At 58.7% G+C, this 57,671-nt stretch carries 45 protein-coding genes and 2 pseudogenes; 21 read left to right on the top strand and 26 right to left on the bottom strand.

Annotated features, from left to right (window positions below):
• Positions 1–424: 424 nt before the first annotated feature.
• Together QRN54_RS30400 and cobF are read right to left on the bottom strand one after the other, a co-directional pair.
• Positions 425–580 (bottom strand): hypothetical protein, encoded by a 156-nt coding sequence (locus QRN54_RS30400; RefSeq protein ID WP_157092601.1) that lies wholly within the window; start codon positions 578–580, stop codon positions 425–427.
• Positions 570–1,349, bottom strand: coding sequence for a precorrin-6A synthase (deacetylating) (gene cobF, locus QRN54_RS30395; protein WP_032399716.1), 780 nt, complete (start codon positions 1,347–1,349; stop codon positions 570–572). Before cobF ends, QRN54_RS30400 begins: the two co-directional genes overlap by 11 nt.
• A 180-nt stretch (positions 1,350–1,529) precedes the next feature.
• Between cobF and QRN54_RS30390 the strand changes: the two genes are divergently transcribed.
• The gene (locus QRN54_RS30390) at positions 1,530–2,168 is read left to right on the top strand and encodes a precorrin-8X methylmutase (protein ID WP_371828100.1); all 639 of its coding nucleotides are present in this window, start codon (positions 1,530–1,532) and stop codon (positions 2,166–2,168) included.
• A 583-nt stretch (positions 2,169–2,751) separates the two neighbouring features.
• Here QRN54_RS30390 and QRN54_RS33690 read toward each other — a convergent pair.
• Positions 2,752–3,249 (bottom strand): cadmium resistance transporter, encoded by a 498-nt coding sequence (locus QRN54_RS33690; RefSeq protein WP_350318893.1) that lies wholly within the window; start codon positions 3,247–3,249, stop codon positions 2,752–2,754.
• A 232-nt stretch (positions 3,250–3,481) separates the two neighbouring features.
• Between QRN54_RS33690 and QRN54_RS30385 the strand changes: the two genes are divergently transcribed.
• Positions 3,482–5,002, top strand: a complete 1,521-nt coding sequence (locus tag QRN54_RS30385; protein ID WP_032399714.1) for a precorrin-2 C(20)-methyltransferase — start codon at positions 3,482–3,484, stop codon at positions 5,000–5,002.
• Between the two features lie 3 nt (positions 5,003–5,005).
• Here the strand turns inward: QRN54_RS30385 and QRN54_RS30380 are convergent, their stop codons facing one another.
• From QRN54_RS30380 to QRN54_RS30345, 8 genes are all read right to left on the bottom strand, one after another.
• Entirely contained in the window at positions 5,006–5,158 is a 153-nt protein-coding gene (locus QRN54_RS30380) for a hypothetical protein (RefSeq protein WP_157092602.1), read from the bottom strand.
• Positions 5,159–5,614: 456 nt separating this feature from the next.
• Positions 5,615–6,397 carry a precorrin-4 C(11)-methyltransferase gene (cobM, locus tag QRN54_RS30375; protein ID WP_032399801.1) on the bottom strand — a complete coding sequence of 261 codons (783 nt, stop codon included), beginning with the start codon at positions 6,395–6,397 and terminating at the stop codon, positions 5,615–5,617.
• A gap of 268 nt (positions 6,398–6,665) precedes the next feature.
• A complete protein-coding gene (locus QRN54_RS30370) occupies positions 6,666–7,103 on the bottom strand; it encodes a hypothetical protein (protein WP_054186928.1) in 438 nt (145 codons plus the stop codon).
• Between the two features lie 16 nt (positions 7,104–7,119).
• A complete protein-coding gene (locus QRN54_RS30365; protein ID WP_032399800.1) occupies positions 7,120–7,488 on the bottom strand; it encodes a glycerol dehydratase reactivase beta/small subunit family protein in 369 nt (122 codons plus the stop codon).
• Positions 7,481–9,394: a diol dehydratase reactivase subunit alpha gene (locus QRN54_RS30360; protein ID WP_052061363.1), complete on the bottom strand. Its 1,914-nt coding sequence runs from the start codon at positions 9,392–9,394 to the stop codon at positions 7,481–7,483. The genes QRN54_RS30365 and QRN54_RS30360 overlap by 8 nt, the downstream gene beginning before the upstream one ends.
• Before the next feature lie 13 nt (positions 9,395–9,407).
• The gene (locus QRN54_RS30355; RefSeq protein ID WP_032399712.1) at positions 9,408–9,989 is read right to left on the bottom strand and encodes a propanediol/glycerol family dehydratase medium subunit; all 582 of its coding nucleotides are present in this window, start codon (positions 9,987–9,989) and stop codon (positions 9,408–9,410) included.
• Positions 9,990–9,991: 2 nt separating this feature from the next.
• Positions 9,992–11,710, bottom strand: coding sequence for a propanediol/glycerol family dehydratase large subunit (locus QRN54_RS30350; protein WP_052061362.1), 1,719 nt, complete (start codon positions 11,708–11,710; stop codon positions 9,992–9,994).
• Positions 11,711–11,720: 10 nt separating this feature from the next.
• Positions 11,721–12,149, bottom strand: a complete 429-nt coding sequence (locus tag QRN54_RS30345) for a diol dehydratase small subunit (protein ID WP_032399710.1) — start codon at positions 12,147–12,149, stop codon at positions 11,721–11,723.
• 303 nt (positions 12,150–12,452) lie between these two features.
• On the opposite strand from QRN54_RS30345, the gene QRN54_RS30340 reads away from it, so the two are divergent.
• From QRN54_RS30340 to QRN54_RS30325, 4 genes are all read left to right on the top strand, one after another.
• The gene (locus QRN54_RS30340; protein ID WP_032399709.1) at positions 12,453–13,160 is read left to right on the top strand and encodes a (2Fe-2S)-binding protein; all 708 of its coding nucleotides are present in this window, start codon (positions 12,453–12,455) and stop codon (positions 13,158–13,160) included.
• 338 nt (positions 13,161–13,498) lie between these two features.
• The gene (locus QRN54_RS30335; RefSeq protein ID WP_181991973.1) at positions 13,499–14,083 is read left to right on the top strand and encodes a response regulator transcription factor; all 585 of its coding nucleotides are present in this window, start codon (positions 13,499–13,501) and stop codon (positions 14,081–14,083) included.
• 15 nt (positions 14,084–14,098) lie between these two features.
• The gene (gene cobA / locus QRN54_RS30330) at positions 14,099–15,253 is read left to right on the top strand and encodes a uroporphyrinogen-III C-methyltransferase (protein ID WP_080736405.1); all 1,155 of its coding nucleotides are present in this window, start codon (positions 14,099–14,101) and stop codon (positions 15,251–15,253) included.
• 62 nt (positions 15,254–15,315) lie between these two features.
• A complete protein-coding gene (locus tag QRN54_RS30325) occupies positions 15,316–15,891 on the top strand; it encodes a histidine phosphatase family protein (protein ID WP_083471127.1) in 576 nt (191 codons plus the stop codon).
• A gap of 455 nt (positions 15,892–16,346) precedes the next feature.
• On the opposite strand, the gene QRN54_RS30320 is transcribed toward QRN54_RS30325, so the two are convergent.
• The 3 genes from QRN54_RS30320 to QRN54_RS30310 form a co-directional block, all read right to left on the bottom strand.
• Positions 16,347–16,781, bottom strand: coding sequence for an OsmC family peroxiredoxin (locus tag QRN54_RS30320; RefSeq protein ID WP_032399708.1), 435 nt, complete (start codon positions 16,779–16,781; stop codon positions 16,347–16,349).
• Between the two features lie 7 nt (positions 16,782–16,788).
• A complete protein-coding gene (locus QRN54_RS30315; RefSeq protein WP_054186930.1) occupies positions 16,789–17,403 on the bottom strand; it encodes a cob(I)yrinic acid a,c-diamide adenosyltransferase in 615 nt (204 codons plus the stop codon).
• A 79-nt stretch (positions 17,404–17,482) separates the two neighbouring features.
• The gene (locus QRN54_RS30310) at positions 17,483–18,193 is read right to left on the bottom strand and encodes an MIP/aquaporin family protein (protein ID WP_032399706.1); all 711 of its coding nucleotides are present in this window, start codon (positions 18,191–18,193) and stop codon (positions 17,483–17,485) included.
• A 307-nt stretch (positions 18,194–18,500) separates the two neighbouring features.
• Here QRN54_RS30310 and QRN54_RS30305 point away from each other — a divergent pair, with 307 nt between their 5' ends.
• Both QRN54_RS30305 and cobT read left to right on the top strand, forming a co-directional pair.
• Positions 18,501–18,899 (top strand): GlcG/HbpS family heme-binding protein, encoded by a 399-nt coding sequence (locus QRN54_RS30305; protein WP_032399705.1) that lies wholly within the window; start codon positions 18,501–18,503, stop codon positions 18,897–18,899.
• A gap of 801 nt (positions 18,900–19,700) precedes the next feature.
• Positions 19,701–20,774 (top strand): nicotinate-nucleotide--dimethylbenzimidazole phosphoribosyltransferase, encoded by a 1,074-nt coding sequence (cobT, locus tag QRN54_RS30300; protein WP_080736403.1) that lies wholly within the window; start codon positions 19,701–19,703, stop codon positions 20,772–20,774.
• A 635-nt stretch (positions 20,775–21,409) separates the two neighbouring features.
• Here cobT and QRN54_RS30295 read toward each other — a convergent pair.
• Genes QRN54_RS30295 through QRN54_RS30285 form a run of 3 tightly spaced genes read right to left on the bottom strand, consistent with a single transcriptional unit; the run spans position 21,410 to position 24,221 of the window.
• Entirely contained in the window at positions 21,410–22,414 is a 1,005-nt protein-coding gene (locus QRN54_RS30295) for an ABC transporter substrate-binding protein (RefSeq protein ID WP_054186932.1), read from the bottom strand.
• The gene (locus QRN54_RS30290) at positions 22,414–23,184 is read right to left on the bottom strand and encodes an ABC transporter ATP-binding protein (protein ID WP_032399702.1); all 771 of its coding nucleotides are present in this window, start codon (positions 23,182–23,184) and stop codon (positions 22,414–22,416) included. The genes QRN54_RS30295 and QRN54_RS30290 overlap by 1 nt, the downstream gene beginning before the upstream one ends.
• Complete coding sequence (locus QRN54_RS30285) at positions 23,184–24,221, bottom strand: FecCD family ABC transporter permease (protein ID WP_054186933.1); 1,038 nt, start codon at positions 24,219–24,221, stop codon at positions 23,184–23,186. The genes QRN54_RS30290 and QRN54_RS30285 overlap by 1 nt, the downstream gene beginning before the upstream one ends.
• Positions 24,222–24,996: 775 nt before the next feature.
• Here QRN54_RS30285 and QRN54_RS30280 point away from each other — a divergent pair.
• Positions 24,997–26,050: pseudogene (locus QRN54_RS30280) on the top strand (alkane 1-monooxygenase).
• A gap of 1,324 nt (positions 26,051–27,374) precedes the next feature.
• Here QRN54_RS30280 and QRN54_RS30275 read toward each other — a convergent pair.
• The 7 genes from QRN54_RS30275 to QRN54_RS30245 form a co-directional block, all read right to left on the bottom strand.
• Positions 27,375–28,400 carry a 6-phosphofructokinase gene (locus QRN54_RS30275; RefSeq protein ID WP_032399700.1) on the bottom strand — a complete coding sequence of 342 codons (1,026 nt, stop codon included), beginning with the start codon at positions 28,398–28,400 and terminating at the stop codon, positions 27,375–27,377.
• Between the two features lie 13 nt (positions 28,401–28,413).
• Complete coding sequence (gene dhaK / locus QRN54_RS30270) at positions 28,414–29,409, bottom strand: dihydroxyacetone kinase subunit DhaK (protein ID WP_032399699.1); 996 nt, start codon at positions 29,407–29,409, stop codon at positions 28,414–28,416.
• 23 nt (positions 29,410–29,432) lie between these two features.
• Positions 29,433–30,083, bottom strand: a complete 651-nt coding sequence (gene dhaL, locus QRN54_RS30265; RefSeq protein WP_032399698.1) for a dihydroxyacetone kinase subunit DhaL — start codon at positions 30,081–30,083, stop codon at positions 29,433–29,435.
• Positions 30,080–30,889: an HAD-IA family hydrolase gene (locus QRN54_RS30260; RefSeq protein WP_032399697.1), complete on the bottom strand. Its 810-nt coding sequence runs from the start codon at positions 30,887–30,889 to the stop codon at positions 30,080–30,082. The genes dhaL and QRN54_RS30260 overlap by 4 nt, the downstream gene beginning before the upstream one ends.
• Positions 30,886–31,743, bottom strand: a complete 858-nt coding sequence (locus QRN54_RS30255) for a class II fructose-bisphosphate aldolase (RefSeq protein WP_032399794.1) — start codon at positions 31,741–31,743, stop codon at positions 30,886–30,888. Before QRN54_RS30255 ends, QRN54_RS30260 begins: the two co-directional genes overlap by 4 nt.
• A gap of 405 nt (positions 31,744–32,148) precedes the next feature.
• Positions 32,149–33,486 (bottom strand): aminotransferase-like domain-containing protein, encoded by a 1,338-nt coding sequence (locus QRN54_RS30250; protein WP_032399696.1) that lies wholly within the window; start codon positions 33,484–33,486, stop codon positions 32,149–32,151.
• Positions 33,487–34,347: 861 nt separating this feature from the next.
• Complete coding sequence (locus QRN54_RS30245) at positions 34,348–35,130, bottom strand: FadR/GntR family transcriptional regulator (RefSeq protein ID WP_080736400.1); 783 nt, start codon at positions 35,128–35,130, stop codon at positions 34,348–34,350.
• A gap of 106 nt (positions 35,131–35,236) precedes the next feature.
• Here QRN54_RS30245 and QRN54_RS30240 point away from each other — a divergent pair, with 106 nt between their 5' ends.
• The 11 genes from QRN54_RS30240 (at position 35,237) to QRN54_RS30190 (ending at position 50,641) form a co-directional block, all read left to right on the top strand.
• Positions 35,237–36,157 (top strand): proline iminopeptidase-family hydrolase, encoded by a 921-nt coding sequence (locus tag QRN54_RS30240; RefSeq protein WP_032399695.1) that lies wholly within the window; start codon positions 35,237–35,239, stop codon positions 36,155–36,157.
• Complete coding sequence (locus tag QRN54_RS30235) at positions 36,154–37,554, top strand: APC family permease (RefSeq protein WP_052061359.1); 1,401 nt, start codon at positions 36,154–36,156, stop codon at positions 37,552–37,554. Before QRN54_RS30240 ends, QRN54_RS30235 begins: the two co-directional genes overlap by 4 nt.
• A 1,999-nt stretch (positions 37,555–39,553) precedes the next feature.
• The gene (locus QRN54_RS30230; protein ID WP_032399694.1) at positions 39,554–39,811 is read left to right on the top strand and encodes a hypothetical protein; all 258 of its coding nucleotides are present in this window, start codon (positions 39,554–39,556) and stop codon (positions 39,809–39,811) included.
• Positions 39,812–40,538: 727 nt separating this feature from the next.
• Positions 40,539–41,804 carry a Rep protein gene (locus QRN54_RS30225; RefSeq protein ID WP_147343782.1) on the top strand — a complete coding sequence of 422 codons (1,266 nt, stop codon included), beginning with the start codon at positions 40,539–40,541 and terminating at the stop codon, positions 41,802–41,804.
• Positions 41,805–44,043: 2,239 nt separating this feature from the next.
• Positions 44,044–44,826, top strand: a complete 783-nt coding sequence (locus tag QRN54_RS30220; protein WP_054186935.1) for a ParA family protein — start codon at positions 44,044–44,046, stop codon at positions 44,824–44,826.
• Between the two features lie 143 nt (positions 44,827–44,969).
• On the top strand, positions 44,970–45,122 hold the full coding sequence (locus QRN54_RS30215) for a hypothetical protein (RefSeq protein ID WP_232318976.1): 153 nt from the start codon (positions 44,970–44,972) through the stop codon (positions 45,120–45,122).
• A 492-nt stretch (positions 45,123–45,614) separates the two neighbouring features.
• A complete protein-coding gene (locus tag QRN54_RS30210) occupies positions 45,615–46,721 on the top strand; it encodes a DUF2637 domain-containing protein (RefSeq protein WP_232318977.1) in 1,107 nt (368 codons plus the stop codon).
• 726 nt (positions 46,722–47,447) lie between these two features.
• On the top strand, positions 47,448–47,684 hold the full coding sequence (locus QRN54_RS30205; RefSeq protein WP_054186938.1) for a YlcI/YnfO family protein: 237 nt from the start codon (positions 47,448–47,450) through the stop codon (positions 47,682–47,684).
• A complete protein-coding gene (locus QRN54_RS30200) occupies positions 47,684–47,986 on the top strand; it encodes a type II toxin-antitoxin system PemK/MazF family toxin (protein WP_054186939.1) in 303 nt (100 codons plus the stop codon). The genes QRN54_RS30205 and QRN54_RS30200 overlap by 1 nt, the downstream gene beginning before the upstream one ends.
• A 25-nt stretch (positions 47,987–48,011) precedes the next feature.
• A complete protein-coding gene (locus QRN54_RS30195; protein WP_054186942.1) occupies positions 48,012–49,844 on the top strand; it encodes a hypothetical protein in 1,833 nt (610 codons plus the stop codon).
• Complete coding sequence (locus QRN54_RS30190) at positions 49,844–50,641, top strand: hypothetical protein (protein ID WP_054186940.1); 798 nt, start codon at positions 49,844–49,846, stop codon at positions 50,639–50,641. Before QRN54_RS30195 ends, QRN54_RS30190 begins: the two co-directional genes overlap by 1 nt.
• Positions 50,642–50,659: 18 nt before the next feature.
• Here the strand turns inward: QRN54_RS30190 and QRN54_RS30185 are convergent, their stop codons facing one another.
• Entirely contained in the window at positions 50,660–51,730 is a 1,071-nt protein-coding gene (locus tag QRN54_RS30185; RefSeq protein WP_054186943.1) for a PDDEXK nuclease domain-containing protein, read from the bottom strand.
• Positions 51,731–51,998: 268 nt separating this feature from the next.
• Between QRN54_RS30185 and QRN54_RS30180 the strand changes: the two genes are divergently transcribed.
• Positions 51,999–53,990, top strand: a complete 1,992-nt coding sequence (locus tag QRN54_RS30180; RefSeq protein WP_054186941.1) for a cutinase family protein — start codon at positions 51,999–52,001, stop codon at positions 53,988–53,990.
• A 3,304-nt stretch (positions 53,991–57,294) separates the two neighbouring features.
• Here QRN54_RS30180 and QRN54_RS30175 read toward each other — a convergent pair.
• Positions 57,295–57,671 (bottom strand): annotated as a pseudogene (locus QRN54_RS30175) (cobyric acid synthase); the annotation flags it as partial.

The following is a 57,671-nucleotide window of genomic DNA, read 5'->3' as shown; positions in this document are numbered from 1 at the left end:
TATAGTCCGGGTTCGACGCAGCAGATCGCTGGCATCTAGCTCACCTTATCCGACTGGAAGGCCGGAACGCGACGAAGCCGACTCCTGAACAGAAGACGCGCCTGACCAAGCCAAGCTAACGCTCAACGGACACCCGGTCCGGCTAGCAGATATGAGGCCGCCGTTCCGTAAGACCCTGTAAATCGGTTCGGTCGCAACCAGTTCACGCACATCGGGCGTCTATCGACGTCACAAGCCACGCAGAACTCCGAGGCGGAAACGGTGACGCCGCGTCGATTGCAAGGCCTTGCGCCGCCGGCACGGACCACGTCGCACCTGAACATCATGGTGGATCATGCGCACCATTTGGAGGCACGAAACACGCTCTGCACGTTCGGATCGGTTTGTTCCCGCCGGCCCGATGCTGCCGTTCGTCTGGCTACCTTCAGTCTCCACTTCGCACCCACCTCCAGTCGAGACTGCGCTCGACGGCTCGAACCCACTCTGCATGCACCTTGGCAAGCCAGTCTTCGGTCATGCCCTCAGCCGCATCACAACCCTCGGCGCCAGCGAGCACGGCATCATCCGGCTCAATCGTCATTGCTGCGCACCAGATAGATGTCCATGATCCAACCCATTTGTTCCCTCGCTCGTGCGCGGGTAGCTACGATCTCGGCACCGACTTCTTCTATAGTTCCCGAGATCAGAATCTGGTCGCGAGTCCCCAGATAGGCACCCCACCAGATACGGTCACCCGGATTTGCGCTGTGCTGGAAACTGCAGTTTGCATCAAGCATGACCACCTGATTGCCGCACTGCCCCGAACCGCCCTCCGCCAGCCGGCGCCCGGTGGTGATGTGAATGGGCTTTCCGATCCGGTTGGCCGGAATCTGGTGCGCTGCAGTCAGAGCCGCGACACTACTGATGCCCGCTACCACCTCAACCTGCAACTTGAGCTGGCCAAGTTCACGAACCTGTTCGGCAATCCGCAATGTGCTGTCATAAAGAGATGGATCTCCCCACACCAGAAATGCCGCAATCCCGTCCTCGGCGGTGTGCTCGGCCAGAGCAGTGGCGACTCGGACTGCGCGCTCCGTGTGCCACCGGCGAACTTCGGCGTCGTAGTCTTCGGGATTGGGCGCACGGGGCGGATCGTCGATCTCGACAAAGCGTGGCTCACGCCCCTGCAGATATCGCGCGCAGATCTCCCGTCTGGCATCGCTAAGCGACTTGTTTGCCGCACCGCAGTTCCTGGTACGTTCCTTGTCCATCGACAGAAACACATCGACATCTTGTAACGCCTCTATGGCTTCGATGGTGATCTGACGGGGATCACCAGGCCCGATACCGATCAGGCGTAGCGTGCGCATCGCAGCGACCTCAGGTTCGCTGCGGAAGAAAGAACGACATCGTCAAAATCTAGCCGCCACGTCACGAGCCGGAAGTATTCGCCGCCAAAACCTGGCCGAAGGTTGAGTTTCTGGCGCTGACCCGACGTTTGATTCCCTTCGCAGTCGCTCGCCGACAGCATGAGGCTCTAACCTACGTTGGTGCCTGTGACCACCACCTACGACTACATCACCGACGGCGCCGAGATCTACCGGCGCTCCTTTGCGATGATTCGCGCCGAGTCCGATCTGAGCGGATTCACCGCCGACGCCGAATCTGTCGTCGTTCGCATGATCCACGCTGCAGGACAAACCGACCTCACTCGCGATGTCCGCATCAGCGGGGGCGCGGTCAGCGCCGCGCGTACCGCACTCGCTGGCGGCGCACCTATTCTTTGTGACGTCGCGATGGTCGCGTCGGGCATCACGAGGACCCGACTCCCTGCCGACAACGATGTGCTCTGTCTACTGAGCGACCCACGTACTCCGAAGTTGGCCCAGCAGATGGCGACGACTCGGACAGCTGCCGCGGTCGAACTGTGGACCCCGAAGCTTGAAGGGGCCGTGGTCGTCATCGGCAACGCACCCACGGCTCTTTACGCGCTACTCGAACTCATCGATGCGGGAGGTCCGATGCCGGCCGCGATCGTCGGTGCACCTGTCGGATTCATCGGCGCCGCAGAATCGAGCGCCGCACTCGCCGCGCGCACCGATCTCGAGTACATCACCGTGCTCGGCCGACGCGGCGGCTCCGCGATAACAGCAGCCGCTGTCAACGCGCTGGCATCTACCGCAGAATGACAAACGCGGCGAGGATATAGCCGAGCAGCATCTTGCGATCCCCCTTTAAGACCCCTGTAGCTATGTGGCAATCGAGATACCGCTGCCTTCCTCACGTGCGCCACCGGGGCCGCTTCCTACCTTCGCCGACCACGAACGAATCAGCCCTATCAGCCTCTCCGAAGCGCCGCATGTCTTCAATGTCCGTCCGTGGTTTGCCTCGCTCGACGATCATGGTTTGCGAGACAATCCACTCTCCGATAACTGTCCAGCCACCTGATGGCGACCAACAACGACGGCATCGGCGTTGTCTTCGCGCTAGGTACGACATAGGAGTAAAAGGTTTCGACCCCTCCAGCGCCGCAATGGCGCACAGCTCAGGTCGCCGGCGGTCACGCGTCGACTCGAAGTGAGCAATTGCCGACCTCGGTAGACGCAACTGTACGTTTCGAACATTAACGTCGAGTGCAGTTTCGTCTCTAAAAGCGCACCCATCTAACAGGTTTCCGAACGAATCGATCGGGCGCGTGCCTATTGGAACAGCAGCCGACATCACACAGTCATCGTCCAGGACGAATCTTTCACCGCCGCTGCTGCGGGTTACCTACCTGGTAACGATCGTCAAGGCCCGAGTGATCGCAAGTATCCCGACGACCATGAAGAGTATTGGAACCAACCATCGTTCGACCCTGGACAGTGTTTGCAACACGACCGGTCTTGATGCCGCAATAGTTCCGACTACCGACCACAGCAATGCCCCGGCTACGAAAACACAAAGTGTAACTACTATTCGTGATGTCGAAAAGCCTTGGAAAGAAACAGAATAAGCCGCCAAGTTGTCTCCCCCGGAGACCAACGCCAGGACGACGCACCCACCAAACCCGACTGGTTCACGTGCCTGGAAACTTCCGTCAGGAGCCGACCAGATCGCCGAGACCATCCTCTTGATACCCAACCCCAAGGGAACGAGGCCGATGATCGCGAATACGACGGGCGGCAGCACACGCAATCCTGTCGCCATGAACATCGATACGCCGGTCAGTATCACAAGCCCGATGAGCTGCCCGCCCCAGATGCGGGCGATATCGGCCGACCTGCCCATGCAGGCGGCAGCGGTCAGCATGGTGCCGGTGACAAGTGCGTCGATGTTCGTGCCGACGAACAACACAGCGGCAGCAACAACGGCATCTAGCACCAAATTATCCTACGGACAATCGCTGCTGTCAGTGCCGTATAGCCGCATGACCTCAACCAGCGGTGAGGTTTTCGCTGAACTTCGCGCCTGGCGGGCGCTGCGGTTCCATCACCCAACGCACACGCCTTACCATGGCCTGATGATGAATCCCCCGCGCAGTCCCGGCACGCTCTGTGGCGTGGGGCTCGGCCCCGGCGACAGCGATTTGGTGACAGTACGTGCCGCAACGGCAATCCGAGATGCGGACGTGATCGCGTTTCACTGTGCCCGGCACGGGCGCAGTGTCGCTCTGTCAATCGCTCAGCCTTATCTGCGGGAAGGACAGATACACGAGCAATTAATGTATCCGGTGACCGTAGAGGCGACCGATCATCCTGGCGGCTACCGCGGGGCGCTCAACGATTTCTACACCGATGCGGCCGCCACCCTGGCACAGCACCTCGAGGCCGGGCGTCACGTTGCTCTACTCGCCGAAGGGGATCCACTTTTCTACAGCTCCTACATGCACATTCACAAACGGCTGTGCACTCGCTTCCCCGTCGAAATCATCCCTGGCGTAACTTCTCTCAGCGCTTCGGCCGCAGCTGTCGGACTCCCCTTGGTAGAAGCCGAAGAGACAGTGACGGTACTTCCCGGCACCCTCCCCCTCGAGGAACTAGTGCGCAGGTTACGCGACTGCCAAGCTGCTGCGATCATGAAACTCGGAAGCAACTTCGAAAAGGCTCGAGAGGCCCTCACTCGGGCAGGTTTACTCGACCGAGCGTGGTATGTGGAGAGGGCATCTACCGACGGGCAGCGAGTAATGCCGGTCGAGCAAGTCGACGCGACCGAGGTGCCTTACTTCTCTATGATCGTGATTCCGGGCCTGCTCAACAACCCGACATCTTCGGGATCGGCAACGGCGAGAGGTGAAGTGGTCGTCGTCGGCTTGGGTCCCGGAGCCGATGCCTGGACTACCCCTGAGGTTGCGACCGAACTTGCGTTGGCTACCGATCTGGTCGGCTACAAAACCTATCTACAACGTGTCACACCCCGCTCTGGACAACGAATCCATTCCAGCGACAACCGCGTGGAGTCCGAACGGGCATGCATGGCTTTAGATCTCGCAAAGAATGGGGCGCGCGTCGTGGTTGTCTCCTCCGGCGATCCTGGTGTGTTCGCGATGGCCTCCGCGGTTCTCGAAGTCGCTTCCGAGGAAGCCTGGAACAACGTCCCGGTGCGGGTCGTCCCAGGTATGACGGCAGCGAACGCGGTAGCCGCCGCGGTTGGCGCACCCCTCGGTCACGATTTCGCAGTGATCTCGCTGTCCGACCGACTGAAACCATGGGAGGTGATCGCCGAGCGAATCCGGTACGCGGTCGCCGCCGACCTCGTTATTGCCATCTACAATCCTGGTTCACAGAGCCGGACATGGCAGGTCATCGCGTTGAAAGAACTTCTCGTTGAAGCAGGAACTGGGAATAGAGTAATGATCCTTGGACGCGACGTCGGCGGTCCAGAACAATCGCTGACCGTGACCACTGTGGCCGAATTCGATCCCTCCGTTGTCGACATGCGCACGATGCTGATCGTCGGGTCGTCGTCCACTACACATGTCCGCCGTCCGGCCGGGGACTTCGTCTACACTTCGCGACGTCATGAAGGGCCGACAACTGACTGAGACTCACTGACTGCGGTCGCCTTTGACTGTCGGAGTGTAATTAGCGCAACCACGGCTTACCAGGTCGTCGTCGACGTTGCGATTCGACGACGACCTGGCCAACAAGATGGACGGGCGCTCGACCATGACGAGACCCAACGCACAGTTCGCAGTCATGTGGATTCGGCAACCCAAGTCCGCCAGCCTCGGTAACGTGCAACTTCCAACTCGCGGGTCGACCCCTGGTCCTGAACCAGGGTGTCAGTGTTTGTAGACGTGAGGCCGCGCAGGGCTACCTGCGTGTGTGGGCCATAGGGTGCCCCAAGCAAAGTCGGATTGGGTCCCACAGTGAGGCATTTCTCAAAGCTGCCGGCCACGCAGGCACTTGCATAGACGCTATCGACGTCACGATCGCATCAACGAGTTAGGTTGCCATCTACCATGACATTGGTTGGTGGTTTGTCATGCACCTAACTCAAGATTCCGGTGATCCCACCGCTATTCTTGATACCAGGTGTCTTGAGCAAGCGGACTTCCGGTCGATGCGGCCCTCCAGTCAGCTGACCACTGGAAAATCTCGCCACGCGGGTCGAGACCATGAATGCGCATCTAAGTACTGAGAAGCCAGACACATCAACCGATCTCGGGAACCCGGTTGCGGTTACGTAACTTGGCCATACGCGCCATCGAGTACAGGTAGCTGTCGACCCGATCGGGCTGTTCAGCAGCGAGTGCAGTACCGACAAAGATTACCGCGGTGCGTCGAATATCGGAATCGGCAAGTGAGGCAGGCAGATTTGCAAGCTGACACCGAACAATCTTCTGTTGCGGCTGAGTCGCGAAAGCCACAGTCGCTGTTGGACATTCAGCACCATAATGTGGAATGAGCGTGTTGGCGATGCTTTCGGCCTGATGCGCCGCCAAAAGCAGTGCAAGGGTGACACCGGAAGCCGCGAGCGAATCGAGATCCTCGCCAACAGGCATATCTGTCGACAAGGTGGACACCCGGGTGATGAGCAAACTCTGACCGACTCCCGGAACCGTCAACTCGTTCTCCAGCACAGCCGCTGCCGCTGCGAACGCCGGCACCCCTGGAATCCACTCGACGGGGACATCAGCCGCGCGGACGGCGGCCACTTGCTCGGTGATCGCCGAATATAATGAGAGATCACCCGAATGCAGCCGAGCAACGTCGACACCGGCGTGATGAGCGTTGACCATACTCGCGACGATCTGCTCCAACGGCATATGCGCTGTGTCGATGATGGTCGCGTGGGGCGGACACATCTCTAGCATCTCCTCTGGTACCAAAGAGCCGGCTACCAGACATACGGAGCACGACGCAAGTGCTCGCGCACCGCGCAGAGTAATCAGATCGGGCGCCCCCGGACCGGCACCGATGAAGTACACCGTCATGACAACGTATCCGCCTTCGCCACAGAGCTTTGCATGACCGGCCACTGCGGCCGAGCATCGAGATAATAACCAAGATGCGGCCCGATCGATGGCCACGGAGCGATCACCTCTGACCTCTCAAAACACCGCCTCGCGCGGAAGTCTGGAGAGACCGGACAACAAGCTGGACTCACACAGTTCTGCGCTTGCCGCCATTGAGGAGCCCACCACCCGCCTGCGCTGGTACCAACGACAACCACCGCGTGTGCTACCCGAACAGGAGCCGAGGTCACTGCACACATTGCTCGCCGAGTACAACGGACTCCCCGAGGTTCGCCTGTGCGAGATCAATCATGCCGCGCCAGAACAGTTCGCGCTCTAGACCTTCTCGTTTAATCACGGCATTTCGCCACTTGTCAACGTGCGGAACGAAATAGCGGTTTTCGTCGATGATCTGAGAGGTCTCGCGAACCAGCCCCTCCTCGAGCACATCATCAAGGCAGAGACTGCGCCATAGCCGAATCATCACCCTCACACGTCGCCGGTGCTCGATCAATGCATCAAGTAGACTGCGCACCGCGCGTCGCTCATCTTCGCCGAGCCATTCGGCATCCGAACAGCTATTGAGCAGAGACTGCTGCCTTTTGGTCGTGTCATTAAGTGCGCACAGTGCCTTCACCACACCATCACGAGTGGCCGAGATATCATTATTTCCGGGCCCTTTCATGATCGGGCCTTCTGTTTCATGACCGGACCTTCCGCAACGGAATACCAATGACCAGTCGCGCTGCGTTGTGTCCAGCAATCCGAGCGATTACCCGGTTGCCGTCACCGGCAGCATACGACAGGCCATCTATCGCTGTGGTGAACTTCTCGTAGTGAACGCAGATCTCGCCGCTGCGGCCGATACCGATCCCGACGTCCAGTGGAGAAAAGCGAGAAGCCTCCACAGCCAGGCTGTACGCATCACTGTGCGTCTCACCGCCGCGCCGATCGATAGACGAAGGAACCCCCTCTTCCTCGATACCAGCGAGCACCTCACGCTCCAGAGCGGTGTCACCACAACTGAAGATCGAGATGACCGGCTTCTGCGGTTGTCCACCTTCAAGCACCGGCGGCAACTCCTTCATTCATGATGCGTACCGCCGCGGATTCGTTTGGCTTGTGATCAGCGGCGACTCGTGCCGCGTAGGAGGCCACCAAGCCTGAGGCAACCGCATTCCGCGGTCCTTCCGTACCGCGGACATTTCCGGTGCCGGCCACGATTCCGTATGGAGCCAAGGCATCAGCGATCATTTCGGGGATCTCGAAGTCCAGAGCACACCCACCCAGAAGGACAACGAATCCGATACGGCGGAGATCTCCGGCAGGGGCAACCGCGCGGAGCGCGCGCAACGCGTTTACTACGAAAACCCTTTCCTTAGCGGTGCGGCGCACATTTCGTATTCGCTCCAGCGAATGGCGGGTCGGGATCGGATTCATCGAGTCCTCACCGAGCGCAACGACGCGGGCGTAGGTCGTCGATGGAAGCGGTTTGTCGAAGAATTTGACTGCCCCGTTTTCAAGCCTGACGTGAAAGAAGCTCTCAGCTTTTCCCAGTGGGCATCGCTTGACCTCTTCAGCTAGCTCCAGGTTGTCCAGACCGAGTTCGGCGTCGATCAGTTTGTTGACCAAGTCGCCAGCACCCGCAAGGTGCGTGGCATCGGTCTTGTCGTCGATTCCGCGCACCGCTGCATCCGTCGAGCCGCCACCGAGATCGAGAACCACCAACGGCTTGTCAGTGCCGGGCGTGGTCAGCGCACCCAGCACCGCCATTTCCGCTTCGACGCCTCCAACAATCGCAGTGACCTTGGTAGCGCCCTGCGCGCGGAGAGCCGACTCAACGGCTTCCGCGACCGCCTTCATGCCACTTTCCTTTGTTCGCACCATTGCCGCCAGTGCGACAGCGTTCTCTTGGGTGACTTCGCCAGCCACGCCACCTCGAACCTCTTGCGGCACATGGGTGTCGATTGCCAAGAGATCCTGGATGCGAACATCGTCGAGGTCATGACCTGACAACTCGGCCATGCCTTGGCGAACCCCGGAAATCATCCCCCCAGTGTTCGTGCCAGCCTCGCCGTGCACGTCGACAAGCGGGCTGACACGCTCCACCTCGGCCATGATCTCCACAGCTCCTCGTGACACATCTACGACTGCCGACCGCTTCGCTCCGACAAGGTCCAACGAGCCCGCGGGAATCGTTCGGTCCTCGACATCGCCCGACGGCGTCCGCACCACGACAGCTGAGCGGTTACCTGTGAGTGCGCGGGCAACAGGCGAGACGACTCGGGTTTGCTCGGGATCGAGCCCGAAGATAGTGGCCAATCCGTACGCGTTGGAGAGAGTACGTATTGATTGCCCCGGGGCAGCTACCTCGACTGCGGCCAGCATGCCGACCGGGACCGCGTCGACCCGCCCGACCTCGTCGATGATTGGGATTGGTACCGAAAGCCGGTTGGCCACAAGGACGGCATCGTCGTTGCCGAGAATCGCCCCGGTGACGTTTACGCCACGAAGCACGGCCGTATTGATCTGTTGCGCAACATGATCGAAATCGAAGATATGCGGCACCAGAACTAGTACGGGCTCGCCGGGCCCTACCTCCGGTAGGGACTCGAAATCGGTGATAGTTCCGACTCCGAGTCCCTTACCACCAGGCGTTCGTGGGTTGTGCCCGATCATCGTCGATTCGGTGACGATCGTCTCGGTGATGGTCTCCATCGCCAACCCACTGATCACTGGTGTGGCTTCGTTGAGGAGGATCACGTCGAGGTCGGCGGGGCTGATACCGGCATCATCGAGGGCCCACATCACCGATTTGACGACGCCCTCCACATTCTTCACCGTGCCCTTGATGCCAGTCGTCCTCGTCAGGGCTACGCCTCGGTACGAGACCGTCCCCGCCGAATCGATGCTGGCCACGCTGGCTTCGGTGGTCGAGTTGCCGATGTCGACGCCCACCACGGATACGTTCGTCACTTCTGGACTCTTTCTATCCCGTTGCCGAAGCAGAGAAATCCGGCGTCACTTCGGTGGGTTTGCACCGCTTGTCGACACGCTCAGTTTCTTTCAGGTGCAACAGTGCCGCCTTGGCTTGCCAGCGTGGCCGCGCCATCTGGTCGTTGAGCGTCGGAACTGGTTCCGGAGACTCACCTTTGGCGTACTGAGCAGCGTTGGAGCCGATGTTTCGGAATGTCTCCAGAGTCAGCAGCGGACTCTGGGGGAACAACTCGAGACTCGACAACCGAGGAAGGTCACGCTGATGGATCATCGTGGTTCCGCGAGAGAGGATGCCGATGCCGATGCCTGAGCCCGACAGCTTCGCCGCCGTGTGAGCTAGTACCGCAAGGTCGGCGCTGTGCTTTACCCTGACACACCGGGCATGCACTTCTTGCTCCTCGATACCGGCCAGCATCTGGCGCACCACTTCAGCGTGCGGCAACCCGACGATTGTCTGGCTGAAGAAGTCTGCGAAGGCCGGGGAGATTGCCAGCACGACCTCGTCACTGCGCATACCTTTCACCGCTTCGCCAACCTCGACGAAAGACAGCGAGCGTCGCTCAGTTGCAGTCATGATCACTCGACCTCCTGTTCCGGATTGGCCGCGCTGGTCACGTGGCGCAGACGTTTCATCTCTTCCCAGCGAGCGCCGCTGGGGCGATATCCGGTAGCCGGCCCGCTGTAGTCGTTGGCGTCATTGACCGCGGAAAGGGGGTTCAGTTCACGGGTCAGAATTGCCGATGTCTGCAGTAGATCACCTGATACACGCTGCCTCAGTACCGCAAGGAGATTCTCGGCGACATCGGAGAACCCGGTTGCCTCTAGAGCCTTGACGAAGTCGAGACCGGTGACGTTACGATCCATGATCTGTTGCGCGCCTTTGAGATCCTCGAGCACGTCGCGAGGCAGTAGTTCCTTGCTGCCGTTAGCGTATACGGCAGCTTCCAACTCGGCGTCGGTGATTCGCGGGAGATCGAAGTAGGTGAACACCGCCTGCAGTGCTTCGCCCGCGCGGCGACGCACCGCGAGGATGTCTGCCTCGCGTACGTGCCGCAATCCACCGTCGATCTGGAGGTCACGCTGGATGGTGTTGAAGTCGTCGTAGTCGTCGCTGTCGAGATTCGAACCGGCGAACATGTCGTCGTAGTTGGGGTGCGTGGAGTAGCCCGAACACACGAAGTCGGTGCCCGGCATCATCTGCGGCATCAAGCGTGCCGTGCGGCGCATCGGCGAGTGCGAGAAGGATTGATCGTTGCCCGAAGCACATTCGAGGTCGACTGCGGAGGCGATGAGATTTTCGGCGGCCACCGCGCGGATGCCCGCGGGAACAGCACCCGGAACACCGATGCACGAGATCGAGCCATTCTGCAACCCCTGAACACCGGCTCCCTTGGCGATCAAGATGCATCGAATTTCGAGGTACAGCATGGACTTTCCTTGGGCGTTGCCCATCTGAACCTCCGATCCGGTGCCGGAGGTGAAGCGCATCTTGATTCCGCGGGAGGCGTAGGCAGCAGCAAGGAAGGCCTTTGACCACGGGGTGTCGTCTCCGTCGACGAACACCGGTTCGGTGCCGTACACCGAGATGGTCTCGGCATACCCGGTGATTCCTCGCATGCCCAGGTCAAGTTCGGTAGCCTCTTCCAGCGCACACTGGGTCAACGGGCCGCCGGTGCCCACCTGGCTGCCGATCTGCTGCGCCATTGCCACCAGCGGCGCGTAGCGAACCACGCCCAGGGTCGTCTCGACCTCGGAGAAGCCGCGAATCGACGCCTCCGCCGCGTCGCAGACGACCTGCAGCGGGTTGTCCCGCGCGCTGGTGCAGTGCCCCTGGTTGGCGGGGGTGCGACGGGCGCGCATCTTCTGCATGCCCATCATGATTTCGACGATGTTCATAGCCTTGGCTACCGCGAGCAATTTGGCCGGTGTAAGGCCGCTCGTGACCGCGATGACTTCACTGCGAGAAACATTGGGATCGACGAGCATCTGCGCGATCGCGGCAGCATCGATGGCCATCGACGCCTCTGTCGTCTCGACGTCGATGGCCTTGTCGGCGATGAACTGGTCGATGAAGTCGAAGTCCGCTCGGGCGACCCCGTCCATTTCGACGACGACCCCGTTCTCGACCTTGATACTGGGCTGGGGATCGAAGGGACTGTCCATGGCGACCAGGCCGACCTCGGGCCACTCTTCGACGAATCCGTCGAGGTTGACTGGGCGGTCCTCAAGGACGATGGTGCGAGCGGACCGACGTGGTCCTTCGCCGGCTACTTCGGACACGGGTGATGCGGTCATTCGTTCTCTCCTATTCGCTCGTCGCCAGAATGTCGCGACGTTCGTAGACATCTGCCGCCTCGAGCACCAGGGCCGCGAGGTGCTCTGCTCCGTACTGCGACGTCAACTCCTCGGCGATCTCTTCGAGCTCGGCCTTGGTCGATGCGTTCGGTCGCAGGGCGTTGTAGATCTCAAGCACCCGGGCGTCGGAGATCTGGGTCATCTCCGCCGCCCGCCTCAGGTTGGCGCCCAACTGCTTTCGGCCGACCTTCTCCGAGATCTGCGCCTGAAGGCGCAGCGTGGCGGGAGTGATTCGCAAGTCTTCAGGTGATACCTCTCCGGCCACGACAGCGTCGAGCGTAATCGCACTGATCGACTTGCCTGTGGGGGTGGAAAGAAGATCTTGTCGATTGATGCTCAGCGGGTAGTCAACCGTTGGGTCAAGGACTGGTTCCGTCATCCACTGCTCCGTATGTGGGGGGTGGCAGTTCACCCGAGCCGAAAAAGCGAATGACCTGCACGCCAGACGCATCGATATAGTTATCTGCGTCACGTTGCAACACCGTTGCAACCTCTTTTTCGTGCGAAAACTCTCTATTATGGCCACATTGGTCAGAGAACTCGGCTTGTTTCAAGAAAATACTGACCTGTTGGTCAGGTTGTCTACCGCCTGTTCGGCAGAATCGTCTACCAGATCGGGTTGAAAAATTGTCTACACGCACTACCCGATACGTACTAGCCTCTGCACACTATGAATACAAGCATGCCGAAACCGGATTCCAGGCTGGGAGACATGTCGGAGTTCGGCGAGTATTTCGTCCTGAAGATCGATGACGGACCGGTGTGGCGACCTTTGCCGGAACTCCTCGAATCCGCAACTCTCCGAAAGCTCATCGCGCAAACCCGGTTGACGATGGCGCAAATGTCGAAGTGCGATCCCACATGTGTCCCTGCTGCCGCAGCAGCATCATCGCTGCAGATCAGCATGGTCGCGAGACTTCTCTCGCCGGCTATAGGCGCAACACTCGCGTTCGGTTCGACGCCATCCCCCTCCGGTACCGATTTGCCGCGCTGGCAATTAAAGGGGCATTCGGTCGAATTCTCTTACCAGGTAATAGATTGGCATTCGGGAACCAGTGCACACGAGTCTGCAATACGAATCTCCGACAGCATTCTCAACGGAGTCATCACACCGATCAATACCGGCTTCTTGGCGTCATCATCGATGTCGCACAAAGTGTTACGAGGCAACGTCGCCTCCGCAGCCAACGGTGCTGTCACAGTTCTCGCGATGACACGTCCGGATCTCGAACCCGCTGGGCGAGAACTTGTCCGCGAACTTCTGAATACACCCATGCTGAAAGAGGCCGGCGCGTTCACCGATAGCGGATTTCGGCGCCACAACTGCTGTCTGTTTTACCGGGTCCCTGGCGGTGGACTCTGCGGGGACTGCATTTTGTCACCCAGGTAGCGATAGCAGTGCAACAGTCCGTTGCGCACCATGCAACGTTAATGCAACCATCGCAGGGTTAGTTTTCCCGCCAGACAAGTGGTGTCCCATCCCACACTCGCTTATGAGTCACCCCTACCGCGCCATCGGCCGAACGGAGTCCCGACGTGTGCTCGCCAAGAGCCTGGACGACACCCGATCCCTCGCACCATCAGCCAGTCCATCACGGCCAAGGCGGCACGATCACGCGCGCCGCGCCTGCTGTTCCCAAACTAAGGATACGTGTAGCACTCGTCATGAACGACGAGCTTGTCCGACACGGACTCCTCCACGTCCTCGCGCGTGTCTCCGAGCATCGAATGATCACCGAACTTCCCTACGACAGAACAACAGTCAGCCGCCTGAAAGCCCTCAAGGCAGACCTGATTATCATCGGCGCTGAGGCTGGAGCATCCCTGACGGATTTGGCTCGTTTGTCCCCCACGGCCCGCATCGTCGCGATCACCGACGGCGAGGATCGAACCGTGAGCCCTCTACAGCTCATCCGCGACGGCGCCCACGCGCTCATCGATCGTCGCACTTCTTCTTCGGAACTAGTTGCTACGATTCTCCGGGTCACCTCCGGCCAACACGGCCTGGACGTGTCGAACCTCGATGCCATCTTCGCCGAGATCAGGGCAACGAAAAGTGATGCAGACGCTGCAACATATTCTTGCCTTACCAGGCGCGAGCGCGAAGTACTCAAGCTTGTGACGGACGGACTAGACAACAGGGCAATCGCCGCCAACCTGTTCGTGTCCGAGGCGACGGTGAAGTTTCACGTGCACAACATCATGTCCAAATTGGGTATTCACAAACGCTCAGCGCTTGTCGCGGACGCCCTACGTAGATCCGAACCTCATCGCACTTTCTCTGTACCTCGGTCATCGACGGTCCACGAGTAGACGAAGGCAATCACTATGAGCAACATACACGTCACGGGAACGAATTCTTTCGGACGAGATCCTCTGCAGGCCAAAGCTTCACCTGACCTGACAATCACCGTCGATCTTCCAGTGAACGGAAGGCGCGTTCTAGTCGTCGGTTCGTCATCTGCAGCGATTTCCAAAGCGACTGCGCTGGTTCGAGCCGAGGCGAAGGTCATGATCGTGACCACCACGCCCACCCCAATACTGTCCGAATTGTCAGTGCGGGGCGCAGTCGATCTCCGTCACCGCGAATTCCAAAACGACGACCTGGCTCTGGTGGACCTCGTATTCGCCTGTTCAGGCGATCCTGCCCTCGACACCGTCGTCGCAATCGCTGCACGCAATGCAGGAGTATTCTGTGTCAGCGCCCTCGAGCGCACTGGCGACACCCATCCATCCGCACGAGCAATCGGATCTGTGACCCTGGTCGGCGGCGGACCCGGTGATCCTGGCCTACTCACACTTGCTGGGCGACAAGCGCTATCAGATGCCGACGTCATCATCACTGATCGTTTGGCACCGGTGTCGATCCTCGCAGATATCGCACCGCGCGCCGAGATCATCGATGTGTCAAAGATTCCAGGTGGCCGGCAAACTGAACAGAGTCGGATCAACGAACTGCTAGTGGGCAAGGCACGCGCCAATCTGAACGTCGTGCGACTGAAGGGCGGCGATGGGTTCGTCTTCGGCCGAGGTGGCGAGGAGGTTGAGCACTGTGCACTTCACGGCTTGCAGGTCCGAGTGATTCCTGGCGTCAGCTCGTCCATCGCCGCCCCAGCTAGTGCCATGATCCCAGTGACCCACCGAGGACTCACCCAGGGATTCACCGTTGTGTCCGGGCACGTCCCTCCGCGTCACCCTGATTGCACCGTCGACTATCGAGCACTCGCGCGGACGAATACGACGATCGTACTCATGATGGCTGTCGGGCATCTGCAAGCTATCACCGACGAACTTCTACTCGCGGGCATGTCACCGCAAACCCCCGCAGCAATTATCGCCGACGGCAGCCTTAACACCCAGGCCGAATTGCGAGGCTCTCTGGACTCGATCGCATCCCTCGCCACCGTCGCTCGGGTCAAGCCACCCGCGACCACCGTCATCGGAGCCGTTGCCGGTTTCGTGCCCGTACTTACCCAAACGTGAACGGCGCTAGATCCGATCGAGTCCGAGAACCACGTGAGCGCTTGACAGAAACGGCATACCCGATGACGGTGATCAGCCTCGCCAGCAAAATCTCGCCACCGCGAATATGGCTGGTTCGACATGGAGAATCGACGTGGAATGCACTTGGGTGGATGCAACGCGAAGTCGCACATCCGCCACTGACCCCACGTGGTGTAATTCAAGCGCATTCTGCGGGATATCAGTTGCGCGACAAAGAAATACGTTTGGTAGTCTCCTCGAATGCAGTGCGGGCACTGCAGACAGCCCGCGCCATCTCTGCCATTGTGGGAGCACCAGTTCACGTCGACGCTAGGCTACGTGAGCGAGGATGGGCACGCCGGGCCGCCGACACTCCGCCCACTGCCGTAGACGGAATCACTCCATCCCACGGACCCACGGCTACTCTCGAGGATCCCAGCGGTCGTGTTCGCTGCGTGCTATCGGACCTCGTACACCATCCTGGGCCTATTGTCGTCGTGACTCACGGCGACATCGTCTGCAGCATTCTTGATCTGCTGTCAGCAAGAGATGCGACCACGGTTTTATGGAACAGCGGCACCAAAGTACCGAACGGTGTCGTGCTGCCGCTGGCTGTCGACGTTAATCGGCTCGTCTGACGCCGACGCGGCAGCGTAGACCCACCATAGGTCTAGCCGATTCCCAGTCGCCCTCGAGATAGAAGTGCAGAATCCTGTCGAACTCTACCGACGTAACGTCAAAACCTGGTGTTCCCTTCGGGCAATGACGCATCACTATCGAAGAGTCCGACGCTCTGAAAGCACTGGTTGAATTCGACTTGCCGGCACCGGATCCGAGTCCCAGAGTCGAGTGCCAGTGCGTGCACCAGAGAATCGCTGGAACCGGTCGATATCGAGCGGACCAACCACGGCTGCGATATCTCGATAGCCGATACTCAAACCGACGGTGGCGAGGTCTGTTTACCGCGCGACTCCGATGGTCGCGGAGCGCACCATCGGGCGTTGCCGACGATGGCCGGCGCTATGGACAGCAGCCATCGTCACCTGTGGGTTAATCTCTACGTTCGCAGACACCTATCAGCGCACTCGATCATTCAGGCGACCCGTGCGTGGACGGTCACTTCCACCCTTCCGAGCGCTCTGCCGATCGGACAGACCGATGACGCTGTCTCTGCAACCTCGACAAACCGCTCGTCGGAGATCGTCAGACCGCGGCCCGTCACCGATAGTGTGATACCGGTGATCCCGAAGTCGACCTCGGGTCCACCCTGGAATACTTCTGCCTCCACCAGCAAAATCGGGTTGCTCTCTGACGACTCCGTTGTCAGCAAGGCAGACAACTGCATGCCGTAGCACGACGCATAAGCGGCTGCCAGCAGCTCCTCGGGCGATGTCGCCGTGGCCTTGACTGCAGCGCGAGACTCGAGAGCGTAGTTGAAATGTCCTTGCTGGGATGACGACAATTCGATTGTGCCCGAGCCTTCGGTCAGCGAGCCGTTCCAGCGGACGGTAGATACTCGTGAACTCATCGCCTTCTCACTTCCGTTCGGGGGCTTCGGTCTGCCCTGTTGTTGGATCGTCGCGGTGCGTCTGCCCGCCTGGTCGCCACAGCACGTCACCGTCCGGATTCTCTACTCGGGCAAGGATAAACAGGAGATCGGAAAGCCGGTTGAGGTACCGCAACGCGGCATCGTTGATTTCAGCTTCCCCGGCAAGACACCATGCGCTGCGCTCGGCACGCCGGGCGACAGTGCGCGCATGGTGCAGATACGCCGCAGCTCTCGTACCACCAGGAAGGATGAAGCTGCTCAGCTTCCGCAAATCCGCATTGAACTCATCGCACCAAGCTTCGAGTTGATCGACCTGCGCATCGGTGACCCGCAGCGGCGGATACTCGGGATTGTCCGCTACAGGTGTGCACAGATCGGCGCCGACATCGAAGAGGTCGTTTTGCACTGTGCGAAGGGCATTCGCAGCTCGCGCTGACAGACCGCCGCATGCGATAGCTACTCCGATGACTGCGTTTGTTTCGTCACAGTCCGCGTAGGCGCCGACTCGCACGTCGGACTTGGCTACCCGTGACATGTCGCCCAGCGCGGTAGTCCCCGCATCACCGGTACGCGTGTAGATCCGCGTCAAATGCACTGCCATGGTCGTCCTCACTTTTGTCTGAATCGACTATCTGGCTCGGAAGAACTAAAACCGGACCGCGGTATCGGCGCCCGCACTCTCAGATGAGAGCCATAGCGAGCCATGCCGCGAGCGCCGCGCCGATCAGTGGTCCCACAATCGGCACCCACGAGTATCCCCAACCCGCGTCGGATTTTCCTCGAATCGGCAGAAGTGCGTAGGCGATACGTGGCCCGAGATCGCGGGCAGGGTTGATCGCGAAGCCGGTAGGACCGCCGAGTCCGAATCCAACAGCCATGACAACGAAGGCGACTGCCGCATATCCCAGAGCCGAGTTCGCCTGGGGGTTAGCCAAGATCCATAGGATGAATACGAACGTCGCTACGACCTCCGTTGCCAGGTTCCATGGAGTTTTCTTGATCGCTGGTGCGGTACAAAAGATCCCTCGTGTTCCGCTGTTGTCGTCGTTGTTGTCGAATTGAAGCTTGAATACGACCCAACAGAACGTCGCTCCGACGAGTCCGCCGAGAACCTGAGCGACAATGTAGATCGGTACCGACGACCAGGGAATGCCACCACTGATCGCGACGGCGAGCGTTACTGCAGGATTGAGATGGGCCCCCGATGGTTGGGCGATACTTGCCGCGGTGAAAACACCGAAACCCCAACCGAGCACGATAATCAACCAGTCGCCGCCTCCTCCTTGCGAATACGAGTTCTTGAGCACGACGGCTGCCACCGAACCGTTGCCGATGAGGCAAAGCACGGCAGTTCCGAGGAACTCCCAAGTGAAGATTTGAGCATTGGACATCGCGTTAAGCACCTTCCTGGACATGTGTGGACCCAGTCCCAGCGACACATGCTGTGTGATGGCCCACAGGAATTGTGGGTGGTTGCGCCCTCCTCATGGCCGCCTCACAGATTCTCTAGCCACTTCCTGACCCTCGGCACATACTTTCGATTAGGGTTGCCGCTTCTCGTGCCGAATCCGACGAGTTGTCCGTGACCGGGCGACCTCTGGCACTATGCTCGCCTCGCAGTCACACCCGTCGTCCGTACTACTCATCAGTCGGCCGTCGATTGAAATCGTCAGTCGGCCGTCAATCGGAAGGTTAGTCATGACCTCAATCCCCCTGTCCCGAGCCAAAATCATCGTCGATGCGGCAATCGCCAAAGCCGATGAAATCGGCCAACCGATGAATGTCGCCGTTGTCGATGGTGGCGGCCACCTCGTTGCGTTCGTACGCATGGATGGCGCCATCAAAGCCAGCATCGATATCTCGATCCGCAAGGCCCGCACCTCCATACTGATGAATGCCCCCACCAGCGCACTCATGCCTTTGGTGCAACCAGGCGCTGAGTTGTACGGCCTGGAGCAGACTGCCGGCGGTATGGTTACATTCGGTGGCGGCCTCTTGCTTACTGATGGCGACACCGTTATCGGCGCGATCGGTGTCAGCGCCGGAACGGTCGAAGAGGACATCACCGTGGCGACGGCAGGCGCCGACGCTTGCTGAGAACAATTCGCTGATCTCCGCCCCTGCAACCAGTGGGCCTGCGGGTGGTGCACCTGGCACGTCGGAGCGCCACCCGCCTGCACTGTTGACTTATCAGAGAAAGAACGGATTCTCTTCAGGTCCAACGCGACTCAGTGCACCTTAGGGTCCTTTAGATCGGCGTTCTGGCACATCATATTTCACAGACGCGACCCGACCTTCGTTAGCGCCTGCACCAAATCGGAAACACCGAGCATGCGTGCAATCTCGCCAGTCGCGCAATCTCGCCAGTATTGACACCACTGCCCCGTCGATCGCATGTGCCCATCAAGTCGAACACTGCGCAATCCGTGTCACCATGGAATTCGCGAACGTCGAATTCTCTTTCAAAGATACCGGCATGGTCTGCGCTGGTGCATCTTCCGATGGACCAGTGAAGCAATCGGTTTGGACGGTTCGGAAAATCAACTGGTTTCGCAAGGTCCACTCTGTCGCGGCGCCGTTGCCGCTCATTCACCAGTTATCCAACACCGAATGCGATGCGGCACTGTCTACTCTGCTCCAGTGCATGCCCTGAGTTCGCGAAAGTCGACAATGCGATGTGCGGCGTAAGTGGTACCGTCTTGGCACGTCCGACTGCTGTCGACGGTGATACGCCCGTTGAACGAAGAGCGAAGTCCGATGCAGATCGGGCACATATCACTACGGTATCGCCGGTCATCAGATCAAAGTGTCTGAGCGCTGGCACGTTCCGGTCGCGCATGGAAATACTGCGTCACTGCCCTCACCAGTCACCTGATTTTCTGCCAAGGAGCCGTCTCGATGACTATCTCAGCATCAACCCGACACGATGACGTGACGGTGCCGGAGCCCTCACGACATTTCCGGCAACTGGCCACCCGTCGTCTAGCCCAGCTCGCCGTTCCACCTGGATCGCTCGGCAAGCTGGGTGAGGTTGGCGTATGGATCGCGGCGGCACAAGGTTGCGTCCCTCCTCGCGCCCTGGACGCGGTCCGGCTGGTTATTTTTGCCGGCGACCACGGGGTCGCTGACCACGGCGTATCGGCCTTCCCTTCTGCACTCACCGGCGCCATCACCCGAGCTGCCGTGTGTGGACAACTTGCCACCAACGCCTTGGCTGCCGCCAACAACGTATCTGTTCGAGTGCTAGATATCGCCGTAGACGACGACTTTGATGACATTCCTGATGACCTCCGCACCGCGCTTCAGTTGCATAAGATCCGCAAATCTTGCAGTCCGATACATCAGCAGGACGCGCTTACCGCCGACGAAGTCTCCGAGGCATTGAAGGTTGGTGCCGAAGTAGCAAGAGAAGAGGTAGCGGCGGGCGCGCAGCTTCTCCTCAGCGGCGACCTTGGTATCGGAAACACGACGCCGGCAGCCGCATTGATAGCGGCTCATCTCAGGCTCACAGCTCACTCAACCGTAGGCCGAGGCACAGGTATCGACGATGTCATGCTCGAACACAAAGTCGGCGTTGTGCAACAAGCACTCGACCGAGTAGGTGAGCGCATCAGTGACCCTGTCGACACGTTGGCCGCGCTGGGCAGCGCGGACCTCGCGGCAACAACCGGCTATCTGATCACTGCGGCTCAGCTCAGAGTTCCAGTTCTCCTCGACGGACTCATGGCGGTCGCGTGTGCCCTCACCGCCGACCGAATCGCACCTGGAGCCGCGGCATGGTTCGCCGCCGGCCACCGATCCACCGAACCCGCGCAATCTCTGGCGTTGGACGAGATGGGCCTACAGCCACTAATAGACCTGGGCCTACGAGTCGGTGAGGGTTCTGGTGCCGTCACCGCCGTGCCTTTGGTTCGAAGTGCGATCACACTGCTGCGCGACGTCGCCCTCCTAGACGATCTGTCGGTGCAGTGAACCTATAGGAACGGTCGCCGATGAGGGGTGATCGCTCCATGTCGTGAGGCGACATCTGGTGCCGACAGGTGCCCCCCAAATCGTTATCACACCTCTGGTATCCGGTGATGATCACGCTAACGGGATGATCCAATGATGCCTGTCATCTTCCGATCATCCTAGTACCCCCGCACCAGCGCACCCGCCAAAAGAACCGGAGGAGTGCATTGTTCGCATCTCCCCGCCAAACATCAACCGTCCCGGCGAGGCCCCATCGTTCGCACGGCCTCGTGATCCGGATTGACCTGGCAGCCCCCTGGACAACAACGCGCCCACGATCGTCGAAACGTTGATCCCCGAACCGTTGTCAATACTCACAAAGCTCGAGGTCCACCGCCAGTATTGCCCGTGAGACTCACCCCGATCGACAGTATCGGCTTATGTGTCCATAGCCAAAGGCAGGCCGGCATGGCCACGAACCGGTCAGGATGCAGCATCTCTCTCGCAACGCAGAAGTCACCTAGTGCGATAGGACTATTCACCGTCCGAGAACGAATGAATCCCAGCCACCTAAGACCTGCTGTAGTTGCTGCCCTCTTACCTGGTCTTGCAGGAGGGCAGCAACTACCTGTACCACCGCAAAGAGTTGTGGCAGTTCACAATCCCTTCGAACGCAGGAATTCGGCAATGGCACCAACGGCCTGGGGATTTCGTGGGCCTTCGACCAGCGCGGCGTAGGGCAACGCCATGATGTTGTTCTCTCGGACCGCGATTGTTCCCGACATCAGCGGATTCTGGCGCAGCTGTTCGGTTTTCACCTCGACAGTCTCCCCTACACCCGAATTGTAGTCGACGATGACGATCACTTGAGGGTCACGCTGCGCTGCGGCCTCCCACGATGCCGTAGTCCACGAATTGTCGATATCGTCGAAAATGTTGACTCCACCGGCTTCTCGAAAGATCTGCGATGGTGCGGCGTTACGGCCGGAAGTGAACGGCGCCGGGTCGGCACTGTCGTAGAGGAACACCCGTGCGGGTTCCTGTCCGGTCGGCACCGTCGCGTTCGCGACCGCAATCTGCGATTGGTACTCGGCGACGAGAGAGTCGGCACGGTCGCGGACATCGAATATATCGCCGAGGTTTTCTATGTCTGCGTACAACGCATCGAGAGGATCCATGATGCCTCGCTGTGTTGTGCCGGGCTGGCGGCAAGCCTCGGTAAGCTGGTACGGCGTGGCACCGATACTGCGCACCCAGTCCGGCGTCAGTCCAGTCGACTCCTTGTATCCGTAATTCCAGCCAGCGAAAACGAAATCAGGATTCACCGCCTGAACGGCTTCGCGAGTGAAAGCGTCGCCGATGTCGTGGGTGGACTGAAAGTCTGCTTTCCACGGCGAGGATTCGATGTCCCCTGCCTTGGAGGCCTGCGCTGAATAGCCCACGATGTGATCGGCGAGACCGAGTGCGAACATCATTTCGGTGATGCCGGTGTCGTTGGTCACGACGCGCGCGGGTACACCAGTTACTGTCAGCGGTTCTCCGCAATTGGCGACAGTGACTGCAGGACCCTCGGGTCCTGCAGCGGACTCGACTTCAGCGCCGCAGCCACTGAGGACCAACGTGGCGACTGCCAGTGTCAAAGCCCATTTCGGATGTGTCATCAGTTCTCTTTCTCGTCGAAGATGATCTGGGGGACGCCAAGTCGGGGGTGGGTGATGATATGACCGCCGATGTCGAACCAGCGCCGTAGGGTTTCGGGGGTTATCACCTCGGCTGGGGTACCTGAGCAAACCATTCGCCCGTCGCCGAGGACGAACAATTGGTCGCAGTATTGCGCGGCAAGATTGAGATCGTGCAGAGCGGCGACAATGGTGACACCGAGTGTCTTGGCAGCGGACAGCGCTGCGTATTGATGGTGGACATCGAGGTGATTGGTCGGCTCGTCCAGCACGAGGACACTCGGTTGTTGTGCGAACGCGCGGGCGATGAGGACTCGTTGACGTTCCCCTCCGGACAAAGACAGAAAACTTCGCTCCGCCAGATGGTGTGCGTCGGCGCGGATCATCGCGTCCTCGCAGACCAGATCATCGTTCGCCCGTCCTTTCGAGAAAAGTCCCCCGTGCGGAAGCCTGCCAGTAGCAACCACTTCCGCCGATGTGAAATCAAACTGCAGCGGAGAATCCTGGGTCAATGCGGCCACTTGTAATGCGTTGGTGCGCATGCTGACAACCTGATTGTCGATACCACCCACCCGCACGACTCCTCCCGTCGGGGATAGTGCTCGATACAGGCAGCGCAGCAACGTCGACTTACCGCTTCCGTTCGGTCCCACTACGCCGACGAACCGCCCCGACTCGATCGACATAGTAATCTCGCGCACGATCACGGTCCCACCGATGGCGACCTCTACGTCGTCGTATTCCACGCGCATCAACCGGCCCCCATGAGCGCACCGCGTCGTCGCATCAAGAGCACGAACACCGGCACGCCGACTGCTGCCGTGATAGCACCGAGAGGAAGCTCCTGCGGGGGTACCACTGTCCGGGCCAGAAGGTCAGCGCTGACCAGGAACACCGCACCCAGGACAGGGGTCACCACGATCAACCGTGTGTGGTCGGCGCCGACCATCATTCGGGCGACATGAGGTACCACCAGACCGACGAAGCCGACCGCGCCGCAGATTGAGACGAAACAACCCGTCATCGCTGCCGCAACGACGAAGAGCAGCAAGCGAAACTTGGAGGCATCCAGACCAAGCGCAGCACTGACTTCATCCCCCATCGCCAGTGCGTTCAGCCGTCGCGCGCAGACTGCGATAATTCCCAAGCCTGTCGCGGCGACCGTCACTGCCAGTGGCACCATCTGCCACGTCGCGGCCGAGAGGCTACCGAGTAGCCAGAACATGACACTGCGTGCACTGTCCCCGTGGGGGGCGAGAAAAACCAGAACCGTAGTGATCGCGGAAAAGCCATAACCCAGAGCAGTTCCGGTGAGAACTAGCCGCAGTGGAATCAAACCGACCGACGACCTCGCCATTAGGTATACCAAGAACGTTGCAGCTAGAGCACCCGCGAATGCAGCAGTGGACAGAGCGTAGATCCCTAGGGCGCCAAACGCCCCGAACAAGACCACCAAAGTGGCACCGACCGAGGCGCCGGAGGAGATTCCGAGGACATAAGGGTCAGCAAGTGCATTGCGAACCATCGCCTGAACCACAAGTCCGACAGCACTGAGACCGGCGCCGATAACGATTGCCAGCAGAACCCGAGGTAGACGTGAATCAATGATGATGCGGTAGTTAGGCAATTCGACCGCAGTGACGGTTCCGCCACTGAGTTCGGCCCAGATTATGGAGCAAACTTCGCGCCACGGAATGTGGGCGGTGCCCAGCATCAGCGCGATCACCGACACCACCAACAGCGCGACAGCGCATGTAACGGTCAATGCAGTCACCGATGTCCGACGCATCCGCTGGCCTGTCCTCGCTAATCGTCAACAGAGACCTGTCGACTCGTTCGGGTGTTCGCAAACGACGAGGACAGATCGTGAGGATGATCTGCATCCCGTCGATGTTGCCCCTGCTGAGTCGACAAGCGACCGCGCAGGCAGCGCGGCCACGTCGGTAGGCCTTCGAAGTCCTCTGGAAGCCCGATGGCACTTTCGTTTCGTTCGCTTCCCCGAACCTGATCGGACTCAGTGCCGGTGACCGCGGTCGTTCCCGCGTACCGCTGCGGGACAATTTCGATCAGTACTGTGCTTCCCGCCTACTATCCGGTGATCTGGGACCACCGGAATCAACGCATCGCGACTCTAACACCACCCCGATCGTCGACTGCACCTCCGACAACTTGGAGACCGCGAAATCTGTCAAACTCTGAACGGAGGAACGTGGGGGTTCGAGAGGGTTTGACCACCCATCATATGTCGATCATGGCGGCGTTCGAACCGGTCGTCGATCAGCCGAACCGGTTCCTCGCGAGACGTTCGGGGCTCGTTCCTTTCCACACCTGCGGGAACTGCACGTCATCGTCGTCGTCACCATGGGCACACTTGCTCACGTCGATATCGCTCCAGTACCAACTGGAATCCGATCGGCGACAATAATCGAGGCCTCCGGGGAAGTGAGCAGACTATGTGTACCTATTTATCTGTAGCTTTCTACAGCAAAATGAGATACACATCTCGTACGCTCGACTAAAAATCAATAGTATGACGCCCCCGATTTTGGGACCGCAAACGCTGTTTGTGGCCACTGGGGCTGGTGCTTCCAACGAGTCCATTCCTGTCGTGGATTCTCGTCGAGCACGTGCGCCTGGGACTGTTCTGGGCCACCCGCGCATGGGTCCTGGTTCTTGTCGTCCCGCTCATCGTTGTCGCAGTCGGCGAAGACGGAGAATCCCCGCCCGGCACCATGATCACCACTCTGCGGAAGGACCCTACTACCGGTGGTGCACCTATCTTTTCTTGCCCTTACGCCGGGCTCATCTTCTCGTGTTGGTGTTGGGTTCATGCTCCCATGGCAACAGGTGAGCGAATCGCACTCGCCATGACAGTCGGCGTGGTCGCCGACGTTAGCATCAACGCAACCATGAACTCGGCCATAAGAGCGACTTTCTCGAACGGTGGCTAGCGAAAACCTTTCTTGCTCAATCGCTCTACGGACACTTCTACATCGAAAACAACCACGGAAATCACGTGAACGTCGCCACCCCGCGTGACCCGGCGAGTGCCCGGTTCGGAGAAGGTTTCTGGGCCCTTCTCCCGCGCAGCATCATCGGAGGGCTGCGATCTAGCTGGGTGATTGAGGCGGCTCGACTGCGCCAACAAGGAAAAGTCATTTTCTGTCACCGACAAACAACATCATTCAGGCTTGGACGCTGAGCTCCGCCCTCTACACAGTTTTGATAGCCGCGTTCGGGTGGGAAGTCCTACCCTGGTTGCTGCTTCAAGCTGCCACGGGAATTACGTTCCTCGAAGCGGCCAACTACCGCGAACACTACGGACTGCTGCGCGCCCGCCGCACAGACGGCGGCTTCGTCAAAGCCTGTCCCGAAGACCATCTCGTCTCGAACCTGTTCCTCTGCCAACTTCTACGTCACAGCGACCACCACGCCAATCCGCGGCTGCGCTACCAGTCACTACGCACTGCCCCCACCGCACCGCAACTTCCCGCCGGGTATGCGGTAATGATCGTCTGCGCCGCGATACCCCCACTCTGGCCAGAGTGGGGGTATCGCGTACTCGACTGCTATGAAAACAATTTCGACCTCGTCCACAACAAAGCCAGACCGTTATGACCCGCAACCGGCCTTCGAACAATCCCGATTGCACATGCAATACCGGCGCCGACCCATATACAGCGACCAACGCGGTCCGGCACTAGCATTCTCATGCCAGGCAAACGCGGGCGGCACCGAGTCCAGAAATCATCGGCGCGCCATCGAGTTTCTTCTGAAACAACCCGACGCGCACATACACCGACGCCGATGCCTCGATCTGATCACCCACACTGCACACGCCGACGGCACCGCTACCCGCGACTGCCGTGCCGCCGAGATATTCCTACTTTCCACCGCTGATAGGCTCCGTCCCCGAAAGGGCATGCTCGCCCAAGGATTCGAAATGAAATAACGGGCCTGGCTGTCCAACCCCGACATGATCGCGAAACGCCCGACGAACTACTGCGGTAAACAATGAAACTACGAATCACGGTTTTCTCAAATCAGGACGTCCACAGGATCTTTGATGTGGTTCCTTGTCCTTGCCGGCATTTCACTGAGGGAAAACCGAATTAACCAACGGCCGCCCCAGCGCGGGTATATCTGTTCGGAGCGGCGCCGCCATCAACGACGACGATCCAGCGGCCATACCGGACAGAAACCAAAGGTCTAAGCGATGCCGGCATGTTGACACTTCAGATTCCGTACCTTCATCAAATGCTGGTTACCGTCTCGCAGCGCCATCCGATGAATGAAGAATCGACAAACTCGGAGAGACAAGCCTCATCGAGCCTCGACCGACATGGTCGATATTGCACCAATTCAGTTACACAGCAATGGATCCGGCGGTTTCGTCGCACCTCTAGATGCTCCACGAAGGGTATGACATCCGAAGTGTCGCAGCGGCTCGAGCATCAGGTCAGCGCACCACCAAAGTGCCGATTCGAACTGACTTCGCCCCCATGCCGCGCTGAGTGACACAACGATATCCGCCACCGTGTTGATTCACTCAGATCGACCATCCGGGCTATACACGAGCAACCCTGCACCCTGCGATTGGCGGCTCATTCGATTTCAGGCCAGGAGCCGGTCCAGCTCGTGCGTTCTGTTCAACCACCGCCTGTGTGCCGACCCCGAATTCGTGATCAGGATCGAGTCAAGCAATCACGCTGGGCCTTGACCGGGTCCTCGTGATCTGGTCGGCACTGCTGGTCAATAACACGCAACTGCTCCGCCATTTGGTCGTTTCATAGAGTTCCGGAATGCACTGCAAGATAACGAAATAACCCGAAGAAAACCTTCGAAATCAAGTTGAAGGTGCCGTCGAGATTCAACGGTTGGATAGGGCTACGTAGCTCCGGATAGCCCCAGCGCGATGTTCCTGTCGTCCTCTAGACTGCCGTCATCCGAACAAAGTTGCGGCCTCGAACCAGCGGTTCACCGGAACCGTCTTGAGTTCCGAGACTGCATCTTTGAGAGGCACGCTCACGAGTTCAGTTCCACGTGCAGCAACCATGGTTCCACATCGACTCTCGTGAACCGCACGCACCGCAGCCATTCCCATCCGAGTTGCGAGCACCCGATCGAACGCAGTCGGAACAGCGCCGCGTTGGATGTATCCTAGAGTGGTGCAACGTGATTCGATGCCTGTTTCGGATTCGATCAACGGTGCGAGGATGTCACCTATGCCGCCCAGACGTGGACGACCGAATGTGTCTAGTCCGTGCCGATGGTGCGGTGCGTCCATGACATCCAATGCGAATCCTTCAGCAACAACGATCAGCGGTGTACGACCACGCTCGCGAGTACTCTCCACCCAGTGACAGATCTGGCTTATCGAGGATTTCACTTCCGGAATCAGGATCGCGTGCGCACTGGATGCGATACCAGCGTGCAACGCGATCCATCCGGCGTTTCGGCCCATAACCTCGACGACCATGCACCTGCGATGAGCTTCTCCTGAAGTCTGAATACGATCGATTGCCTCAGTTGCTACTTCTACTGCCGTGTCGAAACCGAAGCTGTAGTCGGTTGCGGAGAGATCGTTGTCGATCGTCTTCGGGACACCGATGACATCAACCCCTCCACTTTGCAGCTTTGCAGCAACCGACAGCGTACCTTCTCCACCAATAGCGATGAGAGCGTCGATGCCTGATTCTTTTAGTGCGGTGTAGACGGTGCGGTCGTCGAGGCCAGACACGAAGGGGTTGGTTCGAGAAGTCCCCAAAACTGTTCCACCCAAACGGTTAAGGCCTCGTACCGCGCGCCAATCCAATTCAACGTAGTCTCGTTCTATCACACCACGCCAACCATCCTTGAAACCTACGAACTCATCAGAATGTTCGCGCGTGCCCTGCAACACCGCTCCTCGTATGACCGCATTCAAGCCAGGACAGTCTCCACCGCTTGTCAGGATGCCTAATCGCATGACGTCGCTACGTTCAGAAAATCCGCAATGCGGTGCTCGCCGGCGCATCCAAGAACGATGAAATCTCGTCGTCGAGTTCCAACATCGTGACCGAGGCACCTGCCATGTCAAGAGCGGTGCAATAGTTGCCGACATATGACCGCGCGACGTCGATGCCCTTGCTCGCCAATCGTTGGTGCGCGTGACCGTAGAGCAGATAGAGCTCACTGATCGGTGTGGATCCGAGTCCGTTAATCATCAGCGCCACTTGCGATCCCGGCTTGAACGGCTTGTCGGAGACCACCATATCCACCATGTCGTCGGCGATTTCGTTGGCAGTTCTCAATTTTTCGCGTCGGCGACCCGGCTCGCCATGAATTCCGACTCCGAATTCGATTTCGTCAGCTGCCAGGTCGAACAACGGGGCCGACTTTGCCGGGGGCGAGCATGCCGTCAACGCGACACCGATCGATCGCATGTTTGCATTTACGCGCTCACCGATGGCGCGCACCTCGTCGAGTGTGTGCCCCTTCTCTGCAGCTGCCCCGACCGCCTTGATCACGAAGAAGTTACCTGCGACGCCTCGTCGACCAATCGTGTACGTGGAATCCTGCACTGCCACATCGTCATCGACGAAAAGGAGCTGAGCTTGAATTCCCTCCGCTTCGACCATTTCCTGGGCCATTTCGAAGACCATACGGTCACCGGTGTAATTGTTGACCAGAAGTAGCACTCCTGCGTCTGTTGCTACTTGGCGTATCGCCGCGAGTACGTAGTCCAGTGGCGGAGCGGCGAACACATCTCCTGGGCATGCTACATCGAGCATGCCGGGGCCGACGTTCATGACGTGGGCGGGTTCGTGACCGGAACCGGAGCCTTGCACAATGCCCACTTTGTTGTCGACGGGCGCATCGGCACGGACGATCAGGTTGTACTTCGGTTCGTAGCGGAGTGTGTCCGGGTTAGCCCGGGCGATACCAGTGAGAATCTCTGCTACGAAGTCCTTCGGATCGTTGACGAACCGCTTCATTTTGATGTCTCCTAAATTCAGTGTCAGATGTTGGATTCGTTGACAGTCGTTTGCCAGATTTGAGCGATGTTCTCCGTGATGACGGCTACCGCTACGGCACCTGGATCTTCGTGACCGATGCTGCGCTCACCGACGTAGCTTGCGCGTCCTCGCCTTGCCTGAAGCTCTTTCGTACTCTCCGCCCCTCTGCGGGCGGCTGCGGCAACGGCCTTCGCAACTTCTCCGGGCGGTGCCGCGCGGTCGGACCAAACCTCGAGTTCATCGCGTAGTGGACCGAGGGCGTCGAGTAAGGTCTTGTCACCGATCGACGCGCCTCCGCGCTGCTGGATACCTGTGATCGCACCATCGATCAGTGCGAGCACGTCGCCGAGGTCCAGTTCCGAACGGCCTTCTACTGCACTCCCTGCGCGCAAAAAGCCAGTTCCCCAGATGGGCCCGGAAGTGCCGCCGAGTCGGGTTGCCAGGATCGAGGCAACGCCTTTCAGGAAGGTAGACGGGCTCGAATTATCCAATGTATCCCAGTTTTCCAACACCGACTCGAAACCGCGCGCCAAGGAATAGCCGAAGTCTCCGTCACCGGCGACAGCGTCCAGTTCACTGAAGTAGGTTTCGTTCTTCAGCGCCGTGTCAGCAACGATTTGTACTGCGACGCTGACTGTTTCAACTGAGTTCATCGGTGCTCCCGGGGATTGTTCGTCGTGGTTGAGGTTGCATGGCAGATTCCCAATAGCCTGTTGAGTGAATCGAGAGTGACGACGTCGCCGAAGCCGATGTCGTATTTGTCGGAGATCACCTTCAGCGGCTCATTCGGGTCGCCAAGTGAGCTGACCACAGCTGCGGCGGAGGAGAATGTCTCGGTAAGGGTGTAACTGCTGGGCGTCACAACACAGGTCAGGTTCGCCGATACCGCAGCGCGCAACCCGACGGCACTGTCTTCGATCACTATCGCCTGCTCAGGTGTAACACCAAGTCGGTCGAGTGCCAGCTGGTATATATCCGGCGCCGGCTTCTTTTTGGGTACCACGTCACCTGCGAACACTGGTATCCGAGAGGATGTTTCGGATCCCACTACCGAATCCAGGACTGACTTCACCGATTCTGGTGCTGACGTGGATGCAACTGCTACCTTCCATCCGGCTGTCAGCGCCGATCCGATGAGTCGGGCAACCCCCGGTCGCGGTGGCATCACTCCAGCTTCCACCATTGCTCGGTAGATCTCAGTCTTTGCTTTGTGGATGGTGTGGACGAGCGTCAGCCGTTCGGAGCCCTGGGACAAGTTGGCGTCCGCTAGAGCCGCTGCAATTCGTTCCTTGCCACCTCCGATGAGCACCAGGGTTGCGTAGTCATCTTCGGTCCAGTGGATCGGAACCCCCGTTCTTTCGAATGCGCGGTTGAATGCTGGCAGGTGTCCGAATCGTTCGGTATCGGCAAGCACGCCGTCGCAGTCGAAGATCAGAGCGCGAGTCGCATTGCTACTCATGCGGTCCCTGAACTTCCGAACTGGCGCATGAGTTGCGAGATCATTACGTGGATTTCGCGGGCCGTGTGCCCGAACAGAGATGGAGGGTCCCACTTGTCTTCGACTTCGCTTGTTTGCAAGAATTCCAGACTGGACTGCATGTAAGTCATCTTCAGCGCCGTCGAGATATTGACCTTTGCACAGCCTCGTGAGATCAGCTTTGCAAAGTCCGACTCGCTCAGCCCACTGCCTCCGTGTAGCGCAATGGGCACACCGGCTGCCTTAACTATGTCATCGACTCGATCGAAATCGAGTGTGGGCCGCTTCTTGTACACACCGTGTGCGTTCCCGATCGCGGGCGCAAAGACATCGACCCCTGTTTCTCGAACGAAATCGAGCACTACCTGCAGTGGTTGCCGCTCCGCCTCGTCGTCGGACCCGTGGCCGTCCTCCACTCCCGTAATAGATTCGATCTCGCCTTCAACATGGGCGCCGTAACGCCTTGCCTCAGCGACAACTTCGATCGTTTGGCGCTGATTCTCCGCAACAGGAAGTTCTGATGCATCGAATAGAACTGAATTCCATCCTTGCTCAAGACATTCGGAAATGACCAATCTGTCAGGACAGTGGTCGAGGTGAAGCGAGACAGGGACATCGATTCCGGCAGTCATCGCTGTCCACATCGCCGATAGCGTCTTTGCACCAACACTGCGAACTGTCTTGACCGACGTCTGGATTATGACTGGCGATCTCTCTGCCACGGCGGCGGCAAGCACGGCCTCCATAGTCAGGTCGTTGAAAATATTGACCGCAGGAACGCCGTACCGTTTGTCGAACGCGTCCTCGATAATGACATTCAGCGGTACTACTGGCACGTGATTCACTCCTTCTTCCGCAACGGTTGACAGACAGGCAGATTGGCGACCTGTTGAGCCCTCGACTCGAAGTGGGCAGCGTCCAGCTCGAGGTGAGGCCATGTTGAACTGATGGAACGCTCGGCTACGACGCTGGACATCTCGTCGCTGGATAGTGGCAGCATCCGCCCGAGTCGTTCGACAGTCACGCCGCCTGTCCAATGATTGTGCTGTGGAGCACAGTACGCACGCCGACAAAGTGCAATCAACTAAATGTCCTGGATACAATCTGCGACCGAAAGCAAGCCGCGAGACAATGACGTCACCCGCCATGAACAACGCCACGGCGCGTTGTTCATTTGATCAGACTTACGCGAGCACGCAGCCACTAATTCCTTGTTCGCGGATGCGAGGAAGCTCAGTGCATCAGAGCACTGTGTGTTCGCGTACGACCTGGGCAACCTTGCAGAGTGCCGCACGGAGAACATCGAGGTCGACAGATCCCACCGCCACCCGAACGGCATGGGGGATGTCTTGCGTCGTTGCGAATGGTTCAGCAGTGGAGACTGACACGTTTTGATGCATGAGTTCGGCAGCGATGCGATCCGCTCGCGCCTCTCCGGTCAGAGGGATCCACAGAATGTATGATGTTGGATGGCCTACAACGTCGATACCCTCGAATACTTCGCGAGCAACCGACTGACGTCTACGCGCGTCTGCGCGCTTCTTCTCTTCGAGCCTGGCGACAGTTCCGTCGTCAAGCCATTCAGATGCGATCGCGGTGACCAAGGCCGGCGTATTCCACGTTGTTGCGCGAATGGCCCTCTCGATCAGCGGCACGGAAACCGACGGGGCCGCAACGAAACCAAAGCGCAATCCGGTGGCTACACTCTTGGAGAGCGTCGATACGTAGACTGTCAGCTCCGGAGCGAGTGCCGCGAGAGGCTCGGGTGCGCCTTCTGCAAGGAAAGCGTACGTAGCGTCCTCGATGATGTGAAGTCCATATGCTCGGGCAATCTCGACTAGTTGTAGCCGCACTTCCAGGGTTGTGACCCAACCGAGTGGATTGTGAAGCGTAGGCATTGTGTAGATCGCACGGACTCTTCGCGTGGCGCACAGTCGCGCCAGAGCGCCGAGATCGGGGCCGTCCGATGTGATCGGAATCGGCGCCAGTTCGAGGCTGTGAGCCCTTGCGACCATTTTGAATCCCGGATAGCTCAGTGCGTCGATCGCGACTACGTCGCCGGGCTGCAAAAGTGCAATAGCGGTCACCGCCAGTCCATGCTGGGCGCCGCTGACGATTAGGACCCGATCGCTGGTTGCTGGAACGCCGTGGCGGCGTAGATGCCGGGCCACTGCTCCTCGTTCGTGACGCCGACCACCGTGAGGTTGATATCGCAACAAGGCTTCGAGATCACCTTGCGACGATAGATTGCGGAGCGCTCGGCGTAGTAATTCGTCCTGCCCTCCTAACGACGGCGCGTTGAAGTTCAGATCTACCAAGTCGAGCGCCGGCGCGTGCTGGTCCATTCCAGTTCCAGGCGGCAAGAACGTCTCTCGAACAAAGGTACCTCTGCCCGTTTCTCCGCTCACCAAACCCATTGCCGCTAGTTCCGCGTACACACGCGACGCAGTCGCCAGAGCCAGCCCCTCATCCGCTGCAAGTTCGCGATGCGTAGGCAATTTGGTACCGGGCGCGAGTCGCGCAGAACGAATGTCGCCAGCTAACCTGTCGACCACATTTTTGTAACGTGCTCGAGGCATTTGGCGATTATATGCCGAACAATCCCTTGATTGCAATGAACCATGGGCTGCTTTGCGCGCCGAACCGTCCAGATGCGAGCGAGGAAGAGCGAACCCGCTTGGGCCCAGCTCCATGGTAACGAAAAGTCGAGTGCCCATGCCGTGTTGGCGCTTTCGGTACTGCCTACATCGACATGAGACGTGGGGCCTAGACGGAGGCGGGGGTCGATTTTAGGCGGCGAGACTCGGACTCGGCCCTGATGCCACTTTCGGCGGCTGAGGCAGAGGCAACCAAGGACGTCGCCGAGGACACAGAAGATGACCACATGGCGCCGCGACGTAGAACGGCGCCTATGCGCCGGCGTGGACTCATCCGAGAGAAACTCTCCCGTACCCGACACTAGTGGCGTCTGCGCTTATGACAGCGAACTGGCTCTGTCCACTTTGGACGCGATCGCCCGAAGATTCAGTTCCATTGTCGAACAGTATGATTGCTGGTCCTCTACAAAGGGCGAAAGCGTCGGCGATGAATGCGACGCAAGTTCTTGCTTGTCGCGGACCTGGGTGAATCCGCGATCCCCCGACCGAACCAACAGTATTATCAGCCATTTTTTGCGGTTGACAGCGGATACCCTTCACCCCATGAACAATTTGACATCCTTTGCACCACTGCATGATTACAGCTTCAACAGCGGCGGGCAGGGAGTAAAGGTTCTACGACGGCAGATAGCTTGCGAACGAGATCTGCCTTCTCTCGTACTGCCCTTTGAACTCGGTCCGACTACCGCAATAGGAATGCACCGGTCAGACGCCCACTATATGAAATTAGCCTCCGTGCCTCATATCCACGAACGCGGACATACCAAGCGGTGGGGTTTTTGTTTATGTGTGGGGTTGGCGTTGGGATATGGCTCGTTCCATGATTTCGAGGTCGATGAGGGTGTGTTGGCGGGCGATTTCGCGGGCGTGGTTGCTGTGTCCGGCGCAGATCGCCTCGACTAGTGATGTGTGGTCGGTGAGGGCTCGGGGTTCCATGATCGCCATGGTGTCGGTGTCGCCCCAGAGGTGGTGGGGTGCTCCGATCGATACGGTGGCTTCGAGTCGGAGCAGGACGTCGCGCAGTGTTGCGTTGTGTGCGCTGTCGATGATCGTGAGGTGGAGTCGGGAGTCTGCTTGTTGCGAGGGTAGGCCGGATGCGGCGTTGCGGTAGTCGGCCAGGCAGGCGTGTAGGGCGGTGATGTCCTCTGGCGTGCGGTTCTGGGCTGCGGCTTCGGCGATGGTTCCGTGCAGTCGACTCACTGCGTCCATGGTGTCGCGCAGTGTGTCCCATCGTGCGGTGAGTTCGCGGTGTGCGCTGGTGTCGGTGTCGTTGCCGGAGGAGGGGCGGACGTAGGATCCGCCGCCGCGGCCTCGTTGGGTGTCGAGCAGGCCGCGTGCGGTGAGCCGCGCGAGTGCTTGTCGGACTGTTTCGCGGCCGACTCCCAATGTCGCTGCGAGGTTTCGTTCGGCGGGTAGTCGTGCGCCGGGGAGGTATTCGCCGACCGTGATGGCGGTGACCAGTCGGGCTTCGATGTCGTCGACTCGTGAGGTGCTGCTCAGAGGCGCTTTCAACGTTCCGGTTCGGGGAGCGTCGGGGCCGCGGGGGATGGGATTCGTGCCGGCCATGCTTGCTCCTGCCTGCTCGCGGTGCGGGTAAAGGGGTGGGTAACGAGAGTGTTAACCCAGTGTAAATGGCCTTGCGCCTAGACCATTTAGGTCTCACACTTTCCTCATGTCAATAATCACCGAGGGTGTCGTACCGTTTGCAGGCGGCTTCACCTGGTACCGAGTCACGACGCCGCGCGAGCTCGACGTCGATGCTGCTCCCCTCGTCGTCCTGCACGGCGGACCGGGGATGGCCCATGATTACGTGCGCAACATCGCCGAGTTGGCTGACGAGACCGGGCGGGTCATCGTGCATTACGACCAGATCGGTTGCGGGCGTAGCGATCATCTTCCCGATGTCGACCGAGCCTTCTGGACGCCTGGTTTGTTCGTCGACGAGTTCTTCACGATGATCGATCACCTGGGCTACGACACCTATCATGTGTTGGGTCAGTCCTGGGGCGGGATGCTCGGGGCGGAGATCGCGGTGACGAAGCCGGCTGGTCTGATCTCGCTCGCCATCTGCAATTCGCCCGCATCGATGCAGTTGTGGCTGGACGGTGCCGCGCAATTGCGTCGTGCACTGCCTCCGGGGATGCAGGATGCTCTCGACGTCCACGAACGGGAGGGAACCTTCGGGCATCCGGACTACGTGGCTGCTGTCGCCGAGTTCTACCGTCGGCACGTGTGCCGGCTCCAGCCCATGCCGCAGGACTTCCTCGACAGTGAAGCCCAGATGATCGCTGAACCGACGGTTTATCACACGATGAACGGGCCCAACGAGTTTCACGTCATCGGCACGATGCGGAACTGGACCGTGATCGACCGCCTCGAACGAATCGAGGCGCCGACCCTGGTAATCGCCGGCGAGTACGACGAAGCAACTCCCGCGACGTGGCAACCGTTCGTGGACAAGATCTCCGGGGCCCGGGCGCAGGTATTTCCCGGTGCCAGCCACTGCACCCATCTCGAACAACCCGCCGAGTTCCGCGCCGTGGTCGCCGCGTTTCTCGCTGAACACGACACGACCCGACAGGGGACATCATGACCGCTACCGACTCTTCGTCAGAACTGAGCCCTCAGCAGCAACTGGAGGCGTACGGGTACACGCAGGAACTCAAACGAACCGTCTCGACGACGGACCTGCTGATCTACGGACTGGTGTTCATGGTGCCGATCGCACCGTGGGCGATCTTCGGAACCGTCTACAACGCCTCCGGCGGGATGGTTCCCCTGGTGTACCTGGTGGGCCTGGTCGCGATGATCTTCACGGCCCTCGCATACGCCCAGATGGCGCGCTCGTTTCCGCTCGCCGGATCGGTATTCTCCTATGTCGGACGCGGGGTGCATCCGGTCGCAGGGTTCTTCGCCGGCTGGGCCATTCTGCTCGACTACCTGCTCGTACCCACGCTGCTGTACGTCTTCGCAGCCGAATCGATGATCGGACTCTTCCCCGGAACAGCACGCTGGATGTGGGCGCTGATCTTCGTCGCGATCAACACCGTGGTCAATCTCCTCGGGATCACCTCACTGAAACTGATGAACAGACTCTTTTTGTCCGTTCAACTGATCTTCGTAGTCGCCTTCGTGATCATCGCTGTCGTCGCCATCAACCACGGCACGATTCCCGGCGCGGAATACACCGCCGCACCGCTGTGGGATTCGAGCAAGGTCACCGGCCCTCTCATCGCCTCCGCGCTGTCCATCGCGGTACTGAGCTTCCTCGGTTTCGACGGCATCTCGACAATGTCCGAGGAATCCTCCGGAAGCCGGAACTCGGCAGGCAAAGCCATGATCATTGCCCTGCTGATCGTCGCCGCACTGTTCGTCGTGCAGACCCTACTCGCCAGTATGCTTGCCGCAGGACGTGATTCGTTCGACGAAACCGAAGCCGGCAACGCATTCTTCACCCTGGTCGAGCAAGCATCGTCGAGCGGGTGGGCCAACGCATTCCTGATCGTGAACGTTCTCGCCGTCGGCATCGCCAACGCCATGGCAGCGCAGGCCGCGACATCTCGATTGCTGTACTCGATGAGTCGCGACCGCCGACTGCCCGCATTCCTGAGCAAAGTCGACAAACGTCAAGTACCCAGCGCAGCAGTGCTGTTCGTGTCCGCGCTCTCAGCTGTTCTCGTTCTCTTCTTCGTCGGCCAGATCGATCTGATCTCCTCCCTGGTCAACTTCGGGGCCCTGTTCGGATTCCTCATGCTCCACATCTCCGTCGTGGTGCACTACGTCATCCGCAACAAATCGCGCAATTACACTCTGCACCTTGCGGTTCCGATCATCGGATTCCTGATCATCGGTTACGTCCTCGTCAACGCCTCCCCCGCAGCGAAAATCGGCGGCCTCGTCTGGCTCGCCTTCGGCACCGCCGTATTCGCCTACTACCGAGCAGCATCGAACCGCACCGACCACAACCACCCCACCAGTACCCCCACCTAACAAAAACACGCAAACACAAGCGCCCCCGCGATCTTCGTCGACCAGTTGGATGTGAGTGTCCATCCTGGCCGAAGGGTGTGTCGTTGCCTTGTCGCCGCTTGCGGTTGCCCAGGTGCAGTTGACCGGCGTCCCGCGCAGTTGTGCGGATAACGGACATGGCAAGCGCGAATGTCGATGCGGACGTGTCGAATTCCGTTTTCGGCTCGTTTTTCGATTGAGGGTGTTAATGCCGAGCTTGGAGACTACGTGTCACCGGAGATCGGGCAAAAGAACCTCCTTGGGTGCATATCTCAACCCGACCGGGAACACATTTCATTCGAAGACGGTGGCTTGTTCAGCGCAATGTGGGATTCGCATCCGCTCGCCCAGTTTCGCTATCTCCGCACGCACTATCGAAGATCGCGCTTCTCGGTTGTGACGACCAAATCACCACTGTCACATTTATCGTCGATCTGAATCCTATTGTGCATACAAGAACGAAATGGTACGGCACGGCACCAACCCAGGGTGTGGGTGAATCAGGTTTGAAATGCCAATAGCGAAAATGCATTACCGATATCCTGTTTTCGTCATGAGCAGGCCTCTCGGGTTGGCAAACGCTTTTCAAAACCGTAGCTGCCAGTATTTGTCGAGCTCGAAGCGAATCTGCATCGATTCGATGTCCGGCGATCATCCACAGCTGATGAGGGGCTGACAAATGCTCGGACAACCCGCGTCCATCACGGCGATCGGAGTTCGCACGTTCGAGGTTGCGATACCTCGAGACAAGAACCTCAAGCTCCCGATCACTCAACTCGGCGTGAGCGAAAACTGTTCCAGCGCTGTATAATCTGGCAACCGCAATCGGATGCGGAGTCTGCGTTACGAACCAACACGGCCGGACAGAATCCCCCACCCGATACGTGGATTCTCACCCAATCGCACACAGCGGGTCGCGACACATGCCCATCGAGAAAAGGCTGGACGTTGGCCAGCAGTCACATACCATGAGAAGTTCATGCTCATTCCGCAATTCCGAATGACCTCCGCATCGCGCGCGTAGACCTGAGACGCTACCACGTTGCTCCACACAATTATATCTCGAAAACCTTGCCGCCCGAACTACTTCCATGTCAGGCAGGTATCCATTCCTTCCGCCAGTACCCCCCGACTCTGACTTACCTTTGTGCCCTTTGCGAATTACCTCAGCGAGGACGTCGCGGTTTTCCCTTCTGCGACCAAAATTCTGAACACAGTGAACTCATCGATCCTTGTTGGATTCTCGGAGAGCGCGAGATATTGAGTATTCATCTGATTGCCAAAGCCCAACCCTTTCAAAGGGTTCGATTCCTAGATCGTAAAACCCCAACAGGACACTTCGCCGACATTAACGAGACCAAAATCCCAGGCACCGCAGCAACGAGCGGAATCTCCGATTGAGAAATTTGAGTAGGTGAACCAGGACCTTCCCCGAAGCCCCACCAATGCGATCTCTGTGAACTCAACGCCTCAGCCCCGTCGCACGTTAGGTGAAAGCGTAACGACGACGATGCAATAGCCGTAGTTGCCGCTCTGGATCCGCTGTATCTCGACGTCACCTGGCGCGTGCCTTTCGCTGTAGTGGACCCAGCAAGTTCTTGCCAGACAACCAGACGTACGCTTCACATACTTGCCGCACGATTTGGTGCATCCAATGCTAGCTCGCAAGACCTCAAACCTTCGATCGCTTCACGTCGAGACCACTCGTAATTCGCCCCAAATAGGCTACGGTCTACTCCGAGGCGAGTCATCAGACAATGGGCGCGAACCACCTGTTCGGGAGTCACGCCGGTCCGGCCAGTTGCGCGCCGATCGAGTACGCCTTCCCTTAAGGACGATCCCCCCAACCTCCGGGATCGCTGCCAGGTTTGCACAATCGGAGTCAGTAGCCTAGAAACTCCATGGCAACATCAACCACATGCGACACACCGAACAAGCGCGCCTACCCGTATCAGTTACAGATTGGTTCTAGTCTTTCCTCATGGCACAGCACAACAAGGGACCTCGCGGACACATCGCGACTCGTGCTCCCCTCAAGCAGCACAAGGTGTACGAGGATCGGGCCGCCGAACTCGGAATCCCTGCTGGGGACTACTCCGTGCTCATACTGGCCATTACGCACGGACTGGACATACCGGACTACATCAGCGACAAGCTGCATCCGGACCAGCTAAGACTTCTCGAAGTCGAAGCGGCAGGATCACTGCGTCGCATCGAGCAGCTTGCGGTCGGCGCATGAACTATCCCTAGACAGCGAACAACCCCCAGGGCTTGGCGGCATCGGGGGCTGTCCGTTTATGCGGTTGTGGAAGCTTCCCAGCTTCCTGACCACCACTAACCATTGAAGGAAGAGGCGGTGACCACCACTACCTCGAAAGGAAGAGGCGGTACTTACTCGATGATATCGCAGAAACGCAATTCCGCCATACCCGCGGACGTGTTCACGGCGTCATTTCTGGCACGTCCAGATCACATTTCAGCTCTCGCGGCGACCGGATCACACTTCTGCGCCCCGAATGTCCCATCCGAGCAGGCCAGCACCGTACCCATAGTGGTTCCGATGTGCGGCCACCGGATCGAACAGACCTCCCGAATAATCGCGGCCGCAACGCGTTTTCAGCGGATCCGCAGACGGGGAGGTCGCCCCTAGCCGGCAACGAACGAAGTACCCCGATGTCTAACTAAACAGCGCAGACCTCTTGAAAAGCACAAAGGCCCCCGAAGGGGGTAATTGGGAGCGGACCGCATCGCGGCGAAATAAGGACTGGCAGGTCCTTGACGTCGACTGAGAACTGGCAGGTTCTCCGACGTCTGTTCTCGAACATTCTCAAGAGGTGAGCTTCGAAAGTTAGCGCTTTCTCTGCTCGTACTGCATCCCCGGAAGGGACATACCTATGGCAGGTACGTCTCAGGGTAGCGCATACCCTGAATACACCCCAACTCATTCCATATCACCAACCTTCGGCGTGTCGCGCATCGACACCGAATCCACTGTCCCTGAATCGACACAAATCGATGAATGGCAGGCTGCGGTCGACCGTGCGCTCGCTCGTATCGCTCTTATCGATGCAGCTACACGGCATCTCAACGAGTCCACTGAGCAGCGTGGTCGCTCTTGGTCCCTACCCGTCGAACCAACGGAACAAGCGCGCGTTCCAGTCTGGACATCACGGGAGGAATGGCTTCGCCAATTCCGACATCACACCACCACTCCGGCTGGCAAGGCATTGTGCGCGCGCAACCTGATCAAGCCCGACAAGGCTTACGTAGTGGCACAAGCTCATGCACATTTCGCCGAATCCCACACAGGCCGCGGGGTCTCCGCAGCAAAATCAACAATCGCTGCCCGGGCCAAAGTCAGTGAATCCTCTGTCAACCGCGCCAGGCGAGTGCTCATCGCTCTTGGGATGGGCATCGAACTCGCCCGGGGGCGAAACCTTAAAACCCTGGAATTTCTCGCTGCAGAGACCCACCACGGGGGTCAACAACACCGCGCTGCATCGACATGGTCACTGTCATCGCCTCGAACCGTCGTTTCAACAACACCACCGCGCAAGTTCACAAAGACGCGACCGTCTCGTGTCTCCGAAAGGGCAACCCGTCGCGGTGCTCGCACTCATCTGAGCGACAAAGTCATCCGCGTCAACCAGCGCCACAGCAGTCAACCAGGGACGACAGGAACTGACACCCTATCTAGTGTTGGTTTTTTATCTTATGAAGTTCTTCCGTTAGGAAGAACTCATCAACGCGCGAACGCGCGAAATCAATCCGCGGCGAAAAAACAAATCACCTGTCCGAGCACTCCGCGGCCACTGACGCTTCAAAGGGCTGCAGCCGAACTCGTCAAGCACGCGCCGGCCCTCAGGCCACCCGGGCATATCGGGGCGATCTGCGATCTGCTCCGCGACGCCAAAATCGATACGACGCGATGGACAGGTCGTGACATCGCGCTCACCCTCTCCCGCGACACAGCGGACAGGGGGTGGATCTGGCCAACGAGATCCAGCCTGATCTCGCCGTTGGCATATCTAAGACGCAGGCTCAATGGCATCGACTGGACTGGGAAATCGCCCAGTGAACAGCGCAAATCTGCCGACCTGGCAAGAAGGAGGGAACAAGAACTACTCGAACTTTCGCATGCGCACCGTACGAAGATGGCATCGGAGCCGGAGCACCGCGCAAAGATCCAAGCCGTCATTCGGGCTCACCTGACGTGCAAGCTGCAACATTGAGGCCTTCGCTGCCTATTCCAGGGCAGCGAAGGACATCAAATTTGGCGGCCTCATCGGCCGGCAAATGTTGCCGGGAAAGATTGTGGCAACATCCTCTGGCTCGCTCGCCGCTCTGTCTAGACACACGGCGAGGTTGATCAGGAGGACAACTATCGGGAGGGCAGTATTTCGATCTGAGCGTGGGATTTACAGCCATTTTCGAAGAACCGACCCCCGTACCACTCAGTAGTGACTTGCGGGTTTTTAGCTGTGTCTGAAGAACGCTGCGTTGGTTCTTGCTCGTTAGTCCGAAGGTGATCGGACGACTGCAGTTCCCTCCGATCACGGCGCGTCAGCACGTCTGATTGATCACCTATCTGTCATATTTCCTCGCTATCTTCGAATGGAAGATTGTTGTGAACAGGAGAAACGCGGTGCGATCACCGCAAATGACGCATGCGTTGCGAGGCGTTCTGGTCGCGCGTGCGGTACATGCAATGCGTGCGTTGCAACGCACGCATTGCATGTACCGAGTGCCACAGCTGCGTGAAGCTGTGGAATACCGCGCACCGTCCATTGCTGTGACACGGCGGAGCGACGGGCATGCTTCGCGGAATACTCAGAGGTGGTGTGCCGCTCTCCATGGCACAGCTCTCCCCCTTTTGTCGATCTGTTTGGGAGGGCTTTGGATGCAGGGAGGCCCTCGCCGCCGCATGCTATGGCCACTCCAGACGTAAACACCCTGCTCGGAAAGCACCGCATTCCGTCCCGTGAGTGCTGATTCTCCCCACTCATCCCTTGGCCTTATTTCGTCACAGTGACGAATGTGGGAGGTCTGCTGAAATTGCCTTTCGATGTTCACACTCGGAAGGACTTCGGCCCGCCCAGATCCCTGTACAGCGGATATGCATGCGTCCGGATTTCACATTTTCGCATACGGCCAACTGCCTTACGCACGGAAATCTCGTTTCTCCGCGGGTCCGCAGCGCTCAAAGGAGATTCGGGTATGCCGTTCTGAAGTCAGATGAATATTCCGACGGCAGAGTATTTAGCTGTGTCTGTATCTGTTCTCCCAATGGACTTAGGTTCCCCTCCCCCGAATTCAGTGCGGTTGTCTGCCTGCTCGGGTACCGCTCTTCACACCCGCGCCCTCATGCAGTTCATGGTTCGTCATTGGGACACACCTCAGTGATTCGGATCTCGATGGAATGAGATTTGTTGTGGCCGTCTAAGGCATCATGCGCATCTGCTCATGTGAACACGCGCGGCGCCGCAGCGTGGCAGAGTTTCCGAGGTGAGAGCTGTTCGCGCCAGCCTTGCAAAAGTGTTGTATCGACGGATGGCGAAGTATGGCCGCGCGCGACTGCCAAAAGACCTTGCGCAGCACACATCGAATGTTGTCGAATCCCTCGATTCCAGTCTGTTGGGGATAGGCAGCCACAATAGATTTCACTTTCATTTCGGCTACAAACACCACACAACGACCTTCCTAGCGTTTCGATTCTGTGTGGAACGCCTCTTGATCGGGCGATTGGTCACGCTCATTTGGTTTTCGTTCGGTCGAGCTTCGTAGCAGCATGTAACTCTTGAAGACGATATTTTCGGTTCGTCCGACACCTGTAGAGAGCACTGACCTGCTATTTTGCGTTTTCACGCAATGCGTGTAACGCATGCATGGCATGTGTTGCGTCCCGTGCATGCTGTGCGGGACGTGCATGGTTTGCGAGCAATGCATGCATTGCGGCGTATGCGTTCAGAGTTAGCAGAGCCTTTTGTGCGAGCATTGCATGCCGCGCAAAGAATGCTATGAGTGCAACGCTAGCTATCAATGCACTGTTGGCTATGAAAGCGTGCATCGCGATCATTGCGTGCAATGCATGGAAAGCGATACCTGCAAGGCACGCATTGCACGTGTTGATAGCAAGGATTGCGTCTCTTGCGAAGTGTGCACGAAACGCGTTCCTCGCACAGACGGCAATGCATGCACATCACGCGTGCTATGCGTTGCACGCATGATGCGCATGGTGCGCGTGATACGCTATGTGCGCATGCGATGCAAAGCATGCGCGCCTAGCGGTTAGAGCAGGCTTGGCGTGCAACGCACGCGGTGCGCAGATTGCGCGTAACGCGCAATCTGTATCCAACGAAGTGGAGCATGGATTGCGCTTACTGCACGCCATGCACATATCGCATGCAACGCGTGGCCCACACGCAATGCATGTCTCGCAAGTGTCAATGCCCTCGATGAAAGGTCCGCGCAATGCAGCCACGCAAAATCGCACTCGGCAACCAGAAGGGTGGCGTAGGCAAGACGGCCTCCACTCTCGGACTTGCCAGCGCCATCACCGCGGTCGGCGGAAAAGTGCTTGTCGTCGACATGGACCAGCAGGGCAACACGACCGGCGGACTCGGCGTCACTCTCGAAGAGGGCATGATGACGGCCTACCACCTCATGAATCAGACCAGTGAGGGAATTGCAGCGGAGGCGATCATCGCTACCCCATGGGATGGCGTCGACCTCATTCCCGCTGACGAAGAGCTCGGCAAAATCGAATCGGATGGGTCGAACGACCTGGTGTTTCGACTGGACGTTGCATTCGAAGGGCTGGACCTTTCGCCTTATGATGCAGTGCTTTTCGACTGCCCTCCCAATATGGGCAAGGTGCTGTTCGCAGTCCTTATCGCAGCAGATGGCGTTGTCGCCATCACTGAACCCACAATTGACAGCGTCGGCGGCGTTCAGAAGCTCGAAGAGACGATCGACACCGTTCGTAAACGGGCAAACCCGAAGCTCGCGTTCGACAAGATCGTGATCAGTCGCAAACGCGCCACTGGCGAACATGAGTTCCGAGAGAGCGAGCTGCGTGAGACCTATGGCGCTCTAGTAGCAAAGACTTCGATTCCGGAACTCGCGGCCCGCCAGGATGCACACTCGAATCGCATTCCGATTCACCAGTTCAAGGGTGGGAAGGCACTGACTCTGCAACTTGCATACTCTGACCTGCTCGCTGAGTTGCCCATCGTGATCGGAGCGCCGGCATGAGTGTGAAGAGGGAACCCGCCATTCGTAAGACCCATCCGGCTGAACTCATCCCGGAACGTCCACCTAGGGGAGACGCTGTCCCTGCGCCGTCTTCGCCCTCAGTAGATCCTAGTGGGCGCAAGGATGAGGAGGAGAAGCTATCGATGACCCACAACACGCGCATCAAGCCTTCGACGAAGGATCGACTTCGTCGAGGTGTTGACAAATTGCGGTACGAGACAGGTGATCGCGAAATCAGTGAGGCGTCGATGACTGAAGCCGCTCTGGACGAATACTTGACGGCCAGGGGACTCTAGGGCACTGCGTGCACGGCGTGCATGTAGTGCATGCACTTGGTGGATTGTCCTGGTTCAGAGCTCAACGAAAAACGCGGGGCATATCTTGTTTCGGTTGGAAGGCCTACGCAGAGGCACTTAGTTCGCTCGTCAAATGACTTTGCACACGGAAGTATTCAGAGGAACCTCAAGTTTTCGAGTGGTCAGCCACCGGGTGAGGGCTGCGAATCTGCCCTCCCCGAGTGGGAGTCCTTACGGGGCACGCAATGCCATCCCTGTCACCTGCGGTTTTCCCGCTCTGTGGCGCTTGGGAGCCTCGGCAGGGCAAAGCGATGAGCATTTTACGCAAACAATCCGCTCCAGTCGCGCAATGCACACGCAAAACTGCAGATCACCCCAGCTTCATCCGAAATCAACAGGCAAGCCGCTGCCACGACACCACCGACAAGCTTCTGGCTACCACGCAAGACAACATCAGCTTCCGCTTACTCATGACCGCTAGACGGTCAGAAATTGCTATCAACCCACACCGCATGCAAAGCAGACGAAACGCAGGACTTTCACCAGAAAACAGCTTCCGAAAAACAGGAGGAGCCCCGCCGGCGGCAACCGGCGAGGCTCCAGATCGAGAACACCCCTTGTAGGAAGGAAAACCCGATCATGGGTGGTTTTAGTCTGCGCGCAGCGCGGAACCAGCTTGGAGCATTGATCGCCGCACTTCTCATCGCGATCTTCATCGCAGTCGGGATCACCGCAGGCGCATTTGTCCTCTCCTTCGCAGTCCAGCGGGACCTCGCGCGACAAGGCACCATCCCCGAAAACCTTGCGTGGATCTTTCCCGTCATCGTCGACGGTGCGATTTTTGGATCCACCGTAGCCATGGTCATTTTGACCAAACTGAAGATGAATCGACGCGACAAGTACTTCTTTGTTTTTGTTGGGGTTGCAGTGGTCGCGATCAGCATTCTGGGTAAAGCCTACCATGCGTTTCACTCAGCAACAGTTGCTCAACAAACAGTTTCAGCAGGTCACAGTATTGGCTATACACCTCTCAGCCCTGCCGTTGCAGCCATGATCGCGGTCATTCCGCCCGCACTCGTGCTCGCGTTCACACACGGGCTGGGGATCCTGATCAAAGCAACGGGTGTTGCCTATGCCGACTACAAAAACGAGATCGACGATGCCACTGCAGCTGACGGCAAGCCGGATACGCAAAGCACTTCAAAGAGCAGCGAGGCAGCAGTGGTGTCGTGGAGCTCCCTCAGCGCTCCCGTCGCTAAGGGTGACCGAAGCGCAAGTCTGCCGGTCCAAGCGAAGCCGAGGGATGTGGAGTTGTCGGGTGAGGAGCCTGCAGTGTGCTCCGAACTCGAAGAGTTCATTGCCAGATCGGACTTGCCGGACCCGGTGAAGGACACCGCACGACGCAAGCTTGCAGACCCCACTCTCACGTGGGAGATGATCGCCCAGACGTCGAACCCGCCCGTCGCTACATCAACCTCGTGGCGTCGGTATGAGAAGTTTGACACTGCGGCCCGCGCGGCAGGGTTCGACAATCCGCCACTCATCGATTTGCGAGCTTCCGACATCCACTTCACTGAACAGTTCGTAGCTATGGCGTGACCAACGTGGCCTAAGCCGTTTCGCATTCCGGCTATTGGAGGCGAACTCATTATTGGACGGGTAGCCTCGACACTATATTGGCTTACTGAGTGCGCTGATCAGCCATGATGCAGCGAATGAAACCATCTGTCACGGTTCTCTCTGGCGATGATGCCTCATTTAGAATTTAGATAACTTGTCAGTGGCGAAGCGGAACGCGAAATCTGGATCACGCTATGACGAAGACACGGGCAATCGGTGATGAGGACATCTAGGGCGAGGCGAGCGCCGCAAGCAAGGCGGCGAACGCTGAAATGCAACTACCGACGAGTGGGGTGGCCCGCCGACTTGTTCCACCGTGTCGGCGAGCCCTGCACGCCTCAGTTCCGACCAAGGATGAAGCGCGCAGTCCACTGTTGCGCGCACGTTGGGATTTGATGCCCATCGCGCGCCTGGAAATATTAACTTGGCAAGGCGGAAAATGCAGCCCGATTTCGTCGGGTGCGGCTGAGGCAGTCGAGGTAGTGCCACCCGATCGACGTAATCTTCGTTCGCCCTGCCGAGGACGAAGACGGGTCGCACTTGAACGCTGCGAATCCTAATTGCTGTCGTCAAAACAGCGTGACGGGTCGTAGTGTCGGGTTCCCGGTGAATAGTGTGGTGGCGAGACGACACCCCAATGGCCTTGGTGCGGCGGGTTGGATGTTGCGGTACCCAAATCGAATCCCACTTCGGTACCGTAAAGTGATGAGCACGCAGATAGCGGTACGCCTACCGGACGAGATCGTGGCTTTTCTGGACGAAGAAGTCAGAATGCGGCGTGCCACCTCACGGGCCGCTTTAGTGCTGCGTGCACTTGAGCGGGAGCGTCGCCTACAGGTTGCTGCACGTGACGCCGAGATTCTGTCCAGTGATGCATCCGACCATGATCTGGGTTCTCTCGCGCACCACGCAGTGAACCACCAATCGACCGGTCTGAGCTGATGCGATCGATCCACGAAGCCGACCTCGATTCCGGCCGCCGAGTTCTCGTGCTCACTCGGGAGACTGTCCGCCCGCATCTCGGAACGGTCACGGTAGCACCGATTACCACCGAGATTCGTGGGCTGTCCACCGAGGTGCCCCTAAACTCAGCGAACGGAATAGTGACCGAATCGGTGGTCAGCTGTGACCACATCACCACCATTCCCGTCACCGCACTTGGCAACATCGTGGGCTACCTCCTTCCAGCGCAAGAAGAATCACTGGCCGTGGCCGTCCGCGCTGCCTTCGATCTCGAATGCTGACGACTGCGAATGGAAAGGATGGATGATGGCGCTGAGGAAATGGGAGCAGTTCGCGCTATTCGAGCTCGAAACACCCGAATTCGCAACCTATTCGGACGAAATGTCAGAACCTGACCAGCCTTCGTTGTTCGACTTCGATGACACTGCTGCATGCGAGTCGAATCCCGACTCCGACGACATCGTCGCTCCCCGCAACGATTCCCCGGACACAGTGGGATCGGGACCACTTCAGACGCCCGAAAAAAGCGAAACCGAACCGGCCGCCCTACCCCCCGCTAGCGAGTCAGCAGACGGCCACGCCGTCATCGTCACGGCAGCTGGTACTTACACGCCATCTGGCTACACACTCACCGGACCAGTAGATTCCGTAGAAAAGCTCGACAAACTCATACGATGGGCAGCCCTTACCCCACTAGGCACACCGGCACAGATCTGGATCGTGGGAATCGAAGCCTGCGAAATGCTCGGATGGATTATCGACCCGGGAAGCGAAGACGATGTCGACGACATGGAGATCCTTCGCACCCGTGCCGCCGAAGAACTCACCGCCATCCTCCACACCACAATGACCCCAATGCTGACCGCAGGATGGGAACTGCGCGGAGAACCCGGCCACGTCGTTCATCTCTCCCGCACCACCGGCAACTTCACATCCATGGTCGACATCTTCATTGAACCCTACGTATGGACATACTGGAACAAAGACTTCGGATGGGGCAATCGAGTGGGAGACATGGGAATCCTTGGATCACCCACCGCCGGAACCTACCTCCCCGACGACGACCTCCCCGCTGCGCAGGAACTGGGACGCCGACTTGGTTGGTGCGCACAACACCTCGGCGTACTACCCGGCCCCACCCCAGCACGCACTGGCGCCGCCATCGTCGACAAGATCAAACGCGACCGCACCCGCAGCGGTAAGGGAATCGTCGTCACCACCGGTGGTCCCGTCCCACCCCTCGACGGCGAACCCCGCGGAGATCTCGAACCCGCGGTGGGATGGACCCGTATCCCGCACATCGAAGAACTCGCCGACACAACACAACTGGTATCGATAGACCAACGAGCGGCCTACCTCGCCTCCGCCGGCATGCTCGAATTCGGCTACGGAAAACCTCGACATCTTCGCGGCGAGAACGCGCTCGGCGCTGCAGGGCAAACGAAAACCCCGTTCGGGCTCTGGCGTGTAACACTCCCACCGGGCGACATGTTGGCACTCCCACCCGCCCTACCGTTGCCCCACCCACACATGCTCGCCGACCAACCTGTGCAGACCTGGATCACCACAGTCAGCCTCGACGCGCTACAAGCAGCCGTCGCTGATGGCGGAATCGGGGCAGAACTCGATGAACTCGACATCACCGAAGCGTGGGTTTACCCCGAACAGGGACGAGCCCTTGACAAATGGGCCAGGATTCTTCGCGAAGCCCGCAAAATAGCCGTCGACACAGGTGACACATCAATGAAGCGGTTCATCGGCGCCTGCTACAAGGGCTACATCGGCCGAATGGTCAACCCGGACATGTGGACTGCCAAACAAATGCAGCACCACCACCAACCGCTCTGGCGCGCAGCGATCATCGCACACTGCCGCTGGCGGGGCCGTCGTGTCGCGATGCGCATCGCTCGCGAAACGGGCCGGTGGCCACTGCGCACAGTGACCGACTCCTGGGTATACCCTCTGCCACTCGATACCGACATCGCCGACGACAGTGACGCACTCGGGAAAATGACTCTGGAAAAGCGCGCCCCACTTACCGACGACGTCGCAGCCTCGCTGATCGAAGCCCGCGACACGCACGAGGTCAACCTTGCGCTCAAATCTGCGTTCGCTGACGAATATGAAGGAAACATATAGTGGCTCTGCACCTTCCGAAGCCGCGATCAACCAAGCCTGCACAGAAAACCGTCGGTTTGGACGGACTCAAAGTATCCGTAGCGACAGCCGCGACCAGCGGTATCGAAAAGTCCAAGGCGGTCAAAAGCGGGGGACTGGCCGGTCTCACCAGTAAGGTCTCGGTGCGTCAAATCCGCACCGAAATCGGCAAAGAAGGCTTAAAGCAGGCAGCCATCGACGCCGGAAGAAAGCCTCCGTCGGACCGATCATTGCGTCGCTGGGTGCAGCAAGGGCGGATCCCGCACCCTGACGTCACCGAACGCGCTCAACGCCGTGCCGCTATCGAACGACTCGGCGGAATCGACTCAGTTGCAAAGAAGATCGGACGTTCACGATCCGCAGTCTCTCGCTATCGTTCTGGCGAAACAAACGAGTTGCGGGCGGATGCGAAAAAGAGGCTCAAGAGTGTCAAGGCCCACGACATAATGGATCGCGCCGGCGTCCTTCGGCCCGACGGGCAACCCAAGAAGGCCACCATCCGAGTTCGCGGGGGAGTGTCCGTCCGCAACGGCTCCGAGGAAGGCTACGACTATCGAGTGCGTACCCTCGACTTCGCGAACTCCGACAGTCCATTCAGCCTCGACGAAACGCGGGAACTCGCCATGGCTTTGGCTAACGACGATCACGCCCGGGTGGTCGCGATCCTCGAACGCCACGCCACCATGGACTATCCCGAAAACAAAGGCTTCGACCAGTACGGAGACGCGTTCGGTTTCCATTTCGATTCCATCGAATCCGTTCACATCGACTGGACGTAGCGTCGGAGGTTTGTGCCCTCAGCTGAGTTCCTCTGGTGCGGTGGACAGTTGGGAATCGAGTTCGGAGACGGTGGCTTCGACCGCGGCAGCGATCTCGTCGTCGGTGGGAACGAGGTCGCGGACCTGGGAAGGAAGAGTTTCGTAAGTGTAGTCGGCGACGGCGAGGGGCGCGGTCGTCCCGGCCAGCGAGTATCGAACGACGTTGTCGTTGCGGCCTGCGCAGAGCAAGATCCCTACCGTCGGCGCATGGATGTCCTTGTTGCGAAGATTGTCGTCGATCCACGAAACATAGAACCCGAGCTTCCCGACGTACTCCGGCTCAAACCTCCCCACCTTCAACTCGACGACGACGAACCTCGCTTGCACCCAATTGAAGAACAACAGATCGATGTAGAAGTCTTGATCGCCGACCTCGAAATGGTACTGGCGTCCAACGAATGCGAACCCGTGCCCCAATTCGAGGAGGAACTGCTCTAATCGATGCATCAGTGCAGATTCCAGTTCACGTTCAGCGACGCGTTCGGTGATATCGAGGAAATCGAATACATATGGGTCGCGCACCAACTGTTGAGCTAGGTCGGAATCTTCAGCCGGAAGGTGATCCTGAAAATTTGACGGTGCGGCACCGATCCTGCGACGCAGGCCGCTGTTGATCTGATTTCGCAGTACATTGCGAGACCAACCGTGTTCCGCCGCTGATGCTGCATACCAGTCGCGGTCGGACCGGTTCTCCAGTTTGTCAAGCAACACCGTCACATGACCCCATGGCAATTGGCCAACAGGTTGTTGGCCAATTGCATCTCGTCCCCACATACTCGCCATCTGCCGCATGTACTTCAGATTTGTTCGCGACAACCCTCGCATGTCGGGAAAGGCTGATCGAAGATCGACAGCGAGTCGGTCGATCACCTTAGCCCCCCAACCCTCTGCTTCTTGGCGTTGCACGATTGCGTGTCCGATGTCCCAGTAGAGGGTGAGAAGTTCTGTGTTGACGATTCGGGTGGCGCGTATACGAGCTTGCCGTACCTGAGACTTGAGGTGATCGAGAAGCTGGGTGTAGTCGGCGGGTAGCTCGGCTGGAACATTCACCTCTCCATCTTCACCCAGCTTGCCGCACACGTGTACCTGACATGCCTCCGAAGGCAATCGCGGCGCAAGTCCGATGACACGGGCATAGGGGCCTTCATCTGCAGAACATTGAACCGGTCTCGCGCGCGGTGCTTGTTCTTCACAAGGCGCATTGACTGGTAACCGCCGGTTGAGCACTGTATGGCCCTCACCTGAAATTTGGGCGCTTAAGACCAGTTGCATCGCACGCTGACAAGTACAGAGCGCCCCTCTGGTAGACGAGGAATTCATGCTACTTCCATACTCTAACGTGCACCGCACGATCTGTATGTTGGTGACGGCAGCGGTCGCCGCAGGCTCCATCGCTCTGATTCCTGCCGGTATCGCGTCCGCCCGGCCGGTTGGTTGCTCGAAGACTTTTAACCTGTTCATCCCCGGAACCTGGGAAACAACCGGAGATGCTGATCCTTCGATCCCGATCGGGATGCTCAAACCGATTGCCGACAGTCTGAAGGAACGGCACGGGAACGCGGCCCATATCTACACGCTGCCGTACATGGCTCGAGCATTCGACAACGGAAAGACCTACGCAGATAGTAAAGCTGATGGATTAGCGAAGGCGCAGACGGTGCTCGCCGAGATCGAAGCGAAATGCTCGGACACGAAGTTCACCATCACTGGCTATTCCCAGGGCGCGGACATCGCAGGCGATCTTGCCTCCTCGATCGGCAACGGTTCCGGCCCGATCGCGACAGAGCAGGTTCTTGCGGTTGCTCTTCTTTCTGATCCCGGTTCCGGAACGACGGGTGAAACCGTTGTCGGCCCGAGACCATCGGGAAAGGGAATCGCAGATCCGCGGCCGCAGGGCATGGGGAAGCTTTCAGGACGAGTGGCATCGATATGCGATCCGAAAGACCTCTACTGCTCGATCCGAAAGAGTTCCAGCCCGCTGCTGGGAGCTCTGGGATCAGTGCTCTCTGAAGTCTCGAGCACTCGAGGTGACGGCCAGGTCGGCGGCGATTCAAGACTTGCCACTGTGCTTGCGTCGGACTTCTCCCAAGCCGATCTTGCTGGAATCGCCACTGCCACCGGCAACCTGACCAGAGAATTATCAAAGACCAACGGTACCGTCGACCTCAAGCAGGTCGCTACCAGCGCGACCACTCTGGCGAACGCGATCAGACCACTCGCCGAACTACTCGACTCCGGTGCCGCTAATCCTGTCGCGAGCGGACAACTCGCCGCGGCTCCCACAGGAACAGCGGAAAACGACGCCAGTCGGGTACTGGTCAAGGCCGACCAGTCGGACCTCAGTAGCGCACTCACAACAGTGACTTCGATCGTCGACACCGCGAGTACGCTCTCCTACAACGGTGCCACGACACGGCCTGCCGCATCGTCGGACCTGACCTCGTTATCGAGTGCCGTCGACACCCTTGGCAGCCAGATCGCGCCGCTTGCAACGACACCGAGTGATGTCTTCGGATCTGCCTCCCGAATTCTCTCCGCGCTCAAGCCGACAGTGGTCGTAAACCAAGTCCTGGGCGTAGCCACCGCCATCGCCGCACTGGACATACCCGCGATTCTGACAAACCTGACTCTTCTCCCGCAGAAGGTCGCAGCCCTGGACGCGCAGGGCGCACACAAGGTCGCCGGCGATCTGAACAACCAGCTCTCCCCGTTGGTGAAGATGGCCGCCGGAGTCGACCTGGAATGGGTCTCGCACGTTCTCTCGGTAATCCCCGATCCGTCCGGATACTCGCAAGTTCTAGCGCTCCTCGCGTCGATCCTGGCGGGTGTTGACATCGACAAGCTTGCAAACCTTGTCGGTCAGGTACAGGAAATCGCTTGGGCTGCAGTAGAGAAGCTGCTACCACCACCCGGACATGTCCCTGACCCACTCGGAGCCGGGATTGCCATGACCGGCCTTGTCCCGATCGGGCTCGAACTCGCTTCCGTCGCAGCCACCATGCTCGCAGGCAAATCCTCGAAGACTGATCCGGAATTGCTCGGCAAGCAGTCTTCGGCGACCGCGACCACTATCACCACTCAGGCGCAGAATCTGGATCTTCCAGCACTAGCCCATTCGCTGACCGCCATGGCTAGCGCGCAAGGCGCCAACGACCTGGCCTCCTTGATGGGGGAGGGCCTCGATGCAGCGTCCTTCTTTGCATCCGGCGCACACCAGAATTACAACTCGTTCGTCGTCGACAACGCCGGGCGCAATGCGATCCAATGGATCTCCGACTGGCTCAACCTGCAGATGAAACCTGCAGGTTGAGCCGATGCTGCGCTCAGGCGTCGTTGCGGTGGCTGGTGCGAGCGCGGTGATCACTTTCCCGGAGATCGTGAAGGTTAGAGCCGTAGCGCGGATCGAGTGAGCCAAATCGAGAACCAGGATGGTTGGAAGAGTCTCGTTGAATCGAATGGGCACAGTACGATTCGTCGTGGGTAGATACAAAACCGATAAGTGAGATAAATAAATTGTGGGCTGCCCGTCTTAGTGACCATAGGGTCCACCACTCGCCTCAGCCGTCGATTTCGGTGTCCGCGTCATTTTTGTGCGCGGCCGTTGCTGCCTTAAGCGCCATTTGAGTTGGACGCGCTGGTTCAGAACTGTTGACGATACCGCAGTGTGAGGGATTTATCTGAGGTGAAAGTCGGCCGGCCGGAAGGCCAATCACTTTCCAAGTCAGTACTTCTCGTAGAAATCGCTTTCGTGTACATCCTATTGCTGGAGGGTCGCACTGTGTGTGCCGTGACTACCGAAGATCAGTCTGTAGTGGTGGCATTGCTGATTGGTGTGTAGGCATCGAGCCCGACTGAAGGTTGAGCGTGGTCGACGAGCTTGGTCGATCGTGAGCCTTAAGCTTTGGTCACCTGCTGCTGGGAGTCGGGGGTTCACTGATCTGATGAAATAGTCGGGCGTCGATTGATGGTTGCAGCGTTCGCTGCATGTTGAGGGGTCTGTCAGAGTGCTTGGCGAGGCTGGTGTGTGCGAGTTCCCAAGCGGATCACGGAAAGTGGGGTGCTTTCAGGCGATTCTTGCGCCAAGAGCTTAGTGTCGGACGACGTTGAAGCGACGTTGAAGCATTGACGACAATTACGGCTATCTGCGACAAGCACTTAGCAGACTCCACTGCCCCACAGTGCGTTTAGGTGATCAGGGTAGGCGTTACTGTCCTACTATCGAGTCCAGGGATGCATGGTGGTAGCAACTGGCGCGCCCGGCGCAGCGGGGTCTGTGGTCGAGATTCACATTGCGTGTGGTTGGAGTCGTCCAGCAACTGCTGAGTGCTATGTTCTTGCTTGAGCGCATGGGGTGATGGTTCCTCAATTCACCGTCCTCGAATCCAGAACTGCGCCTTTGTCAAACCTCCTGCGCAGCCCACGACTGTGGCGATGGTTGCAATCAAACTATGGCCCGTCGCAGCAACCATGCTTCCGGCTGCGATCGCAGCAACGACGATCACCGCATTGTCTGATTTTTGCCGATCACTGATTGCCGTGACCGCCTTTCTTCCTGTACGTGAGATTTTGTTCGTGCATTGCGCGAAACATTCCGTGCCGGGTCGGGACTGCTTATTTCATATGCGAGCGTCAACCCAAGGCGCTCTAGTCGCCTCTAAGAGAGAGCAGTGCGGAAATCGATAATCGAGTTTGAGTAAGCAGAGCGGTCATCTGGCGCAAATTCCGCAGTCGCTGCAGTATCTGCCGCAGCGGCGGACGTGCTGTCGGCGTTTGGAGATTCGCCAGCCACAGCATTCGGAGACTGCGGCCGGCGAACCCGGCGCAGCGAAGGGACATGGAGGAACCTTCGCTGCGCAGCTTTGTAGGTGGCTCGCTAACCTGAGGGTATTCGACAGGTTGGTGAGCCGGGCGTATCTAAAACCGAGGTCGGGAGGTTTCCGGTTCATTGTGCCCCGCCGACAGTCTGGGGAGGCTCCGGCGGGGCAAGGCATCAATCCCGGTTTGGGGCGGGAGGACTATGACACCGATGAGGAGAATAGACCGTGTGTAGGAATCGATACCAGTCTCCATGCAGTAACAGGTACTTGAAAGCTGTACTATCTTCCTGGTGTTGCAGCGTCGGAAACTAGTCAGGGGGATAGGATTCTGGCGCTCCGGCAATTATGTCGACCATAGCGCCGGCGTACAGATGAACATCATCGACAGCCGAGCGCGGGCGAGGCCGTTTTCGAGCAGTGGTCGCTGGCAGCGTACGCGTTCAGCGGCTTGAACCGCTGGTTCGAATCTCGCGCGAACACTAATCTGCCAAGAGGGCGTCGACCTCAAGGTGGTCATCCAAATGATTCACGCCCATTCCGTCGATACTGCCTGAACAGAGAAGCAAGGATGCGGCGCGCAATCCGACCTTATCTGCAATAAAATGTGTATTCGAACGGCTCCTCGCAGAGCCAACATCGACTAGCTTCCGTACAGGAAAGTTTCACATGCAGTCTTCCGAGTGGGCGAAAATCTATCCGACGGCTGAGTCTTCGCTTACTGTTCCAGCATCCCTTGAGCATCTTGCGCTCCTACGTTCGTGGGTACGGGTCGTGGCCGCGAGAGACGTAACCTCCGTGGATCTGTTGCACGATCTCTTACTCGCTGTCGACGAAGCGGCAACCACACTCATGGCCCACGCAGTCGCCTCGACCGACTTGTTCTGCACGGTCGACACCGCTCCGGCGGACCAGTTCCGTGCGATTTTGGCTGCTGTGACATCAACGCCGATTGACGGTAGCGCCGCCTCGTTCGGGTGGTTCGTCATGCAGACTTTGGCGCATCACGTTGTCCTCGATCAGCGATACGACTGCGTGAGCGATCTGTGGACTGTTTCTATCACATTGAGTACAGCACGGCGGGCGAGCTCGTCAAAGATGAACGACTGCACTTGATCGGAAATGAAGACTGACATGTTTTCGAGACTTTACATAGGTCTGTCGGCTGTACTTGGACGGTCGGTAGATCTGCCCGGCAGCTGGGCGCGCATCTGTCTCACCGCGGCGTTGCCGTCGGTAGCAATGACCGGATCACATCACATCGTCGGTGCCGGCGTTTCTCGCTATGCCGCAGGGGCGGTGACTGATTCTGGATTTGAAGGAACCGCATAGCGTTACCCTGAATGTACTCACACTGTTTGCGGCTAGCCACACCGATGAGGGACATATCTGCTAGCTGCACGTGCATGTGATCACGGACTCCGAGTGGGTCGGCAGGAATGCGAGGTGGGGCGAATATCGCTGGATCCGGAATCGGGTGGAGCTTTTGCGACGGTCTTCACCGAAGATTACTTCGACGATTCGTATCAGCTGCTTGTGGCTAAACACGACGATTCGGCGCTTGTTTATCTATTGCTGAAAACTGGATCCGGCGCAGGGAGGCCGTGCGACAAACTCTGACGCCGTGGTCGTGTGAAACCAGGGTCATCATCATCGCCGCCGACTGACCGGCTGGGGGATAGACATTCCGTGTTTCGTTGGGCCACAATATTTCTGTTTTAGGTGATTGTCATGCTCAACGCATCAGACTGTTCGGGCGTCGAAAGTTGAACAGGTTGATCGGCGCCTGTGGGAGCGCTCTCAGCCGTCGAGTGCGGAGGCAATGACGGGGAGCCCACGCGGCGCGCCGCCGTTGATCAGTTTTTCGAGCAGATCCTGGTCGAGATGCTGTTCCACCAGGTCGGCAAGCAGGTCGAGTTGTTGCTCGCGCACGGCGGCAACCGAGGTGTCGGGTGCAATAACAAAACCGGTAACCGCGATCTCCCGCAGCAGACTGCGCCGATAGTCGTCACTTTCGAGGAGTCCGTGCCAGTGGGTTCCTCGAACAGACCCTCGCACGCTGCCTTCCGGTGTGCCTTCGGAACCCTCCAACAGTGGACGGTCGCCGTTGCGGACTACCCGGCCGTGATGAATCTCGTACCCGGACACCGAGATACCGTCTGCCGTACCGGTCATCT

Origin of the sequence: Rhodococcus sp. MEB032, from assembly GCF_030208925.1 — a bacterium.
Taxonomy (GTDB): domain Bacteria; phylum Actinomycetota; class Actinomycetes; order Mycobacteriales; family Mycobacteriaceae; genus Rhodococcus_F; species Rhodococcus_F qingshengii.
This window is presented reverse-complemented; position numbering and strand designations above follow the sequence as displayed.

Coding starts and splice junctions, on each gene's coding strand:
- QRN54_RS30400 (WP_157092601.1), bottom strand. CDS start 580: ATGACGATTGAGCCGGATGATGCCGTGCTCGCTGGCGCCGAGGGTTGT.
- cobF (WP_032399716.1), bottom strand. CDS start 1,349: ATGCGCACGCTACGCCTGATCGGTATCGGGCCTGGTGATCCCCGTCAG.
- QRN54_RS33690 (WP_350318893.1), bottom strand. CDS start 3,249: ATGGGCAGGTCGGCCGATATCGCCCGCATCTGGGGCGGGCAGCTCATC.
- QRN54_RS30385 (WP_032399714.1), top strand. CDS start 3,482: ATGATGAATCCCCCGCGCAGTCCCGGCACGCTCTGTGGCGTGGGGCTC.
- QRN54_RS30380 (WP_157092602.1), bottom strand. CDS start 5,158: ATGACTGCGAACTGTGCGTTGGGTCTCGTCATGGTCGAGCGCCCGTCC.
- cobM (WP_032399801.1), bottom strand. CDS start 6,397: ATGACGGTGTACTTCATCGGTGCCGGTCCGGGGGCGCCCGATCTGATT.
- QRN54_RS30370 (WP_054186928.1), bottom strand. CDS start 7,103: ATGAAAGGGCCCGGAAATAATGATATCTCGGCCACTCGTGATGGTGTG.
- QRN54_RS30355 (WP_032399712.1), bottom strand. CDS start 9,989: ATGACTGCAACTGAGCGACGCTCGCTGTCTTTCGTCGAGGTTGGCGAA.
- QRN54_RS30350 (WP_052061362.1), bottom strand. CDS start 11,710: ATGACCGCATCACCCGTGTCCGAAGTAGCCGGCGAAGGACCACGTCGG.
- QRN54_RS30345 (WP_032399710.1), bottom strand. CDS start 12,149: ATGACGGAACCAGTCCTTGACCCAACGGTTGACTACCCGCTGAGCATC.
- QRN54_RS30340 (WP_032399709.1), top strand. CDS start 12,453: ATGCCGAAACCGGATTCCAGGCTGGGAGACATGTCGGAGTTCGGCGAG.
- QRN54_RS30335 (WP_181991973.1), top strand. CDS start 13,499: ATGATCACCGAACTTCCCTACGACAGAACAACAGTCAGCCGCCTGAAA.
- cobA (WP_080736405.1), top strand. CDS start 14,099: ATGAGCAACATACACGTCACGGGAACGAATTCTTTCGGACGAGATCCT.
- QRN54_RS30325 (WP_083471127.1), top strand. CDS start 15,316: ATGACGGTGATCAGCCTCGCCAGCAAAATCTCGCCACCGCGAATATGG.
- QRN54_RS30320 (WP_032399708.1), bottom strand. CDS start 16,781: ATGAGTTCACGAGTATCTACCGTCCGCTGGAACGGCTCGCTGACCGAA.
- QRN54_RS30315 (WP_054186930.1), bottom strand. CDS start 17,403: ATGGCAGTGCATTTGACGCGGATCTACACGCGTACCGGTGATGCGGGG.
- QRN54_RS30310 (WP_032399706.1), bottom strand. CDS start 18,193: ATGTCCAATGCTCAAATCTTCACTTGGGAGTTCCTCGGAACTGCCGTG.
- QRN54_RS30305 (WP_032399705.1), top strand. CDS start 18,501: ATGACCTCAATCCCCCTGTCCCGAGCCAAAATCATCGTCGATGCGGCA.
- cobT (WP_080736403.1), top strand. CDS start 19,701: ATGACTATCTCAGCATCAACCCGACACGATGACGTGACGGTGCCGGAG.
- QRN54_RS30295 (WP_054186932.1), bottom strand. CDS start 22,414: ATGACACATCCGAAATGGGCTTTGACACTGGCAGTCGCCACGTTGGTC.
- QRN54_RS30290 (WP_032399702.1), bottom strand. CDS start 23,184: ATGCGCGTGGAATACGACGACGTAGAGGTCGCCATCGGTGGGACCGTG.
- QRN54_RS30285 (WP_054186933.1), bottom strand. CDS start 24,221: ATGCGTCGGACATCGGTGACTGCATTGACCGTTACATGCGCTGTCGCG.
- QRN54_RS30275 (WP_032399700.1), bottom strand. CDS start 28,400: ATGCGATTAGGCATCCTGACAAGCGGTGGAGACTGTCCTGGCTTGAAT.
- dhaK (WP_032399699.1), bottom strand. CDS start 29,409: ATGAAGCGGTTCGTCAACGATCCGAAGGACTTCGTAGCAGAGATTCTC.
- dhaL (WP_032399698.1), bottom strand. CDS start 30,083: ATGAACTCAGTTGAAACAGTCAGCGTCGCAGTACAAATCGTTGCTGAC.
- QRN54_RS30260 (WP_032399697.1), bottom strand. CDS start 30,889: ATGAGTAGCAATGCGACTCGCGCTCTGATCTTCGACTGCGACGGCGTG.
- QRN54_RS30250 (WP_032399696.1), bottom strand. CDS start 33,486: ATGCCTCGAGCACGTTACAAAAATGTGGTCGACAGGTTAGCTGGCGAC.
- QRN54_RS30245 (WP_080736400.1), bottom strand. CDS start 35,130: ATGGCCGGCACGAATCCCATCCCCCGCGGCCCCGACGCTCCCCGAACC.
- QRN54_RS30240 (WP_032399695.1), top strand. CDS start 35,237: ATGTCAATAATCACCGAGGGTGTCGTACCGTTTGCAGGCGGCTTCACC.
- QRN54_RS30235 (WP_052061359.1), top strand. CDS start 36,154: ATGACCGCTACCGACTCTTCGTCAGAACTGAGCCCTCAGCAGCAACTG.
- QRN54_RS30230 (WP_032399694.1), top strand. CDS start 39,554: ATGGCACAGCACAACAAGGGACCTCGCGGACACATCGCGACTCGTGCT.
- QRN54_RS30220 (WP_054186935.1), top strand. CDS start 44,044: ATGCAGCCACGCAAAATCGCACTCGGCAACCAGAAGGGTGGCGTAGGC.
- QRN54_RS30215 (WP_232318976.1), top strand. CDS start 44,970: ATGACCCACAACACGCGCATCAAGCCTTCGACGAAGGATCGACTTCGT.
- QRN54_RS30205 (WP_054186938.1), top strand. CDS start 47,448: ATGAGCACGCAGATAGCGGTACGCCTACCGGACGAGATCGTGGCTTTT.
- QRN54_RS30200 (WP_054186939.1), top strand. CDS start 47,684: ATGCGATCGATCCACGAAGCCGACCTCGATTCCGGCCGCCGAGTTCTC.
- QRN54_RS30195 (WP_054186942.1), top strand. CDS start 48,012: ATGGCGCTGAGGAAATGGGAGCAGTTCGCGCTATTCGAGCTCGAAACA.
- QRN54_RS30180 (WP_054186941.1), top strand. CDS start 51,999: ATGCTACTTCCATACTCTAACGTGCACCGCACGATCTGTATGTTGGTG.